This is a genomic window from Paraburkholderia sp. BL25I1N1 (assembly GCF_003002025.1).
In the GTDB taxonomy this organism is placed as follows: domain Bacteria; phylum Pseudomonadota; class Gammaproteobacteria; order Burkholderiales; family Burkholderiaceae; genus Paraburkholderia.
In genome coordinates this window covers 1-57671 of record NZ_PVZB01000028.1, presented here as the reverse complement: position 1 = coordinate 57671, position 57671 = coordinate 1, and the positions used below count along the sequence as shown (strand labels likewise).

General features: G+C 62.6%; 49 protein-coding genes and 1 tRNA gene. 16 read left to right on the top strand and 34 right to left on the bottom strand.

Translation table 11 applies throughout. The features are described from left to right. Positions 1-94 precede the first annotated feature (94 nt). The 4 genes from B0G73_RS32260 to B0G73_RS32245 form a co-directional block, all read right to left on the bottom strand. On the bottom strand, positions 95-3100 hold the full coding sequence (locus tag B0G73_RS32260) for a ribonucleoside-diphosphate reductase subunit alpha (RefSeq protein ID WP_106285190.1): 3006 nt from the start codon (positions 3098-3100) through the stop codon (positions 95-97). A gap of 541 nt (positions 3101-3641) precedes the next feature. Continuing rightward, complete coding sequence (ampD, locus tag B0G73_RS32255) at positions 3642-4238, bottom strand: 1,6-anhydro-N-acetylmuramyl-L-alanine amidase AmpD (protein WP_106285189.1); 597 nt, start codon at positions 4236-4238, stop codon at positions 3642-3644. Beyond that, positions 4235-4552 carry a PP0621 family protein gene (locus tag B0G73_RS32250; RefSeq protein ID WP_106285188.1) on the bottom strand — a complete coding sequence of 106 codons (318 nt, stop codon included), beginning with the start codon at positions 4550-4552 and terminating at the stop codon, positions 4235-4237. Before B0G73_RS32250 ends, ampD begins: the two co-directional genes overlap by 4 nt. Positions 4553-4561: 9 nt before the next feature. Then, positions 4562-5491 (bottom strand): inner membrane protein YpjD, encoded by a 930-nt coding sequence (locus tag B0G73_RS32245; protein WP_106285187.1) that lies wholly within the window; start codon positions 5489-5491, stop codon positions 4562-4564. 81 nt (positions 5492-5572) lie between these two features. Here B0G73_RS32245 and ffh point away from each other — a divergent pair, with 81 nt between their 5' ends. Together ffh and B0G73_RS32235 are read left to right on the top strand one after the other, a co-directional pair. After that, positions 5573-6940, top strand: coding sequence for a signal recognition particle protein (gene ffh, locus B0G73_RS32240; protein WP_106285186.1), 1368 nt, complete (start codon positions 5573-5575; stop codon positions 6938-6940). Between the two features lie 154 nt (positions 6941-7094). Continuing rightward, on the top strand, positions 7095-7646 hold the full coding sequence (locus B0G73_RS32235; RefSeq protein WP_012434394.1) for a hypoxanthine-guanine phosphoribosyltransferase: 552 nt from the start codon (positions 7095-7097) through the stop codon (positions 7644-7646). 126 nt (positions 7647-7772) lie between these two features. Here the strand turns inward: B0G73_RS32235 and B0G73_RS32230 are convergent, their stop codons facing one another. Together B0G73_RS32230 and B0G73_RS32225 are read right to left on the bottom strand one after the other, a co-directional pair. Next, positions 7773-8372 carry a MarC family protein gene (locus tag B0G73_RS32230; protein ID WP_106285185.1) on the bottom strand — a complete coding sequence of 200 codons (600 nt, stop codon included), beginning with the start codon at positions 8370-8372 and terminating at the stop codon, positions 7773-7775. Between the two features lie 12 nt (positions 8373-8384). After that, positions 8385-10121 carry a proline--tRNA ligase gene (locus B0G73_RS32225; protein WP_106285184.1) on the bottom strand — a complete coding sequence of 579 codons (1737 nt, stop codon included), beginning with the start codon at positions 10119-10121 and terminating at the stop codon, positions 8385-8387. 314 nt (positions 10122-10435) lie between these two features. Between B0G73_RS32225 and B0G73_RS32220 the strand changes: the two genes are divergently transcribed. Together B0G73_RS32220 and B0G73_RS32215 are read left to right on the top strand one after the other, a co-directional pair. Then, positions 10436-11176 (top strand): RNA pyrophosphohydrolase, encoded by a 741-nt coding sequence (locus tag B0G73_RS32220; RefSeq protein ID WP_106285183.1) that lies wholly within the window; start codon positions 10436-10438, stop codon positions 11174-11176. 77 nt (positions 11177-11253) lie between these two features. Continuing rightward, positions 11254-11811 carry a CNP1-like family protein gene (locus B0G73_RS32215; RefSeq protein WP_106285182.1) on the top strand — a complete coding sequence of 186 codons (558 nt, stop codon included), beginning with the start codon at positions 11254-11256 and terminating at the stop codon, positions 11809-11811. 108 nt (positions 11812-11919) lie between these two features. Here the strand turns inward: B0G73_RS32215 and proB are convergent, their stop codons facing one another. The 4 genes from proB to rplU all read right to left on the bottom strand — a co-directional run bounded on the left by proB (position 11920) and on the right by rplU (position 15064). Further along, positions 11920-13038: a glutamate 5-kinase gene (proB, locus tag B0G73_RS32210; RefSeq protein WP_106285181.1), complete on the bottom strand. Its 1119-nt coding sequence runs from the start codon at positions 13036-13038 to the stop codon at positions 11920-11922. Between the two features lie 70 nt (positions 13039-13108). Further along, entirely contained in the window at positions 13109-14230 is a 1122-nt protein-coding gene (cgtA, locus tag B0G73_RS32205) for an Obg family GTPase CgtA (RefSeq protein WP_106285180.1), read from the bottom strand. 233 nt (positions 14231-14463) lie between these two features. Next, positions 14464-14727 (bottom strand): 50S ribosomal protein L27, encoded by a 264-nt coding sequence (gene rpmA / locus B0G73_RS32200; RefSeq protein ID WP_007180330.1) that lies wholly within the window; start codon positions 14725-14727, stop codon positions 14464-14466. Between the two features lie 25 nt (positions 14728-14752). Next, positions 14753-15064 (bottom strand): 50S ribosomal protein L21, encoded by a 312-nt coding sequence (gene rplU / locus B0G73_RS32195; protein ID WP_006051835.1) that lies wholly within the window; start codon positions 15062-15064, stop codon positions 14753-14755. Between the two features lie 239 nt (positions 15065-15303). On the opposite strand from rplU, the gene B0G73_RS32190 reads away from it, so the two are divergent. From B0G73_RS32190 to yacG, 9 genes are all read left to right on the top strand, one after another. Further along, a complete protein-coding gene (locus B0G73_RS32190) occupies positions 15304-16296 on the top strand; it encodes a polyprenyl synthetase family protein (RefSeq protein ID WP_106285179.1) in 993 nt (330 codons plus the stop codon). A 48-nt stretch (positions 16297-16344) separates the two neighbouring features. Further along, positions 16345-16421, top strand: a tRNA-Pro gene (locus tag B0G73_RS32185). Positions 16422-16633: 212 nt separating this feature from the next. Further along, entirely contained in the window at positions 16634-17932 is a 1299-nt protein-coding gene (locus tag B0G73_RS32180) for an HlyC/CorC family transporter (protein ID WP_116118330.1), read from the top strand. A 261-nt stretch (positions 17933-18193) separates the two neighbouring features. Further along, positions 18194-19489: a GspE/PulE family protein gene (locus B0G73_RS32175; RefSeq protein WP_106285178.1), complete on the top strand. Its 1296-nt coding sequence runs from the start codon at positions 18194-18196 to the stop codon at positions 19487-19489. Beyond that, the gene (locus B0G73_RS32170) at positions 19486-20715 is read left to right on the top strand and encodes a type II secretion system F family protein (RefSeq protein WP_106285177.1); all 1230 of its coding nucleotides are present in this window, start codon (positions 19486-19488) and stop codon (positions 20713-20715) included. The genes B0G73_RS32175 and B0G73_RS32170 overlap by 4 nt, the downstream gene beginning before the upstream one ends. A gap of 27 nt (positions 20716-20742) precedes the next feature. After that, on the top strand, positions 20743-21684 hold the full coding sequence (locus tag B0G73_RS32165) for an A24 family peptidase (protein WP_106285176.1): 942 nt from the start codon (positions 20743-20745) through the stop codon (positions 21682-21684). A gap of 3 nt (positions 21685-21687) precedes the next feature. After that, complete coding sequence (gene coaE / locus B0G73_RS32160) at positions 21688-22290, top strand: dephospho-CoA kinase (RefSeq protein ID WP_106285175.1); 603 nt, start codon at positions 21688-21690, stop codon at positions 22288-22290. 194 nt (positions 22291-22484) lie between these two features. After that, positions 22485-23240 (top strand): cell division protein ZapD, encoded by a 756-nt coding sequence (gene zapD, locus B0G73_RS32155; protein ID WP_106285174.1) that lies wholly within the window; start codon positions 22485-22487, stop codon positions 23238-23240. A 123-nt stretch (positions 23241-23363) separates the two neighbouring features. Further along, positions 23364-23561, top strand: a complete 198-nt coding sequence (gene yacG, locus B0G73_RS32150; RefSeq protein ID WP_106285173.1) for a DNA gyrase inhibitor YacG — start codon at positions 23364-23366, stop codon at positions 23559-23561. An 80-nt stretch (positions 23562-23641) separates the two neighbouring features. Here yacG and mutT read toward each other — a convergent pair whose 3' ends face one another. The 4 genes from mutT to secA form a co-directional block, all read right to left on the bottom strand. Continuing rightward, on the bottom strand, positions 23642-24067 hold the full coding sequence (mutT, locus tag B0G73_RS32145; protein ID WP_106285172.1) for an 8-oxo-dGTP diphosphatase MutT: 426 nt from the start codon (positions 24065-24067) through the stop codon (positions 23642-23644). Positions 24068-24075: 8 nt separating this feature from the next. Next, a complete protein-coding gene (locus B0G73_RS32140) occupies positions 24076-24945 on the bottom strand; it encodes an ATP-binding protein (RefSeq protein ID WP_106285171.1) in 870 nt (289 codons plus the stop codon). Positions 24946-24987: 42 nt separating this feature from the next. Continuing rightward, entirely contained in the window at positions 24988-26229 is a 1242-nt protein-coding gene (gene argJ / locus B0G73_RS32135) for a bifunctional glutamate N-acetyltransferase/amino-acid acetyltransferase ArgJ (RefSeq protein WP_106285170.1), read from the bottom strand. A 149-nt stretch (positions 26230-26378) separates the two neighbouring features. After that, a complete protein-coding gene (secA, locus tag B0G73_RS32130) occupies positions 26379-29189 on the bottom strand; it encodes a preprotein translocase subunit SecA (RefSeq protein WP_106285169.1) in 2811 nt (936 codons plus the stop codon). Positions 29190-29479: 290 nt separating this feature from the next. Between secA and B0G73_RS32125 the strand changes: the two genes are divergently transcribed. Continuing rightward, positions 29480-29965, top strand: a complete 486-nt coding sequence (locus tag B0G73_RS32125; RefSeq protein ID WP_106285168.1) for a DciA family protein — start codon at positions 29480-29482, stop codon at positions 29963-29965. A 71-nt stretch (positions 29966-30036) separates the two neighbouring features. Here B0G73_RS32125 and lpxC read toward each other — a convergent pair whose 3' ends face one another. From lpxC to coq7, 18 genes are all read right to left on the bottom strand, one after another. Continuing rightward, complete coding sequence (lpxC, locus tag B0G73_RS32120) at positions 30037-30954, bottom strand: UDP-3-O-acyl-N-acetylglucosamine deacetylase (protein ID WP_106285167.1); 918 nt, start codon at positions 30952-30954, stop codon at positions 30037-30039. Between the two features lie 288 nt (positions 30955-31242). After that, entirely contained in the window at positions 31243-31746 is a 504-nt protein-coding gene (locus tag B0G73_RS32115; protein WP_012434415.1) for a peroxiredoxin, read from the bottom strand. Between the two features lie 266 nt (positions 31747-32012). Continuing rightward, positions 32013-33209 (bottom strand): cell division protein FtsZ, encoded by a 1197-nt coding sequence (gene ftsZ / locus B0G73_RS32110; protein ID WP_012434416.1) that lies wholly within the window; start codon positions 33207-33209, stop codon positions 32013-32015. 154 nt (positions 33210-33363) lie between these two features. Next, on the bottom strand, positions 33364-34596 hold the full coding sequence (gene ftsA / locus B0G73_RS32105; protein WP_007180311.1) for a cell division protein FtsA: 1233 nt from the start codon (positions 34594-34596) through the stop codon (positions 33364-33366). 27 nt (positions 34597-34623) lie between these two features. Then, complete coding sequence (locus B0G73_RS32100) at positions 34624-35376, bottom strand: cell division protein FtsQ/DivIB (RefSeq protein ID WP_106285166.1); 753 nt, start codon at positions 35374-35376, stop codon at positions 34624-34626. Positions 35377-35400: 24 nt separating this feature from the next. Beyond that, positions 35401-36342, bottom strand: coding sequence for a D-alanine--D-alanine ligase (locus tag B0G73_RS32095; RefSeq protein ID WP_106285165.1), 942 nt, complete (start codon positions 36340-36342; stop codon positions 35401-35403). 1 nt (position 36343) lies between these two features. Further along, positions 36344-37747 (bottom strand): UDP-N-acetylmuramate--L-alanine ligase, encoded by a 1404-nt coding sequence (murC, locus tag B0G73_RS32090; protein WP_012434420.1) that lies wholly within the window; start codon positions 37745-37747, stop codon positions 36344-36346. Next, entirely contained in the window at positions 37744-38862 is a 1119-nt protein-coding gene (murG, locus tag B0G73_RS32085) for an undecaprenyldiphospho-muramoylpentapeptide beta-N-acetylglucosaminyltransferase (RefSeq protein ID WP_106285164.1), read from the bottom strand. The genes murC and murG overlap by 4 nt, the downstream gene beginning before the upstream one ends. Next, positions 38859-40136: a putative lipid II flippase FtsW gene (ftsW, locus tag B0G73_RS32080; RefSeq protein ID WP_106285163.1), complete on the bottom strand. Its 1278-nt coding sequence runs from the start codon at positions 40134-40136 to the stop codon at positions 38859-38861. The genes murG and ftsW overlap by 4 nt, the downstream gene beginning before the upstream one ends. Continuing rightward, on the bottom strand, positions 40133-41647 hold the full coding sequence (murD, locus tag B0G73_RS32075; protein ID WP_106285162.1) for a UDP-N-acetylmuramoyl-L-alanine--D-glutamate ligase: 1515 nt from the start codon (positions 41645-41647) through the stop codon (positions 40133-40135). Before murD ends, ftsW begins: the two co-directional genes overlap by 4 nt. Positions 41648-41673: 26 nt before the next feature. Beyond that, entirely contained in the window at positions 41674-42843 is a 1170-nt protein-coding gene (gene mraY / locus B0G73_RS32070) for a phospho-N-acetylmuramoyl-pentapeptide-transferase (RefSeq protein WP_106285161.1), read from the bottom strand. Between the two features lie 17 nt (positions 42844-42860). After that, positions 42861-44273: a UDP-N-acetylmuramoyl-tripeptide--D-alanyl-D-alanine ligase gene (gene murF, locus B0G73_RS32065; RefSeq protein ID WP_106285160.1), complete on the bottom strand. Its 1413-nt coding sequence runs from the start codon at positions 44271-44273 to the stop codon at positions 42861-42863. Next, positions 44270-45817: a UDP-N-acetylmuramoyl-L-alanyl-D-glutamate--2,6-diaminopimelate ligase gene (locus tag B0G73_RS32060; RefSeq protein ID WP_106285159.1), complete on the bottom strand. Its 1548-nt coding sequence runs from the start codon at positions 45815-45817 to the stop codon at positions 44270-44272. Before B0G73_RS32060 ends, murF begins: the two co-directional genes overlap by 4 nt. Next, a complete protein-coding gene (locus B0G73_RS32055) occupies positions 45814-47679 on the bottom strand; it encodes a penicillin-binding protein 2 (RefSeq protein WP_106285158.1) in 1866 nt (621 codons plus the stop codon). The genes B0G73_RS32060 and B0G73_RS32055 overlap by 4 nt, the downstream gene beginning before the upstream one ends. Then, positions 47676-48026, bottom strand: coding sequence for a cell division protein FtsL (ftsL, locus tag B0G73_RS32050; protein ID WP_106285157.1), 351 nt, complete (start codon positions 48024-48026; stop codon positions 47676-47678). The genes B0G73_RS32055 and ftsL overlap by 4 nt, the downstream gene beginning before the upstream one ends. Continuing rightward, positions 48023-48976, bottom strand: a complete 954-nt coding sequence (gene rsmH / locus B0G73_RS32045) for a 16S rRNA (cytosine(1402)-N(4))-methyltransferase RsmH (protein ID WP_106285156.1) — start codon at positions 48974-48976, stop codon at positions 48023-48025. The genes ftsL and rsmH overlap by 4 nt, the downstream gene beginning before the upstream one ends. Positions 48977-48991: 15 nt before the next feature. After that, positions 48992-49420, bottom strand: coding sequence for a division/cell wall cluster transcriptional repressor MraZ (gene mraZ, locus B0G73_RS32040; protein WP_012434430.1), 429 nt, complete (start codon positions 49418-49420; stop codon positions 48992-48994). A gap of 410 nt (positions 49421-49830) precedes the next feature. After that, positions 49831-50469: a 2-polyprenyl-3-methyl-6-methoxy-1,4-benzoquinone monooxygenase gene (coq7, locus tag B0G73_RS32035; protein WP_106285155.1), complete on the bottom strand. Its 639-nt coding sequence runs from the start codon at positions 50467-50469 to the stop codon at positions 49831-49833. Between the two features lie 303 nt (positions 50470-50772). Here coq7 and B0G73_RS32030 point away from each other — a divergent pair, with 303 nt between their 5' ends. Then, positions 50773-51942, top strand: a complete 1170-nt coding sequence (locus tag B0G73_RS32030) for a porin (RefSeq protein ID WP_106285154.1) — start codon at positions 50773-50775, stop codon at positions 51940-51942. 222 nt (positions 51943-52164) lie between these two features. On the opposite strand, the gene B0G73_RS32025 is transcribed toward B0G73_RS32030, so the two are convergent. Together B0G73_RS32025 and B0G73_RS32020 are read right to left on the bottom strand one after the other, a co-directional pair. Beyond that, positions 52165-53838, bottom strand: coding sequence for a long-chain fatty acid--CoA ligase (locus tag B0G73_RS32025; protein ID WP_106285153.1), 1674 nt, complete (start codon positions 53836-53838; stop codon positions 52165-52167). Positions 53839-53984: 146 nt separating this feature from the next. After that, positions 53985-56063 carry a molybdopterin-dependent oxidoreductase gene (locus tag B0G73_RS32020; protein WP_106285152.1) on the bottom strand — a complete coding sequence of 693 codons (2079 nt, stop codon included), beginning with the start codon at positions 56061-56063 and terminating at the stop codon, positions 53985-53987. Positions 56064-56251: 188 nt separating this feature from the next. On the opposite strand from B0G73_RS32020, the gene B0G73_RS32015 reads away from it, so the two are divergent. After that, entirely contained in the window at positions 56252-57448 is a 1197-nt protein-coding gene (locus B0G73_RS32015) for a M20 aminoacylase family protein (protein WP_106285151.1), read from the top strand. Positions 57449-57671: the final 223 nt, after the last annotated feature.

The window sequence follows — 57671 nt, the reverse complement described above, 5'->3', positions numbered from 1 at the left end:
TTCTACTTCACTTGCTTCAGCTTCGCTGCTCGCTGCATTCGGGTCATTACCTACAACCCGTCAGCAAGCAGCGATCCTGCTACCTGCGTGCTTCTTATTGGCAAGCTTCGCACTCGTCGAAGCCAGGATCGCCCGGACGCATCATGCACACCGGACCATCCGCTTCCGGCGCTGCTTCAACCGCGACTGCTGCCGTGGCCGCTGCAGCCTGAAAGCCACCCGCGGCACCACCAGCCGCGCCGTTGTTCGCACCGAAACCACCGGCCGCGCCACCCGCAGCGCCGCCCGAACCTTCGCCGCCGCCCGAGCTCACCGCGTTCAGCGCGCCGTGCGCCACCGTCGATTTCTCGACGTGAGTCGCCGCCATCGTGCGGAGGTAGTAGGTCGTCTTCAGGCCACGCACCCAGGCGAGCTTGTATATCTCGTCGAGCTTCTTACCCGACGCGCCGCCCATGTAAATGTTCAGCGACTGCGCCTGGTCGATCCACTTCTGCCGACGCGACGCCGCTTCGACCAGCCACTTCGGATCGACTTCGAACGCGGTGGCGTAGATCGCGCGCAGGTCGGCCGGGATCCGGTCGATGCGCGAGAGCGTGCCGTCGAAGTACTTCAGGTCGGCGACCATCACCTCGTCCCACAGTCCGCGCGCCTTCAGGTCGCGCACCAGGTAGTCGTTGACCACCGTGAATTCGCCCGACAGATTCGACTTCACATACAGGTTCTGGAAGGTCGGTTCGATGCAAGCCGACACGCCGATGATGTTCGAGATCGTCGCCGTCGGCGCGATCGCGACGCAGTTCGAGTTGCGCATGCCGTAGGTGGCGATGCGCGAACGCAGTTCGGTCCAGTCCATCGACTCGCTCGAATCGACTTCCACGTAACCGCCGCGCGCTTGCTCCAGCAGCTTCACCGAGTCTTGCGGCAGGATGCCGCGATCCCACAGCGAGCCGCGGTAGCTCGAGTAGCGGCCGCGTTCCTGCGCCAGCTCCGTCGACGCGTAGTAAGCGTAGTAGCAGACCGCTTCCATCGACGTATCGGCGAACTTGACCGCTTCTTCCGACGCGTACGGCGTGCGCAGCAGATGCAGGCAGTCCTGGAAGCCCATGATGCCCATGCCGACCGGACGGTGCTTCAGGTTCGAGTTACGCGCCTTGGCGACCGCGTAATAGTTGATGTCGATCACGTTGTCGAGCATGCGCATCGCCACGCTGACGGTGCGCTTCAGCTTGTCGTGGTCGAGCACGAGCGTGCCGTCGGCCTGTTCCTTCAGGTGCGCGACGAGGTTCACGGAGCCCAGGTTGCAGACGGCGATTTCGGCGTCGCTGGTGTTCAGTGTGATTTCCGTGCACAGGTTCGACGAGTGGACGACGCCGACGTGTTGTTGCGGCGAGCGCACATTGCACGGATCCTTGAACGTGATCCACGGGTGGCCGGTTTCGAACAGCATGCCCAGCATCTTGCGCCACAGTTGCGCCGCCGGGATCTTCTTGAACAGCTTGATCTCGCCGCGCGCGACCTTGTCTTCGTAAGCCGTGTAAGCCGTTTCGAATTCCGCGCCGAACTTGTCGTGCAGATCCGGGCAGGTGGACGGCGAGAACAGCGTCCAGTCGCCGCCTTCCATCACGCGCTTCATGAACAGGTCGGGAATCCAGTTCGCCGTGTTCATGTCGTGCGTGCGACGACGGTCGTCGCCGGTGTTCTTACGCAGCTCGAGGAATTCCTCGATGTCCAGGTGCCACGTTTCCAGGTACGCGCACACCGCGCCCTTGCGCTTGCCGCCCTGGTTCACGGCGACCGCCGTGTCGTTGACCACCTTCAGGAACGGCACGACGCCTTGCGACTTGCCATTGGTGCCCTTGATGTGCGAGCCCAAAGCACGCACGCGCGTCCAGTCGTTGCCCAGACCGCCGGCGAACTTCGACAGCAGCGCGTTTTCCTTCAGCGCTTCGTAGATGCCGTCGAGGTCGTCATCAACGGTGGTCAGGTAGCACGACGACAGTTGCGAACGGCGCGTGCCCGAGTTGAACAGCGTAGGCGTGGACGACATGAAGTCGAAGCTCGACAGCACGTTGTAAAACTCGATCGCGCGCGCTTCGCGGTCGATCTCGTTCAGCGACAGACCCATCGCGACACGCATAAAGAATGCCTGCGGCATTTCAATGCGCACGCCGTCGTGATGCAGGAAGTAGCGGTCGTACAGCGTTTGCAAACCGAGGTAGCCGAATTGCAGATCGCGGTTGTTGTCGAGCGCGGCGCCGAGGCGCTTCAGGTCGAACTGCAGCAGCTTGTCGTCGAGCAGCTCGGCTTGCACGCCGCGCTTGATGAACTGCGGGAAGTATTCGGCGTAACGCTCGCCCATTTCCGTTTGCGTGACTTCCTCTTCGAGTATCTCGCGGCGGATCGTGTGCAGCAGGATGCGCGCGGTGACCTGGCTGTATGCCGGATCTTTTTCGATCATGGTGCGGGCAGCCAGGATCGCCGAGTCGTAGACCTGGCTCATCGGCACGCCGTCGTACAGATTCTTGACCGTTTCCGCGATGATCGGATCGGCGCTCACAGCGTCGCCCAGGTTCGAGCAAGCCAGTTCGATGATGCCGCGCAGCGCAGCCATGTCCAGCGGACGCGTGACGCCGTTGTCGGTCACGTTCAGACCCGGCGTGTTCGCCACGATCTGGTCGTCGTGACCGCGCGCCTGCGTGCGCTTCTCGCGATACAGCACGTACGCACGCGCGACGTTGTGCTCGCCGCCGCGCATCAGCGCGAGTTCGACCTGATCCTGGATGTCTTCGATATGGAACGTGCCGCCGTTCGGACGGCTGCGCACGAGTGCGCGCACCACATTCTGCGTGAGCTGCTCGACCAGTTCGCGCACACGCGCCGACGCGGCGCCTTGACCACCGTTCACGGCCAGAAATGCCTTCGTCACGGCGATGGCGATTTTCGACGGTTCGAACGACACGACGCTGCCGTTGCGGCGGATCACCTTGTAGTCGGCGAAGGTCGCTTGCGGCGCGAGCGCTTGTGCGCCTTGTGCCTGGCCGAAGGCCTGGCCAGTCGGTGAGCCCTCGTACCGGGTCGTCACGTTGTCGGTGGTTTGCATGTGCAAAGCTCCTGGTCCTGGAAATGTTGCGGGAAGATCCGCGGATTAAAACGAACGCTGCGCCGCCGCGTGCGCAAGCGATGAGGTGCAGGAAAGGGACCGGCTGAGCCGGCTGGCGGGATGCGAGCGCGATGAAGCCTGGTTCGAATTGATAACGGTCTTCATCGTGTATGTCGCGATCACTTGCCAAGCCCCTTTCCTGAATGCTTCTGGATGCCGCCGGTGGTCTCTCCGGCCACGCCACAGGAATATTTTTTCGCTGCCTGAAATGCTTGCGGCGCCGTGCTCGGAGAGCGGACGCCGCTGACTTATTCACCCAGTTGTGCACCCGGTTATTCACATGGTTATGCACAGAACACCACAAGATGTAGTGCGCAACTGGATTTGTGGCACCAAGTATAGTGGAGATTCGAGACAGGTCAAATCGAAATATTTACTTTCGATGTCTTGACTTTTGCTTAGCGCGGCGCGAAGCCGACTCCCCGGAGAACAAGGCGGCGCCTCGCTCTCCTCGCATCACGCGAAGTCGCGCGAAGGGTCGTTACCGCGTTTTGGAAAACTTGAGATAGGGGAAATACTGAGCGTCGAGCGCGGTGTCGCGCTGCAGACGCGACCACTCGAAATGCGGCCCAGGATCGGTCTTGCGACCGGGGGCGATGTCCGAGTGACCGGCAAGCGCTTCGACCGGATAGCGAGCCTTGAGGGCGCTTACCAACGCACCGAGCGTGCGGTACTGAGCCGCTTCGAAAGGCGTGCTGTCGCTGCCCTCCAACTCGATGCCGATCGAGAAATCATTGCAGCGCTCGCGGCCGAAAAAATTCGACGGCCCGGCGTGCCACGCGCGTTCGTTGCATGACACGAACTGTTCGAGCGCGCCGTCGCGATGAATCACGAAATGCGCCGACACCCGCACGCCGCGCAGATGCGAGTCGTAGTAGGGATGGGTGTCGCAATCGAGCGTGTTGAGGAACAGTTCGGCGATCGCGGTGCCGCCGAATTCGTTGGGAGGCAGGCTGATGTTGTGAACAACGATCAACGTCGGCACGGCCCCTGCGGGCCGCGCTTCGAAATTCGGCGATGGCAGTTTGCGCGCGGCGGCGACCCAACCGTCGGCGTCGACGGCGAACTCGACGCTCATCGAGCGTCGCGGCCCGTGGGTCGCGCGCCGTGACGCTGCGCGTGCGCGGCGCTGCAGAACGGCTGCCCCGCCACCACCACGGAATCGCTCTGCGGCGCGTGCACGCCGCATTCGACGCAACGGATCATCGGCTCGGGGAGTTGCGCCGGCGCGGACGCGGTTGGACCCGCGCCGCCGTTCGGACCTTTGGCACCCGCGGCGCCATTCGCGCCGGAGCCGGTGCGTTGTGACGCCTGCGCGTCATGACGGCGCAGCGCCTTCACCAGCCACTGGCCGACGATGAACAACAGGATCAGCAGAAAAATTTGTCGCATGGGACACGCTCACACTACAGCACGGTGCAACAGCACCTCGAATACAAACCGGCTGCCGACGTACGCCAGCAACAGCGCGACGAACGACGCCAGCACCCAGCGCAATGCCGCACGGCCGCGCCAGCCGGAAACCTTGCGCGCGGTCAGCAGCGCGCCGAACATCACCCAGGAAAGAATCGCGAACACGGTCTTGTGATCGAGCCGCAACGCGCGGTCGACCAGTTGCTCGCTGAACAGAATGCCCGACACCAGCGTCAACGTCAGCAGGACGAAACCCGCGCCGATCAAACGGAACAGCAGCTTCTCCAGCGTGAGGAGCGGCGGCAGCGTATCGAGCCAGCTCGACAGCCAGCCGTTGCCCGCCGCAGCCGCGTGACGCTGCGCGACGCCGCCGCGCATGGCATGCAGCCGCCGCTCGACGAGCAGCATCAGAATGGCGTGCAGCGCCGCAATCGCGAACAAACCGTAGGCGATGTTGGCGATCAGAAAGTGCAGCTTGAACATCGGCGCGGCGGAATACGGCAGCACGCGCACGCCGCCGAACGCGAGCGGCAACAACGAAGCGACGCAGGCGAGCGGCAGGACCAGCAGGCGCAGACCGTCGAGCGGAAAGAAAAAACTCTCTATCCAATAGATGCCGGCGCCCAGCCAGAACATGGCCGACAGCGCGAACGCGAAGCCGAACACCATGGCGTTCTGCGGGAAGATGGTGGTGTGCAGCAGCACCCCGTGGGCGAGCAGTGCCACGAACAACAGCGCGCGGCCCGAGCTGCTCATGCCCGAAGCAGCCGACGGGGCCGACACGGACGCCGGCGCGGCGGGCACCGGCGGCACGCTTTCGAGCATGGGACGCAACGCGGCGTGCCGGTGCGAGCGCCAGCCGGCCACGGCTAAACCGCCGTAGAGGAGCGCAGTGAGGGCATACAGTACAATATCCATATTCGAAGTTTACACTAGGCCCCTGCTCCGCGACGTCTCCTGCATCGCGCCCCGCTCCGGCCGCACTGTTCATCGCTCCCCATGCTCGACAATCTGACTCAACGGATGGCGCGCGTCGTCAAGACGCTGCGCGGCGAAGCCCGGCTCACCGAGGCGAACACCCAGGAAATGCTGCGCGAGGTGCGTCTCGCGCTGCTCGAGGCCGACGTGGCGTTGCCCGTCGTACGCGAGTTCATCGCCAAGGTGAAGGAAAAGGCGCTCGGCGAAGAAGTTATCAGCAGCCTCTCGCCGGGTCAGGCGCTGGTCGGCGTGGTGCAGCGCGAGCTGACCGCGATCATCGGCGGCGACTACGAAGGCAAGGCGGTCGAACTCAACCTCGCCGTCACGCCGCCGGCCGTGATCCTGATGGCGGGTCTGCAAGGCGCGGGTAAGACGACCACCGTCGGCAAGCTCGCCAAGCTGCTGCGCGAGAAGCACAAGAAGAAAGTACTGACCGTCTCGTGCGACGTTTATCGCCCCGCCGCTATCGCGCAGTTGAAGACAGTGACCGAGCAGGTCGGCGCGGATTTCTTCCCGTCGGAACCGGATCAGAAACCGGTCGACATCGCGCGCGCCGCCGTGGATTGGGCCAAGCGCCACTATCACGACGTGCTGCTGGTCGACACGGCCGGCCGTCTCGGCATCGACGAAGCGATGATGCAGGAAATCACCGCGCTCCATAACACGCTGAAGCCGGCGGAAACGCTGTTCGTGGTCGACGCGATGCTCGGTCAGGACGCGGTCAACACCGCCAAGGCCTTTAGCGACGCGCTGCCGCTCACCGGCGTGGTCCTGACCAAGCTCGACGGCGACTCGCGCGGCGGCGCCGCGCTCTCCGTGCGTCATGTCACCGGCAAGCCGATCAAGTTCGTCGGTGTCGCGGAAAAGCTCGACGGCCTCGAAGTCTTCTACCCGGATCGCATGGCGAACCGGATTCTCGGCATGGGCGACATTCTCGCCCTCGTCGAAGAAGCGCAACGCGGCGTGGACGTGCAGGCCGCGCAAAAGCTCGCCGACAAGGTCAAGAAGGGCGGTGACTTCGATCTGAACGACTTCCGCGCACAGCTCACGCAAATGAAGGGCATGGGCGGCCTGTCGTCGCTGATGGACAAGCTGCCCGCGCAGTTCCAGCAGGCCGCCGCCGGCGCCAACATGGGCCAGGCCGAGAAACAGATGCGCCGCATGGAAGGCATCATCAATTCCATGACGCCGCAGGAGCGTGCCAAGCCGGATCTGATAAAGGCCACGCGCAAGCGCCGTATTGCCGCGGGCGCGGGCGTGCAGGTGCAGGAAGTCAACCGCATGCTGAATCAGTACGACCAGATGCGCACCATGATGAAAAAGCTCAAGGGCGGCAATCTGCAAAAGATGATGCGCGGCATGAAGGGTATGTTGCCCGGCATGCGCTAAGCTTTAGCAAGACGGCGACGCGCGTTCCGCGCATGAACCACGGAACGCGCCCCTGACTCCGCTGGGCCGACTCCCGCTTTGTGCGGGTTTATTCTGTACCGCGCGCCGCCGTCCTCACTCACACTATGTATACAGTCACCGCCCGCCAGACGTCATGAACCGCGAAGAAGCTCTCCACATTTTTAGCCACTCCGAAGAAATCGTTTCGGCCGACGACGTCAACGCGTCGATCAGCGGCATGGCGGCCGCCATCCGCAACGAGATGAGCGAGGACTTCCCGCTCGTGCTGTCGGTCATGGGCGGCGCGGCGGTGTTCACCGGCATGCTGCTGCCACACCTCGATTTCCCACTCGAGTTCGACTACATCCACCTCACCCGCTACCGCAATACCACCAAGGGCGGCAACGAGATGCAGTGGCGCGTGGCGCCGGCGGAGTCGGTGAAGGATCGCGTCGTGCTGGTGCTCGACGACATTCTCGACGAAGGCGAGACGATGGCCGCGATTCGCGACCGCATTCTCGCGATGGGCGCGAAGCGTTTCCTGAGCGCGGTGCTGTGCGAGAAGATCATTCCGAAGGCCAAGCCGCTGCGTCCGGATTATTGCGGCTTCGAAGTGCCGGACCGCTATGTGTTCGGCTGCGGCATGGATGCGAAGGGTTACTGGCGCAACCTGCCGACGATCCGCGCGCTGACCGAAGGGGCTTGAGGTCTCTTTGAGGAGCCCGCTTTCGGGCGGTTGAACTGATATCGGTATGAAAAGAAAGCGGCCAGTGGGCCGCTTTTTTGTTGGCTGTGTGACGCCCGCCGCACCAAATATTGGCCCGCGCCGGCATCACAGTTGATGCACGAACGACCGGATACCGCCGAGCATCATCTCCACCGAAATCGCCACCAGCACGAGACCCATCAGCCGCTCGAAGGCCATCATGGCGCGCTCGCCGAGCCACGCCTGAATGCGCTCCGCCAGCATCAGCACGATCGCGCAGACCACCATCGTGACGGTCAGCGCGCCGATCCACTCGAACATTTTGCCGGGCGCCTGCGACGTCAGCAGCATCACCGTGGCGAGTGCCGACGGCCCCGCCAACGCGGGAATGGCGAGCGGCACGATCAGCGGCTCTCCGCCGCGCGTGTCGCCGCCGAACGGACCGTCCGGATGCGGAAACACCATTCTGAGCGCGATAAGAAACAGCACGATCCCGCCGCCGATACGCAACGACTGGTCGGTCAGACTCATCATGCGCAGAAAGCGGTCGCCGACCACCATGAAGATCAGCAGAATCGCGAAGGCGATCGCCACCTCGCGCAGAATGACGACCGTGCGCCGCTTCGGCGCCACCCCGCGCAGACAACTGATGAAGAGCGGAATGTTGCCGAGCGGATCGGTGATCAGAATCAGCAGGACGGTCGCGGACAGGAAGGTGTACTCCACCGTCCGCTCCGCTTAGCGCGCCAACGCGGCGCGAACTTTCCCGATCACCGTTTGCGCAGCGTCTTCGACCGGCAGAAGTGTCGCTTCGGCGTCGCGGCGGCCCTGGTATTCGAGCTTGCCTTCCTTGAGGCCACGGTCGCCGATCACGAGACGATGCGGCACGCCGATCAGTTCCCAGTCGGCGAACATCACGCCCGGGCGCTCGCCGCGGTCGTCGAGGATCACGTCGATGCCGGCTTCGACCAGCGCCGCGTACAGCTTGTCGGCCTCCGTGCGCACCGCTTCGCTGCGGTCGTAACCCATCGGGCACAGCACGACTTCGAACGGCGCAATCGATTCCGGCCAGATGATGCCCTTGTCGTCGAAATTCTGTTCGATCGCGGCGCCCAGGATACGGGTGACGCCAATGCCGTAGCAGCCCATTTCCATCGGACGCGGCTTGCCGGTTTCGTCGAGGCAGGTCGCGTTCATCGCCTCGGAATACTTGGTGCCGAGTTGGAACACGTGACCCACTTCGATACCGCGGCAGATGTCGATCACACCCTTGCCGTCCGGCGACGGATCGCCCTTCTTGACGTTGCGAATATCGGCGACGACCGGTTCCGGCAGATCGCGGCCCCAGTTCACGCCGGTGGTGTGGTAATCCACCTCGTTCGAGCCCACCACGAAGTCGCTCATGTTCGCGACCGTGCGATCCGCGACGACCTTGATCGGCTTCTTCGTGCCGATCGGGCCGAGATAACCCGGCGGCGTACCGAAGGTTTCGATGATTTCCGCTTCTGTCGCCATGCGGAAGTCGGCCAGACCCGGCAGCTTGCTCGCCTTGATCTCGTTCAGATCGTGATCGCCGCGCAGCATCAGCAACCAGATGGTCGGCTCGGCGCCTTCATTTTCAGTGGCGAGGATGATCGACTTGATCGTGCGTTCGAGCGGAATGTTCAGCAGCTCGGCCACCGCCTCGCACTTCGCCTTGCCCGGCGTGGGCGTCTTCTTCATCTCTTCGGTGGGCGCCGCGCGTTCCGCGTAGAGCGGCAATGCTTCGGCCGCTTCGACGTTCGCCGCGAAATCGGAGGTCGGGCAATAGGCGATCGCGTCTTCACCGGTCTCGGCGATCACGTGGAATTCATGCGAGCCGCTGCCGCCAATCGAACCGTTGTCCGCCGCCACCGCGCGGAAGTCCAGACCGAGGCGCGTGAAAATGCGCACGTACGCGTCGTACATCTTGCGATACGACTCACGCAGACCGTCCATGTCCTTGTCGAACGAGTACGCGTCTTTCATGATGAATTCGCGGCCGCGCATCACACCGAAACGCGGACGGATCTCGTCGCGGAACTTGGTCTGGATCTGGTAGAAGTTCACCGGCAACTGGCGATAGCTCTTGATCTGATTACGCGCGATGTCCGTCACCACTTCTTCGTGGGTCGGTCCGATCACGAAATCGGACTGCTTGCGATCCTTGAAGCGCAGCAGTTCGGGACCGTACTTTTCCCAACGGCCCGATTCCTGCCACAACTCGGCCGGCTGCACCGCCGGCATCAGTAATTCAATACCGCCTGCCCGGTTCATTTCTTCGCGCACGATGGCTTCCACCTTGCGGATCGAGCGCAGGCCGACCGGCAGGTAGTTATAGATACCGCCGGCGACGCGCCGGATCATGCCGGCGCGCACCATGAGCTTGTGGCTGACGATCTCTGCGTCGGCGGGAGCTTCTTTGAGGGTACCGATAAAGAAACGGGAAGCTTTCATTCAGATTATCCAAAAGCGGCGGCTCCGGAGGGACCGCCCGAAAGGTGAAAACGGTGGGGAAATCGACACAGATCCGGCTCTGAGCCGGCATGGCTCACCTGACAATACACTGACATCGGTACAGCGCGGTCCGACCGCGGCGCCGACGCCGCCGCGCAAAGCCTTTGCACAAGAAATAAGGCACGGAAAGACTGACAGGCTACCGCAAACGCGGGCCTTTGGCGGCGAATCGTTCCAATCTGGTGCGAATCGGTGCGTCAGACCCGTTATCTGTTTATAATCAAAGCAATTTTAAAGGATTCGAAGGTGGTTGTATGCTGGATCGTGAAGGCTTTCGCCCGAACGTCGGCATCATCCTCTTGAACGCGCACAACGAGGTGTTTTGGGGCAAACGGCTCCGTGAACATTCCTGGCAGTTTCCGCAAGGGGGCATCAAGTACGGAGAGACCCCCGTGCAAGCGATGTATCGGGAGTTACACGAAGAAACCGGGTTGCTTCCTGAGCACGTCAAGGTGATTGGTCGCACGCGCGACTGGTTGCGTTACGAGGTGCCTGACAAGTTCATCAAGCGCGAAGTACGCGGTCATTACCGCGGCCAGAAACAAATCTGGTTTTTGCTCCGGATGGTTGGACGCGATTGCGACATCTGCTTGCGCGCCACGGACCACCCTGAGTTCGATGCGTGGCGCTGGAACGAGTACTGGGTGCCGCTCGACTGTGTGATCGAGTTCAAGCGGGATGTATATCAGTTGGCGCTGACGGAGCTATCCCGTTTCATGCGCCGGGCTGCGCCGCGTGCGGAAAAACCTGGCGGGCACCATGGGCCGCGTTATCCCCGGATAGCGTCGTCAATGGAAAGTCCGCCGGATTCCACGGTAATGACGGTGACTTCTGTAACCACCGTCAGCATCGAAACATCGGTTCACGTTACGATCGCGTCCGATTGCGGTCCGGGGTCCGGGTCAACGGCAGAAGTAGACGCCGCGCCGGAACACGAAGACGAATCGGCAGGCGAAACGGCCGGCTCGCTGTTCCGCCCGGGCATGCGCAATTAACAACTCTGTGCGGCTGTCCACGCCGCCTCTCTCTGGCGCGGCTCGACGAGCCGCGCCAGTGTTTCGAGGAAACCATATTGAAAGCACTTGCTCTCGTCGTGGCGTGCGTCGCCACCGGCGCCCTGCTGGCTGGTTGTTCGAGCGCCGGCAAACCTACCAATAAAGACGACAGCGCGTTTGTCTATCTGCTGGACCGCCAGGGCAACTGGGTTGAGAACAAGGTGGACGCTCTGCCGCCGCTGCCGCAGGATTCGAATCTGCTGCCTTTCGAAGTCTCCGGCAATACGCCGCTGCAGTTCGCGGTCGACCGGAATTCGCTGACCGTGGGTACGGACGGCGTGGTTCGCCTTACCGTCGTCGTGGCAAGCCCGAGCGGCGCTCGTAACGTAATCTACGAAGGGATTCGCTGCGACACGTACGAATGGCGCCAGTATGCGGGCCTGAATTCTGATCACGACGGGTGGGACACGACGGTCGCCAACAGCTTCACGCGTATCGAGAATGGCGCGCTGAACGCCTATCAGGCGGCGTTGTATCAGGACTATCTATGCGCGAACAAGATGCCCATGGGGAATGCGGCCTCGATTCTGGAGAACATCCGCTATAAGCGCACAGCGAGTTCGTCGATTCACTGAGATTGGGATCCATGCAGCTTATGGGCGTGAAAAAAGCCGTTCCAGCTTTCGCTGGAACGGCTTTTTGTTTGCCGTATCCGGGTCCCCGCGCTTGCGACTATCCGTGACCTAGACGAGCACCAGGTTATCGCGGTGGATCAGCTCCGGCTCGAGCATATAGCCAAGCACCGATTCAATCTCGCCACTCGGGCGCCGCTGAATCAGCTTGGTTTCCGCGCTGCTGTAGTTCGTCAGGCCGCGCGCCACTTCGCGCCCAGTTGCGCTCAGACAGGCGATCACTTCACCGCGCGCAAAGGCACCCTGAACGCCGACGATGCCAATAGGCAGCAGGCTCTTGCCGCCGTCAGTGAGTTTTTCGACCGCGCCGTCGTCGATCACTACATGGCCGCGCACCTGGAGATGATCCGCCATCCATTGCTTGCGCGCCGCCATGCGTGCCGTGCGCGCGATCAGCTGCGTGCCGATCGCCTCACCCGAGGCCAACCGCGACAGCACATCCGCTTCACGCCCGCTTGCGATCACCGTATTGGCGCCGCTGTGTGCCGCGCGCTTGGCGGCGAGAATTTTGGTCAGCATCCCGCCACGACCGAGACTCGAACCCGCGCCGCCCGCCATGGCTTCGAGGTCCGGCGCCCCAGCATCGGCCTGCTGGACCAGCGTGGCAGTCGGATCCTTGCGCGGATCGGCGGTGAAAAGTCCTTGCTGATCGGTGAGGATGACGAGCGCGTCGCCTTCGATCAGGTTTGCGACGAGCGCCCCCAGCGTGTCGTTGTCGCCGAATTTGATTTCATCAGTGACGACCGTGTCGTTCTCGTTGATGATCGGCACGACGCCCAGGCGCAGAAGCGTGAGCAATGTGGAGCGCGCATTCAGATAGCGTTCGCGATCGGCCAGATCGGCGTGCGTTAGCAGAATCTGCGCGGTCTGAATGGAGTGCTCGGCAAAGCGGCTTTCGTACACCTGCGCGAGACCCATCTGACCGACGGCCGCGGCCGCCTGCAGTTCATCGATCTCGCGTGGCCGCTTGGTCCAGCCGAGCCGTTGCATTCCTTCGGCAATGGCACCCGAGCTGACGAGCACCACTTCCTTGCCTTGCGCGCGCAGGGCGGCAATCTGCGCGGCCCAGCGGCCGATAGCAGCATGATCGAGGCCGCGCCCGTCGTTCGTGACGAGGCTCGAACCGACTTTTACTACCAATCGCCGTGAATCTGCGATGACGGAACGCATTGTGCGCGGTCTCCCAAGATGTCGCGTGATGCATACCGGCAACCCGCCCGGGCGCCGGCGCTCGAGCTTTTTATGCCTGCGGGTCGGTGCCGGCATCGTCCGCGGCGGCCGGGGCTTGCGGCTTCTCGCGGAAACGCACGTCAGCAGCGAGATCTTCGGCTTCCGCCGCGCGCTGTGCGTCCGAGTGCGCGGCGATGTGGTCGAACACCGCGTAGCAAAGGTTTTCGCAGCCCTGGCCTGTCAGCGCAGAGATTTCGAACACCGGGCCATCCCAACCGAAGCCTTCGATGAACGCCGAAACACGGGCTTGGCGCTCGTCTTCGGGCACCATGTCAAGCTTGTTCAGCACCAGCCAGCGCGGCTTTTCATACAGCAGCTCGTCGTACTTGCGCAGCTCGTTGACGATCGCCTTGGCTTCCGCGACCGGATCGACCGCGTCGTCGAACGGTGCGAGGTCGACGATATGCAGCAACAAGCCCGTGCGCTGCAAGTGACGCAGGAACTGGTGACCGAGGCCCGCGCCTTCCGCCGCGCCCTCGATCAAACCAGGAATGTCGGCGATCACGAAGCTGCGGCTCGGCCCGACACGCACCACGCCGAGATTCGGCGCGAGTGTCGTGAACGGGTAATCGGCGATCTTCGGCTTGGCGTTCGACACCGACGCGATGAAGGTCGACTTGCCGGCGTTCGGCATGCCGAGCAGACCGACGTCCGCCAGCACCTTCAGTTCGAGGCGCACCATGCGGCGCTCGCCCGGCTTGCCGTCCGTTTTCTGACGCGGTGCGCGGTTCGTGCTAGATTTGAAATGCAGGTTACCGAGACCGCCCGCGCCGCCCTGAGCGATCTGCACGCTCTGGTTGTGCTCGGTCAGATCGGCGATCAGCTCGCCGGTCTCCATGTCGGTGATCGTGGTGCCGACCGGCATGCGCAACGTGATGTCGTCGCCGCCTTTGCCGTAGCAGTCCGCGCCGCGGCCATTTTCGCCGTTGCGCGCCAGGTGTTTCTTCGCGTAGCGGTAGTCGATCAGCGTGTTGATGTTGCGGTCCGCGACCGCGATCACGCTGCCGCCCCGGCCGCCGTCGCCGCCATCCGGGCCGCCGAACGGAACGAACTTCTCGCGGCGCATCGACGCGCTGCCATCCCCTCCGTCGCCGGCGATGACTTCAATCCTCGCTTCGTCAATGAACTTCATGCGTAACTCCGTCCCGTGGTGTGCTGCCAGATGGTGCTGCTAGATTTATTGCTACTGGATGCTGCTATTTTGCCGCGCCCGCCGCGAGTCGATCAATCGACCTAGCGGCATAGGACATAGCGGCGCGAAGGGCGTTCCTGCCCATTCATCCGGCGAAAACCTGCCGGAATAAAAAAAGCCCCGCTAACTTCGCGGGGCCTTTTTCCGGTCCTGAAGCCCGTGCCTGAGTAAGCTCAGACTGCTGCCGGGACGACGTTGACCATGTGCTTCTTCGCTGCGCCCTTCGTCGAGAAATTGACGTGGCCGTCCGTCAGCGCGAACAAGGTGTGATCCTTGCCGATGCCAACGTTTTCGCCCGGGTGCATGCGCGTGCCACGTTGACGAACGATAATGCCGCCAGCGTTGATAGCCTGACCGCCGTAAACCTTCACGCCGAGGCGCTTCGATTCGGAGTCGCGGCCGTTGCGGGATGATCCGCCTGCCTTTTTGTGTGCCATTTGATTTGCTCCTTAACCGGTGCGCTTACGCGTTGATCGCGTCGATGCGCAGTTCGGTATAGTTCTGGCGGTGGCCGCCATGCTTCTGGTAGTGCTTCCGGCGACGCATCTTGAAGATGGTCACTTTCTTGTGACGACCTTGCGACACGACGGTAGCCTTGACGGAAGCCCCACTGACCAGCGGCGCACCGAACTTAATCGATTCGCCTTCGCCCACTGCGAGAACCTGGTCGAGCGTGATTTCAGCGTCAATGTCTGCCGGTATCTGTTCTACTTTAAGTTTTTCGCCGACGGCAACTTTATACTGCTTGCCACCGGTTTTTATGACCGCGTACATTGAGAACCTCACTCTGTGTTCATTTTTTCCACGCACCGCGCGCGGAAACCCGTGATTATACATAGAGTTAGCTGCTCGGTCAAAACTCATTGAGGAGCGCCGCGCGTAGCGCCCGGCGCCTTGCAGCACAGCCGCTGCGCGCGGTTCTGCCGCCGCCCGGAACGCGCCGCGCCGCAGCCTGCGACCCGGAACTGTCGCGATTCGCCTTATAATTCGCGGCACTACCCAATTCAGCCATCATGTCGTCGACTGCCACCCCCTCCTCCAACGCCGCCAGCCTGCTCGCTCCGATCGCCGAAGACATGCAGCAGGTCAATCGCGTCATACGGCACCGTCTTGCATCCGACGTGATGCTGATCAACCAGATTTCCGAGTACATCATCAGCGCGGGCGGCAAGCGGCTGCGGCCGGCCTTGCTGCTGCTGGTGGCCGGCGCGTTGGGCGAAACCACAGGGCATCGGCACGAACTGGCGGCGGTCGTCGAATTCATCCATACGGCCACGCTGCTGCACGACGACGTGGTCGACGAATCCGACCTGCGGCGCGGCCGCCAGACTGCCAACGCGCTGTTCGGCAACGCCGCGAGCGTACTGGTGGGCGATTTCCTGTACTCGCGCTCGTTCCAGATGATGGTCGGCGTGGGCAAGATGCGCGTGATGGAGATTCTGTCGGAGGCGACCAACATCATCTCCGAAGGCGAGGTGCTGCAGTTGCTGAACATGCACGACGCCGACGTGGACGAAGCCCGCTACATGCAGGTGATCCGCTACAAGACCGCCAAGCTGTTCGAAGCAGCCGCCCAATTGGGCGCGGTGCTGGCCGGATCGGACGCGAAAACGGAAGCCGCCGCCGCCGAATTCGGCCGGCGCATCGGCACTGCGTTCCAGATCATGGACGACTGGCTCGACTACACGGGCACAGCTGAGTCGATGGGCAAGAACGCCGGCGACGACCTTCGCGAAGGCAAACCGACTCTGCCGCTGATCTATCTGATCGAACGCGGCACGCCGGAGCAATCGGCGCTCGCGCGGGAAGTGATCGAGCAAGGTGGCACGGAACGTTTCGACACCATTTTCGAGGCGATCACGCGCTCCGGCGCACTGGATCACACGCTCGAATGCGCGAAAAAGGAAGCTCAGGCCGCAGCTGCAGCAATTTCTTCGTTTCCGGATTCCATTTTTAAAGAGAGCCTGCTAGAATTATGTTCTTACTCGACGGCAAGACAGTCTTGAACGAGACTGAAACGCTGGCTTAGTCTGAATCGAGTCTGCAGTACACATCGGGGTGTAGCTTAGCCTGGTAGAGCGCTACGTTCGGGACGTAGAGGCCGGAGGTTCGAATCCTCTCACCCCGACCAGATTCGCCTTGTTAGTTCAAGGCTCAAAAAACCGCCCAGCTAGCTCGGCGGTTTTTTGTTTTTGTTGGGTCACGCGCGGCGTGTTCAGCGTGTTATTTCCCTCACGCACCCCGCATCGCCATCATCGCCCTGTCTTTTGCCGCCAGCACGAACAGTGCGCGCAAGCCCCTCTGCTATATTCTCTTCATCCTCTCCCCTATCCTTCACGACGCGTGGAACAACTTCCCTTATGGGCGCAGATTGGCGCCGTCTTTCTGCTGCTTATCTGCTCGAGCTTCTTTTCGATTTCCGAAACGGCGATGATGGCGATCAATCGCCATCGCCTGAAACATCTGGCCAATCAGAACGCGCTCGGCGCAAAGACCACTCAAGGTCTCCTCGCGCAGACGGATCAGCTTTTGAGCGTCGTGCTGATCGGCAACAATCTGTTCAATACCATCATTCCGGTGCTCACCACCTCGATCGCCCTGCACACGTTCGGCCGGAACAACCTCGTGCTGTCGATCGCGACCGGCATCGTCGCGTTTCTGATCATCGTGTTCGCGGAAATCACGCCGAAGATCGTCGGCGCGACGTTCCCTGAAAAAGTCGCGCTGCCGGCCAGCCTGCTGATCGCGCCGATGATGCGCGTCGCCAAACCGCTAGTCTGGTTCGTCAATCTTTTTGCAAACGGCATTCTGCGCGTGCTGCATATCAATACAAAGGGCGCGCACGACCAGCGCCTGTCGACCGAAGAGTTGCGCACCATCGTGCTCGAGTCCGGCAGCTTCATGCCGACCAAGCACCGCAGCATTCTGCTGAACCTGTTCGATCTGGAAAACATCTCCGTCGACGACGTGATGATCCCGCGCCGCCGCATCGAGGCGCTGGATTTCGACGCGCCGTTCGAGCACATCCTGCATCAACTGGAAACCTGTTATCACAACAAACTGATCGTCTATCAAGGCGACATTGATCGCGTGCTCGGTGTGCTGCACGTACGCAAGACACTGGCGGCGCTGCACAACCAGGAACTCGAGCGCGAGACGCTGCGCGAGCTGCTGGCGGAGCCGTACTTCGTGCCGAGCGGGACGCCCGTGTTCCAGCAATTGCAATTCTTCCAGGAGAGCCGCCACCGCACAGCGCTGGTCGTCAACGAATACGGCGAGTTGCAGGGCCTCGTCACACCGGAAGACATCATCGAGGAACTGATTGGCGAGTTCACTACCTCGATTCCGCGCGGCGCCAACTCGCGCGGCGGCTGGAACGAGAACGGCGAATGCATCGTGGCCGGCAGCATGCCGCTGCGCGAGTTGAACCGCTGGCTGCATCTCACGCTGCCTACCGACGGGCCGAAAACGCTCAATGGTCTAATCCTCGAAATTCTCGAAGATATTCCCGACGGCGACGTGTGCGTGCAGATCGGCGAAGTCAAACTCGAAGTAATGCGCAGCGACGATCAGGCGATTCGTACGGTCAAGCTGTTCAGACCGCCGACGCGCGTGAAAGCCGGCAAGGTATTGCGCGGCTAGGTTGGCCGACGTAACTGCGCAACTTCGCAACGCGGCGCGCGACCGCTTGGCACGACCAGCAACAGCGCGATACGGCCAGGCACCACAGCCAGGGACGGCAGGCAGCGGCAGAACACGCGCCGAGCACAGCGGCCAAACCTGCAGCAGCATCGCACACCGACGCAGCGCGCGCCATTAGCCGAATGGCCGAATAGCGGCGCCCGCCACCTTGCCGGAAGATGAAGCCGTCGTGTTCTACAGGCGGTTCATCACCGGTCTCTCATGCAAGCCTCTTTCCAGCCCACGGCGGCATCGCCGCGCCCCATCGCAAACGCCCACGAAAGCGCCGTCAAAGCGAAACTGAGACCATTCGCGCCCGACGTCGGCGCAACAAATCCCACTGATACCGACAACGCGCCCGCCGTGCGTCTTTTGACCGACACATTGCAGGAAGCAACTCGCCGAAACGCGTCGGACCTTCACATCGAGCCGGCGGAACACGGCTGGCGCGTGCGCTTGCGAATCGACGGCGTGCTGCACGAAATCCCGCCGCCGCCGGCGCATCTGCGCGACGCATTCATCACTCGGGTGAAGGTGCTGGCGCGCATGGATATCGCCGAGCGTCGCGTGCCGCAAGACGGCCGGCTGCGCATTTCCACTTCGCCGGGACGCGTTGAAGACTATCGCGTCAACTCGCTGCCCACGCTATTCGGAGAAAAGCTCGTGCTGCGCAGGCTCGACGCGCTGCCCGCCGATCTTTCACTCGACTCGCTCGGCCTCGATCCGCATCAACGCGAAACCGTGGACGCCGCGATTCGCGCGCCGCACGGCCTCATGCTTGTCACCGGCCCCACCGGCAGCGGCAAGACATTGTCGTTGTATTGTTTCCTGAATCTGCTCAACGGCGAGGCCCGCAATCTCTGCTCAGTGGAAGACCCCGCGGAGATCCAGTTGGCTGGCATCAATCAGGTCAGCGTGCGCGAAAAAGCCGGGCTCACTTTCGCGGTCGCGCTGCGCGCATTCCTTCGCCAGGATCCGGACGTGATCATGGTCGGCGAGATTCGCGACGAAGAGACCGCCGACCTCGCCGTAAAAGCCGCGCAAACGGGCCACCTCGTCCTATCGACCCTGCATACGAACGACGCGCCGGCAGCCATCGCGCGTCTGATCGATATCGGCGTCGAGCCGTATAACCTCGCCGCCGCGTTGCGGATGGTCACCGCGCAACGGCTGGTGCGGCGGCTCTGCGTCGCGTGCCGCGTGCCGGCGCCGCAGTCGGTCGCGGCGCTCCGGGCAGCGGGTTTCAGCGAGCAGCAACTCGATGGCTGGCAGCCCTACGCCACCGCCGGGTGCCCCGCGTGTCACGGCATCGGCTATCGCGGCCGCATCGGCATTCATCAGGTGATGCCCGTATCCGATGCGATGCGCGAACTGATCGTCGCGAGCGCCGGCACGCATGAACTCGCGCGGCTGGCGCAAACCGAACAGGTGGGCACTTTGCGCGACGCCGCGTTGAGACGTGTGCGCGACGGCACCACCAGCCTCGCCGAAGCGCTCGCCGCCACCGAGTTCGCATGAACACGGCGACGACCCAAAGGCTTCCGGCCTCCGACATGCGTTTCAAATGGCGCGGCGTCGATGCCGACGGCGTGCGGAAAAACGGCGCGCTTATCGCGCCGGACGCAGCCATCGCCCGCTCACTGCTCAAGCGCGACAATCTGTTCATCCTCGAACTGACGGCGCTCGGACCGGCACCGCGTCCCACCACACACGCCGCGGACATCACGCTATTCACGCGCCAGCTCGCCAGCCTGCTGCGCGCGGGTCTCCCACTCGCGCCCGCGCTGGACCTGCTCGCGCAAGCCCAGACTTCGCGCCGCCACGGCATGCCGCGTATTGTCGGCGCGCTTGCGCGCAACATCACCGGCGGCCTGCGTTTTTCCGCGGCGTTGCAGCGGCATCCCGCGCAATTCAACGCGCTGTATTGCCAACTCGTCGAAGTCGGCGAGGCGGCCGGCGCGCTCGCGGCGGTCCTCGCCCGCATCGCCGACGACCGCGAACGCGCCGCCGCGCAGCGCGCCAAAGTGCGCGCGGCACTGACCTATCCCGTCGCGATCCTCGTGCTGGCGATGGCAATCACCGCTGCATTGCTCGTGTGGGTCGTACCGACCTTCAAACAGATCTTCGACGGCTTTGGCGCCAGGCTGCCCGCACCCACGCAGTTCGTGCTGGCATTGTCGTCCGGTGTGGCGCGATGGAGCATACCGGCATTCGCCATGATCTTCGCAATCGGATCAGCAGCGACGTTTCTGCTGCGACGTTCCGAAGCCGCGCGCATCCGCTTTGCGCGCATATCGCTGACAATACCAGTCGCCGGTCCGCTGTTACGCACGTTGTGCGCGGCGCGCTGGAGCCGCGCGCTCGGCACCTTGTTATCAGCCGGCACACCGCTGGCTGACGCGTTCGACTCGCTGACTCACGCCACCGGCAACGCATTCTTCGACCGCGCCACCGTGGAAATCGCCGCGCGTCTGCGGCGCGGCGAACGGCTCGCCGCCGCAATGCGCGCGGCACACTGCTTTCCGCCCGAAGTCGTGCAGCCCATCGCGGTTGCCGAGGAGTCCGGAGCACTCGACGCCATGCTGATCGACGTGGCGTCGCTGGCCGATCGTCAGGTAGACGAAAAGATCGGCACGCTGTCGAGTCTATGCGAGCCACTCGTCATCGTCGTGCTCGGCGCGCTGGTCGGCGGCCTCGTGATCGCGATGTATCTTCCCATTATTCAACTCGGCAACGTGGTGTAGGATCGCAGCCGAATCCATCCTTAATCTATGCGGGCCACTCTTCCATTCGTGCCAGACACTTCTTCCAGCCTGCTGTCGGGCCTGCTTCCCGACCATTTCGCGACCGGCCTCGGCCAGGCGTTCGGCAGCCTGCCCACAGCACTGCAGATGACGTTCGCCATTGTGTTCGGCCTCGTGATCGGCAGCTTCCTGAACGTCGTCGTGCATCGGCTGCCGATCATGCTCGACCGCGCCTGGCGCGCTGAAGTCAGCGAGGCCGCCGATCAACCCCTGCAAGAAGACGGCTTGCCGGCGCGCTACAACCTGTGGGTGCCGCGCAGCGCCTGTCCTCACTGCGGCCACGTGTTGAGCGCATGGGAGAACCTGCCGGTACTGAGCTATCTATTGCTACGCGGCCGCTGCTCCGCATGCAAGGCGCACGTGAGCCTGCGCTATCCGCTGCTCGAAATCGCCAGTGCGGCGTTCGCGGCGGGCGCACTCGCGTTGTTCGGCCCAACCGTCACGGCGCTCGCCGCCTTTGGTCTTTGCGCCACGCTGCTCGCCATGAGCGCGATCGACATCGACACGCATCTGCTGCCCGACTCCCTGACGCTGCCGTTGCTGTGGGCAGGCATCATCGTCAACTTCAACGGTATGTTTACGAACTTGCACGATGCGGTGCTGGGCGCGATCTTCGGGTATCTGGTGCTGTGGGTCGTGCACTGGTTGTTTCTGCTCATCCGCGGCGTTGAAGGCATGGGTTACGGCGATTTCAAACTGCTGGCGGCGCTCGGCGCGTGGCTCGGCTGGGCGGCGCTGCCGCAGATCGTGCTGATCGCGGCGGTGAGCGGCGCGGTCGTCGGTCTGCTGGCAACATGGCGCGGCCGCATGCGCTTCGAGGAGCCGCTGCCCTTCGGGCCGTTCCTTGCGGCGGGCGGCGCGCTGACGCTGTTTCTCGGCACACCGCTTTATCTGGCTTTGGGAGGCTGAAGCATGTTTGCTGTGGGATTGACCGGCGGCATCGGCAGCGGCAAATCGACTGTCGCCGACCTGTTTGCGGCGCACGGCGTGCCGCTCGTCGACACCGACCTGATCGCGCACCGCATCACCGCGCCGCACGGCATCGCCATGCCGCCAATCGCCGCCGAGTTCGGCGAGGGGTTCGTCGCACCTGACGGCTCACTCGACCGCGCCGCCATGCGCACACTCGTATTCAGCGACGACAGCGCGCGCAAACGCCTCGAAGGCATCACGCATCCGTTGATTCGCGCTGAAACCGAACGCGAGCAGCGTGAGGCTCAAGGGCCCTATGTGATCGTCGTGGTGCCGCTGCTGGTTGAATCCGGCAAGTGGAAGGCACGTGTGAATCGCGTGCTGACGGTGAACTGCAGCATTGAAACGCAGATCTCGCGTGTGATGAGCCGCAATAATTTCAGTCGCGAACAGGTGCTGGCGATCATCGCTCGTCAGGCCACACGCGAAGCACGCCTCGCCGCGGCCGACGACATAATCGACAACGACAACGCGCCGCTGGACGCGCTCGAGTCGCAAGTCGACGCGCTGCATCGCGTGTATCTGTCGCTCGCCCGCGCATGACGCGGACGTGACATCTCGGGAAATCCCGGTTGAACTTCGCAGCGATGCGCGTGCCAAAAGTGCGTTGAAAACCGCCCGAAACACGTGAAAAAAGTTGCAAATGCGTGCTGAAAAAGTGCGTGATTGCTAGGGTAGTCTCACGGCATTAGAATGTTCTGCATTCCCGTCACCGACCACGCCCGAGGCGAGCCCGCTTGATCCTTTACGAGTATCCCTTCAACGAGCGAATCCGGACGCTATTGCGCCTCGAAGATCTGTTCGAGCGCTTCACGTTCTTTCTGACTCAGGAAGACGCCAGGGAACATCACGTCGCACTGACAACGTTGTTCGAAATCTCGGAGGTTGCGGGCCGCGCGGATCTGAAGTCGGATCTGATGAAAGAACTCGAACGCCAACGGCAAACGCTAGCGCCGTTTCGAGGCAATCCGGGAATCGAACAAAACGCGCTTGAGGCCGTACTCGGCGAGATCGAGCAAACACTCGCGGGGCTTTCGCAGATGCAGGGCAAGACCGGCCAGCATCTTGCAGACAACGAGTGGCTAGCCAGTATCCGCAGCCGCGCGATCATTCCGGGCGGCACCTGCAAGTTCGATTTGCCGTCCTATTACGCCTGGCAACAGATTCATCCCGATCAGCGCCGCCAGGACATCGCCAAGTGGGTGACGCCGCTGCTGCCGCTGCGCGACGCGGCCATCATCGTCTTGCGGCTGGCGCGCGAGTCCGGCCAGGCGTCCAAGGTCATGGCCATGCAGGGCAGCTATCAGCAGATGCTGTCCGGCCGTTCGTATCAATTGATGCAAGTGCGGGTGGCACCGGAATTGCGCGTGATCCCCGAAGCCAGCGCGAACAAGTACATGCTGTGGGTGCGCTTCACCGTGCAGGACGGCGATTTGCGTCCGCGTGCAGTGGATGTGGACGTTCCTTTCCAGCTTACGCTTTGCAGCCTGTAGGGCACGCTCGCAACCCTGTCATGTTCACCTGTTAAATCAGAAACGGTGGGGCACGCCTTTAAAGCGGCGAGAAATGCCCCTATATTCGTCACTTGTTCCGTTTGCGATTGATTGCCTGACCGTATGCCTACTGTCGTCAAATGCCCCACATGCGGAAAGGACGTCCGCTGGACACCTGAAAACCGCTTCCGCCCCTTCTGCTCCGATCGCTGCAAGCAGATCGACCTCGGCGCCTGGGCCGCTGAGAAGTACAAGATCGGCGGGAACGAGCAGGAAGCGTCGTCGGACGAGACGCCCGGCGGGGATTACACCCCGCATTAAGCGCGGCCCGCTGGCCGGGCCATGCCGATCGGCGCTTCGCTAGAGCAGCGCCTGACGTCGCGCGCCGTCTTCTTTCCGCTTCAGCTCTTTTCGGCTGCGAGCCATTCCAGCACGGGAATGGTCGCCGGCAACAGCGGCTCGACATCCGCGGGCAGCGTCTGCCAGACAAAAGCCTGACCTTCGCGGCCGTGCGGCTCGCCGGACCACTGCGTCACCTTGCAGAAAAAGAGCCGCACATACGCGTGCGGGTAATCGTGTTCGAGCATATGCCAAAGATGGCTTGCTTCGACCGCGATACCCAACTCCTCGTGCAACTCGCGAGCGAGCGCGGCTTCGACTGATTCGCCCGCTTCCAGCTTGCCGCCCGGAAATTCCCAGTAGCCTTCGTACGGCTTGCCGGCCGGGCGCTGCGCCAGCAGATAGCGCCCATCAGGCTGGACCAGCACGCCAACCGCGACTTGCGTGACCTTGCGGCCGGCGGCGTTCTTCTCGACGTCGTCGCTCATGCGCTCACTCATGCCGACGTCTTGCGGCCGGACCAGTCGCGCGCGAACTGCCACGCGACACGTCCCGAACGCGACCCGCGCTCGAGCGCCCACACCAGCGCGTCACCACGCGCCGCTTCGACTTCGGCGTCGTCGCAGCCGAAATGACGCAGCCAGTGGCTGATGATCGACAGGTAGTCATCCTGCTTGAACGGATAGAAGCTGACCCACAAACCGAAGCGCTCGGACAGGGAGATCTTTTCTTCGACCAGCTCACCGGGATGAATCTCCCCGTCGGACGTGTGCTTGTACGTCTCGTTATCGCTCATGTATTCGGGCAACAGATGGCGGCGGTTCGACGTCGCATAAATCAGCACGTTGTCCGATTGCGCGGCGATCGAGCCGTCGAGCGCGACCTTCAGCGCCTTGTAGCCCGACTCGCCGTCTTCGAACGAGAGGTCGTCGCAGAACACCACGAAGCGCTCCGGCCGCTGCGCGATCAGGTCGACGATATCGCCGAGGTCGTGCAGATCGTCCTTATCCACCTCGATCAGACGTAGCCCGTCTTTCGCGTACGCATTCAGACACGCCTTGATCAGCGACGACTTGCCGGTGCCGCGCGCGCCTGTCAGCAACACGTTGTTGGCCGGCTGCTTGTGGACGAATTGACGCGTGTTCTGCTCGATCAGGCCTTTCTGGCGATCGATGTTTTGCAGGTCGTCGAGCGTGATCGCCGAGATGGCCGGCACCGGCTGCAGGTAGCCGCGCCCCTGGCGCTTGCGCCAGCGGAAGGCCACTGCCGCCGACCAGTCGATATCGGTCGAAGCGGGCGGAAGCATCGCTTCGAGGCGGACGAGCACGGCTTCGGCCCGGGTCAGAAACTGTTCGAGTTTATCCATGGCTGTGAAATAAGCGGCCTTCAGGCCGCGTAATGAACCCGGTTACGAACGATAGTCGGCGTTGATGCTCACGTAGTCGTGCGACAGATCGCAAGTCCAGATCGTGGCTTGCGCATCGCCGCGGCCGAGCACGACACGAATGCCGATCTCGCTCTTTTTCATGACGCGCTGGCCGTCTTCTTCACGGTAGGCCGGATTGCGGCCGCCGGCAGTGGCGACCAGCACGTCGTCCAGATACAGATCGATCTTGCCGACGTCGAGATCGTCCACGCCGGCATAGCCGATGGCCGCGAGAATGCGGCCGAGATTCGGATCCGATGCATAGAAGGCCGTTTTCACGAGCGGCGAGTGGCCGATCGCATAGGCGATCTGGCGGCATTCGCCGACGCTCGAGCCGCCTTCCACTTGCACGGTCATGAATTTGGTCGCGCCTTCGCCGTCGCGCACGATGAGCTGCGCGAGGGTCTGGGCGACTTCGGTCACCGCGTCGCGCAGCGCTGCGTAAGCGGGCGAATAGGTGGACGTGATCGCCGGCAAGCTCGATTTGCCCGACGCGATCAGGATGAACGAATCGTTGGTCGACGTATCGCCATCGATCGTGATGCAGTTGAACGAGCGATCCGCCACGTGCTTGACCAGCGCGTCGAGCACCGGCTGGGAGACGGCGGCGTCGAACGCGAGGAAGCCGAGCATGGTCGCCATGTTCGGCTTGATCATGCCGGCGCCCTTGCTGATGCCGGTCAGCGTGACCGTGTGGCCCTCGATCGTCACCTGGCGCGACGTGGCCTTGGGCAGCGTGTCCGTGGTCATGATCGCCTGCGCGGCGTCATACCAGTTCGCTTCCTTGCGGTTCGCCAGCGCGGCCGGCAAACCCGCTTTCAAACGATCGACCGGCAGCGGTTCCAGAATCACGCCCGTCGAAAACGGCAGCACCTGTTCCGGCGTAATGTCCGCGAGACGCGCGAGTTCGGCACAGGTTTCGCGCGCCGCCACGAGGCCGGGCTCACCCGTGCCCGCGTTCGCGTTGCCGGTGTTGATCACCAGCGCGCGAATCGGCTTGCCGCCGGCGCGCACGCGTTCCAGATTCTCACGGCACACCGTGACGGGCGCCGCGCAAAAACGGTTCTGCGTGAACACGCCGCCCACCGTGGCGCCTTCGCCCACGGAAATGACGAGCACGTCCTTGCGGTTCGGCTTGCGAATATTCGCCTCCGCCCAGCCGAGCGAAACGCCGGCGACGGGATAGAGTTGAGCGGGATCGATCGAGGGGAAATTGACAGCCATGGTCGCGACCTGTCGAAGAAAATGCCGGCAGGCGCCGGCATCGGGGAAACGGAACTGATGATCCGGGCTTGGTGCCGGACCACCGCGAAATCAAGGCAACCTACCGCCTGAAACGAAGCGGCGCGCCTCTCAGCGCGCCGCCTTCGGCATTACACGATCTTGCCGTGGCACTGCTTGTACTTCTTGCCGCTGCCGCACGGGCACGGGTCGTTACGGCCGACCTTCGGCACGTTGTCCGCGCTCATGTTCGCTGCTGCCGTATGCGACGAACCGTGGCTCATGGCATCGCCGATCATGGCGGCGGTGGCTGCTTCCGCGGCAACAGGCGCTGCGGCGGCCGCTTCGGCGAATTCGGCGTGGCGGAACTCGACGTTTTCAAGGTGGCCGCCTTGCTCTTCGAGCTGTTCAGCAGCCTGTTCCAACTGTTCAGGCGACTGGATCTGCACGTTCATCACCACGCGGGTGACTTCGAGCTTTACAGCGTCGAGCATGGCGGCGAACAGTTCGAACGCCTCACGCTTGTATTCCTGCTTCGGATTCTTCTGCGCATAGCCACGCAGATGGATGCCCTGACGCAAGTGATCGAGCGCGGCCAGATGTTCGCGCCAGCTGCGATCCAGCGTTTGCAGCATGATCGAGCGCTCGAACGCGCTGAACGATTCGCGGCCGACCAGTTCGACCTTCGCTTCGTAGGCTTCGTCCGCAGCGGCTTCGACCGCTTCGAGAATCTCGTCCGCGCTGATCGAGTTCGACTCGTTGATCATTTCTTGGATCGCGAGGTCGAGTTGCCATTCGTTGCGCAGCACTTCTTCCAGTTCGGGCACGTCCCACTGCTCTTCAATGCTGCCCGCCGGCACGAACTGATGAACGATATCGGCGATCACGCTCTGACGCATCGCGCCGATCGTTTCGGTGATGTCGTTCGCTTCGAGCAATTCGTTGCGCTGCTGGTAAATCACCTTGCGCTGATCGTTCGACACATCGTCGTATTCGAGCAATTGCTTGCGAACGTCGAAGTTGCGCGCTTCCACCTTGCGCTGCGCCGATTCGATCGAGCGAGAGACGATGCCCGCCTCGATCGCTTCGCCTTCTGGCATCTTCAGGCGGTCCATGATCGCGCGCACGCGATCGCCGGCGAAAATGCGCAGCAGCGGATCTTCCAGCGACAAATAGAAGCGCGACGAACCCGGGTCGCCCTGACGGCCGGCACGGCCGCGCAGCTGATTGTCGATCCGGCGCGATTCGTGGCGCTCGGTGCCGATGATGTGCAGACCGCCCGCGGCCTTCACCTGATCGTGCAGCGCTTGCCATTCGTCGTGCAGCTTCTGGATGCGGCGTTGCTTGTCGTCTTCAGCCAGCGTTTCGTCCAGTTCGAGGAACGACGCCTGCTTTTCCGCGTTGCCGCCGAGCACGATGTCGGTACCGCGACCGGCCATGTTGGTGGCGATCGTGATGCGCTTCGGACGGCCGGCTTCGGCGACGATCTCGGCTTCACGCGCGTGCTGCTTGGCGTTCAGCACTTCGTGCGGCAGACCGGCGTGCTTCAGCAGATGCGACAGCAACTCGGAGTTTTCGATCGACGTCGTACCGACCAGCACCGGCTGCCCGCGCTCGTAGCAGTCGCGAATGTCGCGGATTACCGCGTCGTAGCGTTCCTTGGCCGTCTTGTAGATCTGATCCTGCTTGTCGATCCGCTTGGGCGGACGGTTGGTCGGGATCACGACCGTTTCGAGACCATAGATCTCGTTGAATTCGAACGCTTCCGTATCCGCCGTGCCGGTCATGCCGGACAGCTTCGCGTACATGCGGAAGTAGTTCTGGAACGTGATCGACGCGAGCGTCTGATTCTCGCTCTGGATCTTGACGTGTTCCTTCGCCTCGACAGCCTGGTGCAGACCGTCCGACCAGCGGCGGCCCGACATCAGACGGCCGGTGAATTCGTCCACGATCACCACTTCGCCGTTTTGCACCACGTAGTGCTGGTCCTTGAAGAACAGCGTGTGTGCGCGCAGCGCGGCATACACGTGGTGCATCAGCGTGATGTTCTGCGGCGCGTACAGGCTTTCGCCGTCGCCGATCAGGCCCCACTCGGCGAGCAGACGCTCGGCCTTTTCGTGGCCCGATTCCGTCAGGAACACCTGGCGGCCTTTTTCGTCCAGCGTATAGTCGCCCGGCTTTTCGACGCCGGTGCCGTCCGCTTTCTCTTCGCCGATCTGGCGTTCAAGCAGCGGCGGCAGTGCGTTCATGCGCACGTACAGGTCGGTGTGATCTTCGGCCTGGCCGGAGATGATCAGCGGGGTACGGGCTTCGTCGATCAGGATCGAGTCGACCTCGTCGACCACCGCGAAATTCAGGGCCCGCTGCACGCGCGCGTCGGTCTCGTAGACCATGTTGTCGCGCAGGTAGTCGAAGCCGAATTCGTTGTTGGTGCCGTACGTGATGTCCGCCGCGTAGGCTTCCTGCTTCGCACCGTGATCCATCTGCGACAGATTGATGCCGACCGACAGACCGAGGAAGTTGTACAGGCGCGCCATCCACTCGGCGTCGCGCTGGGCGAGGTAGTCGTTGACCGTGACCACGTGCACGCCGCGGCCGGACAGCGCGTTCAGGTACACCGGCAGCGTGGCGACGAGCGTCTTGCCCTCACCGGTGCGCATTTCGCCGATCTTGCCGTAGTGCAGAACCATGCCGCCGATCAGCTGCACGTCGAAGTGGCGCATTTTCAGCACCCGCTTGCTGGCCTCGCGGCACACCGCGAAGGCTTCCGGCAGGAGCTTGTCGAGCGATTCGCCGCTCGCGACGCGCTGGCGGAATTCACCCGTTTTGGCGCGCAGTTGATCGTCCGTCAATTGCTCGATCTGCGGTTCGAGCGCATTGATCGCCGTGACGGTCTTTTGATATTGCTTGACTAGCCGCTGGTTGCGGCTGCCAAAAATCTTCTGTAGAAAACCGGTGGTCATCGGATCGGTGTCTGCGTCGCGGCTTCGGCTGGGTCGCGGCGTGCAGTTCGTGCACGCGCGCTCCGGGGTCGGAAGGGCCTCGGCGGCTTAGTCCAAGAGTGAATTCGAATCGCGCATTTTAGCACGCGCCCCCGCCCACGCTTATGTCAGCAGCGAGACGGCGGCAGGGCATCGGAAGCCCGCCGCAGCGAGCTCTGGCAGTCCGCTTGAGGCGGGCCCGCGTGCGTCCTGCGCGGTACAATCGCGGCGTGAACGCGCATAGGGCGCGGACACGCCGTGACCCATCGAACATGAGCCATTTTCCTTCCTTTTCAAGGCCGCCGCCCCAGCAGTTCAAGGCGCGCCGCCCGCAGCCGGTCGCCGAGGTGCTCAATCGCACTGACGCGTTCGCGGCCCTGCGCGCGGGCGTCGAGCAGATTGCGGCGTTGGAGAAGGATCTGCGCGCGCTGCTGCCCGACTATCTGGCGACGAGCGTCGAACCCAGCTTCATCAAGGAAGGCGTGCTCGCCCTGTTCGCCGGCCATAACGCGCTGGCGGCGCGGCTGCGGCATCTGGAGCCGCGGCTGCTGGCGGATCTGCAGCAGCGCGGCTGGCCGGTGAATTCGCTGCGGATTCGCGTGCGGCCGCAGGCTGTGAAGGAACCGCCGCCGGTCAAACAGGCGCGCATGACACCGGCCGGCGCTGATGCGCTCCACGCGCTGAGCGAGTCGCTGGCGCCGTCGCCGTTACAGGAAGCGCTGGCGAAAATGGCGGCGCGGCATCGGAGAAATCGCTAGGCAAAAGAAAAGCGGCCCAACCGGGCCGCTTACTTTTCATGCGCTCGCTTCAGAAATTTCACCCGAAGGCGTCAGGCAAAAGCCGTCTGCGTTTCGTAGGCAAAACCGCGCGGCGCCTTCTGCGTGTCGTCGAAGGTGACGATTTCGTACGAATCTTCGTGCGCCAGCAGTTCGCGCAGCAGCGCATTGTTCAGGCCGTGGCCCGACTTGTATGCGTCATACGCTGCCAGCAACGGATGGCCGACCACATACAGGTCGCCGATCGCATCGAGCATCTTGTGCTTCACGAACTCGTCGTCGTAGCGCAGGCCGTCGTTATTCAGAATGCGGTACTCGTCCAGCACGATTGCGTTGTCCATGCTGCCGCCACGCGCCAGACCCAGTTCGCGCATCATTTCCACTTCATGCGCAAAACCGAAGGTGCGGGCGCGCGCGATCTCGCGCACGTACGACGTATTGGCAAAATCCACTTCCAGCGCCTGGCCGGTTTTATCCACAGCCGGGTGACGGAAATCGATCGTGAACTTGAGCTTGAAACCAAAGTACGGGTCGAGACGCGCGAATTTATCGCCGTCACGAATTTCGACCGGCTTGGTGACCTTGATGAATTTCTTCGCCGCGTTCTGTTCTTCAATACCCGCCGACTGAATCAGAAACACGAATGAACCGGCGCTGCCGTCCATGATCGGGATTTCTTCGGCGGTGACGTCGACATACAGGTTGTCGATGCCGAGACCGGCGCAGGCGGACATCAAATGCTCGATGGTCGAGACGCGCGCGCCGTCCTTCTGCAACACGGAAGCCAGACGCGTATCGCCAATCGCCATCGCCGACGCAGGAATGTCCACCGGCGTGGCGAGGTCCACGCGCGAAAACACAATGCCCGTGTCCGGCCCGGCCGGACGGAGCGTCAGTTCGACTTTGCGGCCCGAGTGCAGGCCAATGCCGACTGTCTTGACGATTTGTTTGATAGTGCGCTGCTTCAGCATGGTGATCTTCTATTCGATTGAAAATCCCAATCGGGACTTTTTATTCCATAGCACGAATTATACTCCAATACCCTAAGGAGCGTCTTTCCGCGGAACGTATCAATCTGTTTCGCTGCATTACCCTTGGGGGCCCGTCAGGAAAGCGTGACGGGCCGATGCCCCGGAACGGAGGCGTTTCCGGTCATCGGCCCGCGTAACGGCCTGTCACAAAAGCGTCTTGTCGACCGTTGCCCAAGCACAACGCGCCAACCGCGCGTGCCTGTGGCGAAGGCCACGACACCAGCGTGCCTAGCTCAACGTAGCGAGAATACTCCCTGCATCGCTGACTTCGAATTTGCCGGCAGCCTCGACGTTCAACGTCTTGACCACGCCGTCGTCGACCACCATCGCGTAGCGCTGGGAACGGATTCCCATGCCGCGCGCCGACAAATCCTGCTCGAGACCGAGCGCTCGCGTGAAAGCCGCACTGCCGTCCGCCATCATGCGCACCTTGCCCGAGGCGTGCTGATCGCGTCCCCACGCGCCCATTACGAACGCGTCGTTGACGGACACGCACCAGATCTCGTCGATGCCAAGAGCGCGCAACTGCTCGGCGTGCTCGACATAACCCGGTACATGTTTGGCCGAACAGGTCGGCGTGAACGCGCCCGGCAATCCGAAGATCACCACACGCTTGCCCGCCGTCTGCTCGCGCACGTCGAAGCTGTTAGGCCCGATCGTGCAGCCCGCCCGCTCGTCTTCGATCAACTCGAAGAGCGTCGCGTCGGGCAGCTTGTCACCTGCCTGAATCATGCTCAGTCCTTTGCATCGATGCGAAGCACGCTCGCACGTCGTCGTGTCGCAGTGAAAAATCCGGCGTGGGCACCAACCACTGCATGCTCCGCCGTCCGGCGACAGTCGCCCAATCCGCTTCGCGAATCCGAAGAGGGCACTTGTCCTTGTCGCGAATCTTCAAAGATACGCGACTTGTTCGCCGTTCACCCGCCACGCTCGTGCATTCGTCCGCCAGCGCTGCACTGCTGTCCAAGCAGCGCCGCAACGAAAGCCTGCCCGTGCGCTCAGTCCGCCTGCTTGCGCAGGAATGCCGGAATGTCGTACGTGTCGACGCCCTTTTCCTGCAACGCCTGCACATGCGATGCGGCCGTATCGCGCGACGTGCGCCACACTGCCGGCGTGTCCAGTGCGCCGTAGTCGGCGGTGCTGGCGTGCGACGACTGCGGTGCGTAAGCAGCGTGTGCACTGATCGGCTGGTTATCGGTGCCGGTGCGCAGCAGCGTCATCGGTGCCGATTGCTGCTTCTTGGCCGCACGGCCCAGACCCGTTGCCACGACCGTCACTCGCAGCGCGTCGCCCATCGCATCGTCGTACACAGCGCCGAAAATCACGGTCGCGTCTTCTGCCGCGTAGCTCTTGATCGTGTTCATCACTTCGCGCGTTTCCGACAGACGCAGCGAACGGCTCGACGTGATGTTCACCAGCACGCCACGCGCGCCCGACAGATCCACACCTTCCAGCAGCGGGCTGGCCACAGCCTGCTCAGCAGCGAGGCGCGCGCGATCGACGCCGGCAACCGTCGCCGTGCCCATCATCGCCTTGCCCTGCTCGCCCATCACCGTTTTCACGTCTTCGAAGTCGACGTTCACCAGACCGTCGACGTTGATGATTTCCGCGATGCCGGCAACTGCGTTGTTCAGAACGTCGTCTGCGCACTGGAAGCACTTGTCCATCTCGGCGTCATCGCCCATCACCTCGAACAGCTTGTCGTTCAGAACGACGATCAGCGAGTCGACGTGATCCTCCAGTTGCTGCGAACCGGCTTCTGCCACGCGCATCCGCTTGCCGCCTTCGAATTCGAACGGCTTGCTGACCACGCCGACGGTCAAGATACCCATTTCTTTAGCGATCTGCGCGACCACGGGAGCTGCGCCCGTGCCCGTGCCGCCGCCCATGCCGGCCGTGATGAAGACCATGTGCGCGCCGCGCAGTGCGTCGGCGATGCGCTCACGTGCTTCTTCCGCTGCGGCGCGGCCCATTTCCGGCTTGGCGCCGGCGCCCAGACCCGTGTTGCCGAGCTGGATCACCGCGGTGGCGCGCGAACGCGACAAAGCCTGTGCGTCCGTGTTCATCACGATGAAGTCGACGCCTTGCACGCCTTTGTTGATCATGTGCTGAACAGCATTGCCGCCAGCGCCACCTACTCCGACCACCTTGATGATGGTGCCGTTCGTTTCGGTTTCCAGCATTTGGAAATCCATGATGCCTCCGTCAAGATAAAAATTTGCAGCCACTTCGGCCGTTATTCGGCAGGAGATCGGGCAACCGCCTGTCGCGCGCCGGCCGCCGGCACCAGCGCGTATTTTTTTGAAACCTGTTCGAAAACCCGTTCTGTGCAGCGATACAACGAATGCTTTAGAAGTTGCCGAGGAACCAGTCCTTCATGCGCGTGAACACCTGTCCCATCGAGCCCGACTGCACGGCCACCTTGCGGCCGCGCATGCGTTGCGAGCGTCCTTCGACGAGCAGGCCCATCGCCGTCGAATAGCGCGGATTGCGCACTACGTCAGCCAGACCGCCCGCGTATTCCGGCACGCCGATACGCACCGGCTTCAGGAAGATGTCTTCACCCAGTTCGACCATGCCGAGCATCATCGACGCGCCGCCGGTCAGCACCACGCCGGAGCTCAGCAGTTCCTCGTAACCCGACTCGCGCACCACCTGCTGCACGAGCGAAAACAGTTCTTCGACGCGCGGTTCGACCACCGCCGCCAGCGCCTGGCGCGACAGCGTGCGCGGACCGCGCTCGCCGAGACCCGGCACTTCGATCATTTCGTCCGGATCGGCCAAAGCCTGCTTGGCAATGCCGTAATCCACCTTGATGTCTTCCGCGTCCGGCGTCGGCGTGCGCAGCGCCATCGCGATGTCGCTCGTGATCTGGTCGCCGGCGATCGGAATCACCGCCGTATGACGAATCGCGCCTTCGCTGAAAATCGCAATGTCCGTCGTGCCGCCGCCGATATCGACCAGCACCACGCCGAGTTCTTTCTCGTCTTCCGTCAGCACCGCCAGCGACGACGCCAGCGGCTGCAAGATCAGATCGTTCACTTCGAGCCCGCAACGGCGCACGCACTTGACGATGTTTTGCGCCGCGCTCACCGCGCCGGTGACGATATGCACCTTCACTTCCAGGCGAATGCCGCTCATGCCGATCGGCTCGCGCACATCTTCCTGACCGTCGATGATGAATTCCTGCGTCAGGATATGCAGCACCTGCTGATCGGTCGGGATGTTGATCGCCTTCGCCGTTTCGATCACGCGCGCCACGTCCGTCTGCGTGACTTCCTTCTCCTTGATCGCCACCATGCCGCTCGAATTGAAGCTGCGGATATGGCTGCCGGCAATCCCGGTAAATACGTTGGTGATCTTGCAGTCGGCCATCAGTTCGGCTTCTTCGAGCGCGCGCTGAATGGACTGCACGGTGGCCTCGATATTCACCACCACGCCTTTCTTGAGCCCCTTCGATTCGCTCTGGCCGAGGCCGATCACCTCGTAGTGACCTTCGCCCTTCAACTCGGCGACGATGGCCACGACCTTCGACGTCCCAATGTCGAGGGCGACCAGCAGATCTTTATAGTCTTTACTCATAGCGTGCTCATTGCGTGTGATGTCCGTTTACTTCTTGCCCTTGTCGGGTTCGGTGATAAAGCGCATCCCTGCCGCGCGAATCGCGAAACCGTTCGGATAGCGCAAGTCCGCATACTCGATATCCTTTCCCCAACGTTGCGTCACCGCGCTCCACGCCGCACTCAGACGTTTGCTCCGATCGAGCAGCGTGTCCTGATTGCGTTCGCGCCCAAGTTCCACCTGCGTGCCGTTCGAGAGCTTCACCGTCCACGCGTAGCGCGGCGACAGCGTCACTTCTTCAGGCGTCGCGCCCAACGGCGCAAACCATTTCTGGAAGTCGTGATACCGCGCGACCACCTCTTTTGCCGTACCGTCCGGACCGTCGAACGCGGGCAGATCTTCTTCGAGCTCGCCCTGGTTCGCGGTGAACAGCTCGCCGTCGACGCTCACGAGCTGATCGCTGCCCCACGTTCCCAGCGGTTTGTACTCTTCCAGCGTGACAGCCAGTGCATTCGGCCAGACGCGCCGCACGCTCGCATGACGCACCCACGGCATCTGCTCGAACGCCTGACGCGCCACGTCGAGATCCACCGTAAAAAAGTTGCCCTTCAAGCGCCCCACCACACCCGCGCGCACCGTCGGCGAATTGATGTGCTCGGTATCGCCGTCGATCTGGATTTCGCGCAGCGCGAAATTCGGGCGCTGGATCAGCCAGTAACCGCCTGCCGCCAGCAGCACGAGCACCAGCAACACATGCAATGTGTTGGCGGCAAAATTGAGCTGGCGAACGTTGTTCCACATGGTGTTGCTTTCGGGTCGCCCCGGTTAGTCCTGCAGCGTCAGCGCCAACACGCCGACAACCAGTTCCTGATAGCTGATGCCCACCGCACGCGCCGCTTTCGGCGGCAGCGAGTGATCGGTCATGCCAGGCGCCGTGTTCACTTCGAGGAAATACGGGTTGCCGTCGGCGTCGAGCATGAAATCCGCGCGGCCCCAGTCGGTGCAGCCGAGCACGTCGAAGGCACGGCGCGCCAGCACTTTCAGGCGCGCTTCCTCGTCTGCCGTCAGACCGCACGGAATCAGATACTGCGTGTCGTTCGCGATGTACTTCGCGTGATAGTCGTAAAACTCGCCGGCCGGCACGATGCGGATCACCGGCAAATCCAGATTGCCGGCTATGCACGCGGTGTATTCGCCGCCGCCTTCAATGCTCTTTTCGACCACCACGATCTTGTCGTACTTGACCGCTTCGATCAGCGCGGCGGGCAGCGCGTCGGCGCTCTTCACCTTGATCACCGCGACGCTCGAACCTTCGCTCGCCGGTTTCACGAAGAGCGGCAAACCGAGCTTCGCGACGATGTCTTTCGAGCGCGTTTCGTAGTCGTCGCCGCGCAGCACCGCTTCGAACGGCGGCGTCGGAATGCCGAGTTGCTGCCACACGAGCTTGGTGCGGAACTTGTCCAGACCGAGCGCCGAGCCGAGCACGCCGCTGCCGGTGTACTTGATGCCGTAAAAGTCGAGCGCGCCCTGAATCTGGCCGTTCTCGCCGTAACCGCCATGCAGCGCGTTGAACGCGCGCACAAAGCCTTCTTCCTTCAATGCGGCGAGCGGACGCTCGGCCGGATCGAACGGATGCGCGTCCACGCCGGCGTCGCGCAGACCTTGCAGCACGAGGCGGCCGGAATTGAGCGAGACCTCGCGCTCGGCGGAATTACCACCGAGCAGTACTGCCACTTTGCCGAATTGTTTGGGGTCGATACTGCTCATCTCACACCTTCGTTTCCTGCGCGAGACGACCCGGCACACCGCCGATCGAACCCGCGCCCATCGTGATCACCACATCGCCGTCGCGCACCACTGCTGAGAGCGCGTCCGGCACTTCATCCACCGTATCGACAAAGACCGGCTCGACCTTGCCCGCCACCCGCAGCGCACGCGCCAACGCGCGGCCGTCCGCGGCGACGATCGGCGACTCGCCGGCCGAATAGACTTCGGTCAGCACGAGCGCGTCGACGGTCGACAGCACTTTCACAAAATCCTCGAAGCAATCACGCGTGCGCGTGAAGCGGTGCGGCTGGAACGCCAGCACCAGACGCCGGCCCGGAAATGCGCCGCGCGCCGCCGCCACCGTGGCCGCCATTTCGACCGGGTGATGACCGTAGTCATCCACCAGCGTGTACGCGCCGCTCGCTTTGCCTTCGCTGACGACAGGCACTTCGCCGTAACGCTGGAAGCGGCGGCCCACGCCGTTGAAATCCGCCAGCGCTCGCTGGATATCGGCATCTTTCACTTCAAGTTCAGTCGCGATTGCAATTGCGGCCAAAGCGTTCTGTACGTTGTGCTCGCCCGGCAGGTTCAAGACGATGTCGATCGGCGCCGCGTCTTCGCGCATGGCCGTGAAATGCATCTTGCCGTCATGCGCTTTGACGTTGACCGCGCGCACCTGCGCGTCCGGCGCGAAGCCGTAGCGAATGATCGGCTTCGACACGAACGGCAGGATCTCCTTCACATTCGGATCATCGACGCACAGTACCGCGATGCCATAGAACGGCAGACGGTGCGTGAATTCAATGAACGCCTGCTTGAGCCGCGCGAAATCGTGGCCGTAGGTGTCCATATGATCCGCGTCGATGTTCGTGATGACTTCGATCACCGGAAACAGATTCAGGAACGACGCATCCGACTCGTCGGCTTCCGCGACGATGAAGTCGCCCGTGCCGAGGCGCGCATTCGCGCCCGCGCTAATCAGCCGGCCGCCGATCACGAAAGTCGGATCGAGACCGCCCGCCGCCAGCACGCTCGCCACGAGCGAGGTGGTCGTGGTCTTGCCGTGCGTACCGGCAATCGCGATGCCCTGCTTCAGGCGCATCAGTTCCGCGAGCATCACCGCGCGCGGCACGATCGGAATGCGGCGATGACGCGCGGCCAGTACTTCCGGGTTGTCGCTGCGCACCGCGGTGGAAACGACCACCGCGTTCGCGCCTTCGATGTTCTCCGCCGCGTGACCGATCGCAATCCGCGCGCCGAGTGCGGCGAGGCGATCAGTGATTGCGTTGCTCGTAAGATCCGAGCCGCTCACCTGATAGCCGAGGTTGACCAGCACCTCCGCGATGCCGCTCATGCCGACACCACCGATGCCGACAAAGTGAATGTGTTTGACGATGTGTTTCATTGCTTTCCTTCTGGGCTCGCGCCCGAAATCGAACCCGCCACGGTCGCGCAAATCTGCGCGACCTGTTCCGTGGCGTCGGGTTTCGCGAGCGAGCGCGAACGCTCCGCCATCTCCGCGAGGGTTGCTCGCGTCTGGCTGCGCAACCAGTCAGCGAGGGTTTCCGCCGACAGATCGCGTTGCTGCACGACCAGCGCCGCGCCGTTGTCGGCGAGGAACGCTGCATTAGTGGTTTGGTGATCGTCTACTGCATACGGGAACGGCACGAAGAACGCCGCCACGCCTACTGCTGAAATCTCGGACACGGTCATTGCGCCGGACCGGCAAATCACCAGGTCGGCTTTCGCGTAGGCGCTCGTCATGTCGTCGATGAACGGCACGAGTTCGACGTCGGCGCCTGCTTGCAGACCTGCTGCCGCGTAGTTCTCGCGCAGCGCTTCGATATGCTTCGCGCCCGCCTGATGCACGATGCACGGCCGTTCGTTCGGCGCGAGCAAGGCCACCGCGCGCGGCACCACTTCATTCAAGGCCGCGGCGCCCAGACTGCCGCCCACGACGAGCACATTCAACGGACCGCTGCGTTGCGCGTAGCGTGCTTTGGGTGCAATCGCGCGCGCAAGTTCCTCACGAATTGGATTTCCCGTCCATTCGCCGTGCGGCAGTGCGTTCGGAAACGCAACCAGCACGCGTTTAGCGACTTTCGCGAGCACCTTGTTCGCGAGACCGGCAATCGAATTCTGTTCATGCAGCACCAGCGGACGACCGCTCAACGCGGTCATCAAGCCGGCCGGAAACGTGATGTAGCCGCCCATGCCGAGCACGACGTCCGGCTTCACGCGACGCAGCACGGAGAGACTTTGCGTGCAGGCACGCAGCAGATTCAGCGGCAGCATCAGCTTGGGTCTCAGGCCCTTGCCGCGCACGCCGCCGAAGCGCACGTATTCCATCGGGATGCCGTGCTTCGGCACCAGCGTCGCTTCCATGCCCGCGGGATTGCCGAGCCATACGACCTTCCAGCCCCACGCCTGCATCAGATGAGCGACCGCGAGCCCCGGGAACACGTGTCCCCCGGTGCCGCCGGCCATCACCATCAGCGTGCGTTGCGGCAGAGCGGTCATACTTTCCCTCCGCGCATCAGCACCCGGTTCTCATAGTCCACACGCATCAACACGGCAACAGCGACGCAGTTCAAAACAATGCCCGAGCCGCCATAACTGACTAGCGGCAACGTGAGACCCTTGGTCGGCAGCAAGCCGAGGTTCACGCCCATGTTGATGAAGGTCTGCGCGCCGAACCAGATGCCGACGCCTTTCGCCACCAGCCCCGCGAACGTGCGATCGAGTGCGAGCGCCTGACGGCCAATCTCGAACGAGCGGCGCACGATCCAGTAGAACATCAGGATCACCACCAGCACGCCGACAAAACCCAGTTCCTCGCCGATCACCGCGAGGATGAAGTCGGTATGCGCTTCCGGCAGATAGTTGAGTTTCTCGACGCTGCCGCCAAGACCCACGCCGAACCACTCACCGCGCCCGAACGCGATCAGTGAGTGCGTCAATTGATAAGCCTTGCCCTGCGCGTAACGGTCGTCCCACGGATCGAGGTACGCGAAAATCCGTTCACGACGCCACGGCGACGCCCACACCAGCAAACTGAACGTGCCGACCGCGGTCGCCACCAGGCCGCCGAACAGCTTGCCGTTCACGCCGCCGAGAAACAGCACGCCCATTGCGATCGCCGCGATCACCATGAACGCGCCCATGTCCGGTTCGAGCAGCAGCAACGCGCCGACGAGACCCACGGCGACCGCCATCGGCAAAAAGCCTTTGGCGAAGCTGTGCATGTATTCCTGTTTGCGCACCGTGTAGTTCGCGGCGTAAATCGTCACCGCGAGCTTCATGATTTCCGACGGCTGCATGTTCGTGATGCCGAGCGGGATCCAGCGGCGCGCGCCGTTGACGCCCTTGCCGACGTGCGGGATCAGCACGATCACCAGCGCGAACAGCGAGATCAGAAACAGCTTTGGCGCGTACTTGTCCCATGTCGCGATCGGAATGCGGAACGACACGATGCCGATCACCGAGCCCATCACCACGAAGATGATCTGGCGCACGAGGAACGCGTAATCGCGGTACGACGCGTACTTCGGCGAATCGGGCATGGCGATCGACGCCGAATACACCATCACCACGCCCAGACCGAGCAGCGCGACGACCACCCACAGCAGCGAGTGATCGTAGTCGAGCATGCGCGAGCGCAGCGGACGCACGCCGTTGACGGCGCTCGCAAGACCACTGCCGCCCGTGCGGCCCCCGGCGCGCGCCGCGCCGCCCGAACCACCCGCATCGCCGCCAGCGGCCTGGCGCGAACCGAAACGTTCCGACCAGCTCATATCATCGTCCCCCGTTCGGCCGCGATGTCTTCTACCGTGCTGCGGAATACCGCGGCGCGGTGCGCGTAACCCTTGAACATGTCGAAGCTCGCGCAAGCCGGCGAGAGCAGTACGGCATCGCCCGGCTCAGCGAGCGCGGTCGCGGCGCGCGTCGCTTCTTCGAGCGTGGCGTGATCCGTCATGGCGATGCCGGTTTCTTCCAGCGCGGCGCGAATCTGCGGCGCGTCGCGGCCGATCAGCATCACGGCGCGGCACCAGCGCATGACCGGCGCGGCGAGCGGTTCGAAATCCTGACCCTTGCCGTCGCCGCCGGCGATCAGCACGATGCGCTGTGCGAGCCCGTCGAGCGCGGCCACCGTCGCGCCGACGTTGGTGCCCTTGCTGTCGTCCACATAGTCGACACCATCGATCGACGCAATTAATTCCACGCGATGCGGCTCGCCGCGATATTCGCGCAGACCGTGCAACAGCGGCGCGCCCGGCAGACCGACCGCGCGTGCGAGTGCATAGGCGGCGAGCGCGTTGGCGGCGTTGTGCAGGCCACGAATGCGCAGGGCGTCTGCAGGCATCAGGCGTTTGAGCGCGATGTTCGGCGGCGTGACCACTTCGTTCTTGCGACGGCGCTTCGGCACCGGTTCGTCGCTCGCGTCGCGATCGTGCGCCTCTACGAGCCAGATCATGCCGTTGTCGCGCAGCAGACCGTAGTCGCCGTCGTTCTTCGGCTCGGTGACGCCGAACGTGACCATCTCGGCTTCGCTATCTTCCGCGGGCGCGAGCTTCATGACACGCGAGTCGTCGCGATTCAGCACGCGCACGGTCTGCGCACCGAAGATGCGGCCCTTCGCGGCGGCGTATGCGTCCAGACCGCCGTGCCAGTCCAGATGATCTTGCGTGATGTTCAACACGACCGCCGCATCCGGCGAGAACGTGTGCGCCGTTTCCAACTGGAAGCTCGACAGTTCCAGCACCCACACGTCGGGCAACGCGGTGTTGTCGATCGCTTCAGCGAGTTTGTCGAGCAGCGACGGGCTGATGTTGCCCGCCACCGCGACCTTCTTGCCGGCGCGCTCGCACAGCAGGCCGGTCAGGCTCGTCGTCGTGGTCTTGCCGTTGGTACCGGTAATCGCGATCACCTTCGGCGCATAGCCGCTTTCGCCAAGCGACTTCAGCGCTTGCGAGAACAGTTCGAGTTCGCCCCACACGGGAATGCCCTGCTCGCGCGCCGCTTCGATCAGCGGCAACAGATCGGCGGCAAGCGGTGACAAACCCGGGCTGATGGCGACGAGTTCGACACCTTCGAGCAATACCGGCGAAAACGGGCCGCCGACGAATGCGGCGTCGATGCCGTGCGCTTCCAGCGCGGGCAGGTTCGGCGGTACTTCGCGCGTATCGGCCACACGCAGCCGACAGCCGTGCCGCGCGCACCAGCGCGCCATTGCAAGACCGGATTCACCCAGTCCCAGCACGAGCACCATCGGCTTTTGCCGATCCCGAAACTTCTCGCCGAACATCGCCTGCTTCCTTAAGGACCTGCTGCTTAACGCAGTTTGAGCGTGGACAAACCAAAGAGACACAACATCAACGTGATGATCCAGAAGCGCACGACCACTTGCGTTTCCTTCCAACCCGACAATTCGAAATGGTGATGCAGCGGCGCCATCTTGAAGAGACGCCGCCCTTCACCGAAGCGGCGCTTGGTGAATTTGAACCACGTCACTTGCAACATCACGGAGAGCGTTTCCGCGACAAAAATGCCGCCCATGATGAAGAGCACGATTTCCTGGCGCACGATCACCGCTACCGTGCCGAGCGCGCCGCCGAGCGCGAGCGCGCCGACGTCGCCCATGAACATCTGCGCCGGGTGCGTGTTGAACCAGAGAAACGCGAGCCCTGCCCCGCCCATTGCCGAACAGAAGATCAGCAGTTCGCCCGCGCCGGCGATATGCGGAAACAGCAGGTATTTCGAGTAGACCGAGCTGCCCATCACGTAAGCGAACACACCGAGCGATGCGCCGACCAGCACGACCGGCATGATCACGAGACCGTCGAGGCCGTCGGTGAGATTGACCGCGTTACTCGCGCCGACGATCACCAGATACGTCAGCACGATGAAGCCCCACACGCCGAGCGGATAGCTGATCGATTTGACGAACGGCAGCATCAGGTCGGCACGCGCCGGCAAGCCCATCGAGAGGCCGCTGCGCACCCACGCCATGAACAGGTCGAACACGCGCACGTTGCTCGCTTCCGACACGCTGAAAGCCAGATAAACCGCCGCGAACAGACCGATCACCGACTGCCAGAAATACTTTTCGCGCGACGACATGCCGCGCGGATCCTTGTAGACCACCTTGCGGTAATCGTCGACCCAGCCGATCACGCCGAAACCGAACGTGACGAGCATCACGATCCAGATGAAGCGATTGGTCAGATCGGCCCACAACAACGTCGCCACGGCGATGCCGAGCAGAATCAGCACGCCGCCCATGGTCGGCGTGCCGGATTTGACGAGGTGAGTTTGCGGGCCATCTTTACGAACGGCCTGACCGACCTTCATGGAGGTCAGCTTGCGAATCACTGCCGGGCCGCAGACGAGCCCGATCAGCAGCGCGGTGATGGTCGCCATCACCGCACGGAAAGTCAGATAACTGAACACGCGCAAGAAGCTTGCGTCATTCTGCAGCCATTGCGCCAGCGCCAGTAGCATGCTTCGGTCCTTCTATTTCAATGTGCGGCGGGCGTACTGCCCGCTGCGTTGGGTTGTGGACTCGTTACGGCGTCCACCACGCGCTCCATCTGCATGAAGCGCGAGCCTTTCACGAGAAGCGTTGCACCAGGACCGAAACCGGCCTGCTGCAATTGCGCGACCAGCGTGCCGATATCGGCGACGTGATGCGCGTTCGCGCCATACGCAGTGCAGGCGTCGCGCGAGGCGTCGCCCATTGCGTACAGCGCGTCGATACCGCGTTCCTTGGCATAAGCGCCGATTTCGCGGTGAAACGCCGGGCCGTTGTCGCCGACTTCGCCCATGTCGCCCATCACCAGCACGCGCGGCGCGGCGCGTGAGGCGAGCACGTCGATCGCGGCGCGCATCGAATCGGGGTTGGCGTTGTAGGTGTCGTCGATGACGGTGGCGCCGGCGAGCGAGCCGAGTACGGCTTGCTTCACCTGCAAGCGGCCCTTCACGGCGCCGAACGATTCGAGGCCGCGCTTGATCGCGTCGAGCGACACGCCCGCGGCCAACGCTGCCGACGTTGCGGCCAAGGCGTTGTGCGCGTTGTGGTCGCCCAGCACTTTCAGCGTGACTTCGACCTGGCCTTCCGGCGTGTCGATGCTCAGGACGTTGCCGGCGAACGTGCCTTTTACTGCGGCTTCGGTGATGCGCTCGGCGGAGTTCAGTGCGAAGTCCATGATGCGGTTGCCGGTTGCGGCCACGCGCCAGATGCTCGCGTAGGCATCGTCCGCAGGGAACACCGCGACGCCTTCCGGCGAGAGCGCGTGAATCACGCTTGCGTGTTCGAGCGCGACCGCTTCGACCGTCGCCATGAATTCCTGATGCTCGCGCTGCGCATTGTTCACCACGGCCACCGTCGGCTCAGCGATCTTCGCGAGCTCCGAGGTTTCGCCCGGATGATTCATGCCCAGTTCGACCACTGCCAGTTGGTGCGCTGCGTGCAGACGGAACAGCGTGAGCGGCAAGCCGATGTCGTTGTTGAAGTTGCCCGCGGTCGCGAGACGCGCGTCGGCGCCGACTGCGGCGGTGAAGATCGACGCGATCATTTCCTTGACCGTGGTCTTGCCGTTGCTGCCCGTCACCGCGACGAGCGGCATGCTGAACTGGCGGCGCCAGCCGCGTGCGAGCGCGCCGAGCGCGATGCGCGTGTCGGTGACTTTGAGCGCCGGCACAGTCCAGTCTTGCGGCGTGCGCGTGACGAGAACAGCCGTCACATTGCGCGCGGCGACGTCCGGCAGAAAGTCGTGGGCGTCGAAGCGATCGCCCTTGATCGCGACGAACAGATCGCCAGGGCCCGCGCTGCGGCTGTCGGTCGAGACGCGTTCGAAGGTAACGCCCTCGTCACCCAGCACGGTCGCGCCCGAGATCAGCGCGGCGGCTTCACGCAGAGAGAACATGTTCATTCGCCACCTCCGCGTGCGTGCGTCGCGCGCGCGGCTAGCGCGAGGCGAGCGTGGTCCTGATCCGAGAAAGCGCGTTTCTTGCCCATGATTTCCTGTGTTGCTTCGTGCCCCTTGCCGGCCAGCACGATGACGTCTTCGCGCGCGGCGCTGCGGATCGCTTGCAGAATCGCGCTCGCGCGGTCCTCGATACGCCGCGCTTTCGACGCGTCTTTCATGCCCGCCGCAATCTGCTCGATGATGGCTTGCGGATCTTCGCTGCGCGGGTTGTCGCTGGTGACCACGACGCCGTCGGCGATTTTCTCGGCGATCGCGCCCATCAGCGGACGCTTGGTGGCGTCGCGGTCACCGCCGCAGCCGAACATGCAGATCAGTTCGCCGCCGCGTGCGGTCGCCATCGGGCGCAACGCTTCGAGTGTTTTTTCCAGCGCGTCCGGCGTGTGCGCGTAGTCGATCACGACGAGCGGTTCGTCGTTTTGCAAGCGGCCACCGAGCCGCTGCATGCGGCCGTTCACCGACTCGAGCTTTGCAAGTTCGGCCACGGCGGCCCCGAACGGGACGTCGGCGGCGAGCAGTGCGCCCAACACGCCGAGCAGATTGCTGACGTTGAACGCGCCGAGCGTCTGCACTTCCACTTCGGCATCGCCCCAATCGGAAGTACTCAGATGGAACGCGGTGCCTGTGGCCGTAGCGCGCACGTTCGAAGCGAGCAGAAGCGCGTCGGCTTGCGGCGCGTCTTGCAGCGTTTCGTCAAGCCCGTACGCGATGGTGCGTGCATGACCCTGCGTGCTCGCGAGCAAACGGCGGCCGGCTGCATCGTCGCGGTTGATCACGGCCGCGCGCAGTTCCGGCCAGGCGAACAGACGCGCCTTGGCCGCTTCGTAGGCTTCGAACGTATGGTGATAGTCGAGATGGTCCTGCGTGAGATTCGTGAACACGGCGATGTCGAACGCCGTGCCGTTCACGCGCCCCTGATGCAACGCGTGCGACGACACTTCCATGGCTACCGCCTGCGCGCCCGCGTCGCGCAACTGCGCGAGACTGCGCTGCAATTGCGGCGCGTCGGGCGTAGTAAAGCCGGTGTGCACCAGGTGGCCCGGCAAGCCGGTGCCGAGCGTGCCGATGATCGCGCAACGCGTGCCGAGCGCCGTCAGCGCCGCCGAGATCCACTGGCTGCACGAGGTCTTGCCGTTCGTGCCGGTAACACCGAGCGTCAGCATGCTGTCGCTCGGATCGTTGTACCAGCCGCTCGCAATCGAACCCGCCAGTTCGTTCAACGCCGGCACGGCCAGCGTGTTCGACGGATCGATCGCGCCGCTGAAGCCTTCGGGCTGAACCAGCACGGCGGCGGCGCCACGTTCGATCGCGCCGTCGATGAACGGGCGGTTGTCCGCGCCGTCCACGGCATAGGCGAAAAACGCGTCGCCGGCCGCGAGCGAGCGCGTGTCGGCGTGCAGATGCGCGCCTGGCTGCACGTGAGCATGCAGCCAGGCGAGGGCGTCGGCGATCTGCCGCTGTGCGGGATGCTTCTTCCGCAACATGCTCATCGCACGACTCCCGGATGGCTTTTTGCGTTCGCGGAAATCGTCATCTTCTTCGCGCCGGCGCTGGTGGAGAGCTTCTTGGCCGTGGCCGGCGTGGCGGGCGCGGTCGGTGCGGCCGGTGCCGAATCGTCCGACACCACCATTTGCTTGACCGGCATGTCCGGCGGCACATTCAAGGAGCGCAGCGTGTCGCCGACAATGCTCGAGAACACCGGACCCGACACCTGACCGCCGAAGTGGCTGCCCGCCGTCGGTTCGTCGACCGAGACGGCCACGACGATGCGCGGGTTCGGCATTGGCGCCATACCGACGAACGAAGCGCGATATTTCGAGTGGTCGTAGCCGTGCGCGCCATGCTTGTACGCCGTGCCGCTCTTGCCGCCGACGCGATAGCCCGGCACCGCCGCATCCGGCGAGGTGCCGCCCGGCGCCGTGACGGTTTCGAGCATGGCGCGCACTTGACGTGCGGTAGTAGGCGCGAAAATCTGCGGGCCGGTGGCCGGCTGATCGCCAGGCGTGCGGAAAATCGACACCGGCATGATCTCGCCGTCGTGCGCGATTGCCGTATAAGCGCGGCCCAACTGGAACAGCGACACCGACAGACCGTAACCGTACGACATGGTGGCCTGCTCGATGCGGCGCCAGCTCTTCCACGGACGCAGACGGCCGGCCGCCGCGCCCGGGAATCCGACCTTCGGCGCCTGGCCGAGACCGATGCTGGTGTACATGTTCCACATCTCTTCGGGCTTGAGCTGCATGGCGATCTTCGTCGCGCCGATGTTGCTCGACTTCTGGATCACGCCGCCCACCGTCAGCACGCCGAACGCGCTGTCGTCGGTAATCGGCGCGCCGTCAAGCACGAAGCGGCCGCCGCCTGTATCAACCAGTGTAGTCGGCGTGACGCGGTGCAGATCGAGCGCGAGCGAGACCGTGAACGGCTTCATGATCGAGCCGGGCTCGAACGTGTCGGTCAGGATGCGGTTGCGCAGCTGATCGCCGGTCAGGTGTGAACGGTCGTTCGGGTTGTAGGTCGGGTAATTGACGAGCGCCAGCACTTCGCCGGTGCGCACGTCGATCACCATGGCCGCGCCGGCCTTCGCCTTGAATTTCTCGACGGCCGCCTTCAGATTCGTGTAGGCGATGTACTGAATCTTGCTGTCGATCGAGAGATCCACGTCCTGGCCGTTGTGCGGCACAACCTGCTCGTCCACGTCTTCGATGATGTGGCCCATGCGGTCCTTGATCACGCGGCGGCTGCCCGACATGCCGGCGAGCAGCTTCTGGTCGCCGAGCTCGACGCCTTCCTGGCCTTCGTCTTCCACATTGGTGAAGCCGATCAGGTGGGCCGTGATCTCGCCTTCCGGATAGAAGCGCTTGTACTCGTCGCGCGCGTAAATACCGGGGATCTCCAGCGCGGCGACTTTAGCTGCGACATCCACCGGCACCTGGCGCTTGACGTAAACGAAGGTCTTGTCTTCCGAGAGCTTGGCGCGCAGTTCCTTATTAGTCATGCCGAGCAGTTTGCCGAGCGACGTGAGCTTGTCCGCGCCAAGGTCGTCCGGCACCGATTCGGGAATCGCCCAGATCGCGCGCACCGGCAGACTCGTGGCCAGCACGAGACCATTGCGGTCGAGAATCTTGCCGCGCGTGGCCGGCAGTTCGAGCCGGCGCTGATAGCGGATTTCACCCTGCTTCTGATAGAACGCGTTGCCCGGGCCCTGGATCCAGAAGGCGCGCGCGGTCAGCGCGACGAACGCCATGAACAGCAGGAACACGACGAGTTTCGAGCGCCACATCGGCAGGCGCACCGACAGGATCGGATTGGCTGAGAAAGCCACGCTCTTGCGAGTCGACGATTTTTTCATCGCACGCCTCCGCGACGGGTCGGTGCCGGCGCCGATGCCGGGCCGGAAGTCGGAATCGGTGCATCTTCGGCTTTCGCCGCGCCCGGATCGAGCGTGAGGTACTGGGTGCGGCCGGTGGCGACCGATTGCATCTTCAGGGAATCAGTGGCGATAGTCTCGATGCGCGACGTTTTCGACAGCGCGCTCTGCTGATATTGAAGTTGCGAATAATCCTGCTGCAGTTGACGCTCCTGCGATTGAGCGCGCTGCAACTGGATAAAGATCTGGCGCTGCTGATTGGTAGCATTGACGACGGACAGAGCGCAGCCCATCACGATGATCAGCAGGAAGATGTTGAGACGGTTCATGGTGCGATCCGCTCCGCCACACGCATCACGGCAGAACGGGCGCGCGGATTCGCGGCGACTTCAGCGTCGCTCGCGAATACGCGGCCGATGATTTTGAGCGGAGGGCTCGGCAGATCGACTGCGCGAATCGGCAGACGGCGATCCACCGTCGGCGTACTCGCGTGCGCCTGCATGAATCGCTTGACGATCCGGTCCTCGAGCGAATGAAAGCTGATGACCACCAGCCGCCCCCCTTGCTCCAACAGCGACAACGCTGCTTCTAAAACGACTTGCAGCTCCGCAAGCTCTTGATTGATGTGAATCCGTATAGCTTGAAAGGTGCGGGTTGCCGGATCCTTGCCCTTCTCACGGGTTTTGACGACGTTAGCCACGATTTGGGCAAGCTCGCCCGTGCTGACGAGAGGCCCAAGACGGTCGGACTCTGCCCGGCGAGCAACAAGCGCCTTTGCAATCTGAAAAGCAAACCGTTCTTCCCCATAATCTCGTATCACCTCCGTCAATTCCTGCACCGTGGCCCGCGCGAGCCAATCAGCGGCCGATTCGCCGCGCGTCGGGTCCATCCGCATGTCGAGCGGGCCGTCGGCGCGGAAGCTGAAGCCCCGCTCCGGATCGTCGACTTGCGGCGACGACACGCCCAGATCCAATAAAACGCCCGACACCCGTCCTACGCCGCGCTCCGCAATCGCGGTGCGCAGTGAAGCAAAACTCTCGTGCACGATGCCGAAGCGCGGATCGGCAATCTGCTGCGCCGTGGCGATGGCGAGCGGGTCTTTGTCGAAAGCGATCAGACGCCCCGACTCAGCCAGCTTTTCCAGCACCAGGCGGCTATGCCCACCGCGCCCGAACGTGCCGTCCACATAGACGCCGTCTGCGCGCGTGACCAGCGCTTGGACCGCTTCTTCCAGCAGCACCGTGCGATGCTGCAATTCGTTTCCCATCGCAGGTGCCATATATGTAAACCGCGATCAGAACGTGAAATCTTTTAACGCGTCGGGCATGCCCTCGGCCATTGCCGCCTGTTCCTTCGCGGCGTATGTTTGTGCATCCCACAACTCGAAGTGACGACCCATGCCAAGCAAGGTCACTTCTTTTTCCAATCCGCCAGCCGTGCGCAATTCCGGCGATACGAGCACGCGCCCTGCGCCGTCCATTTCAACGTCCATTGCATTGCCGAGAAAAATGCGCTTCCACCAGGTCGCGTTCATAGGCAGCTTGTCGACCTTGTCGCGGAAGATCTCCCACTCTGGGCGCGGAAAGAGCAACAGGCAGCCGTCCGGGTGCTTGGTGATCGTCACCCGGCCCTCTGCCTGTGTCTGCAGCGCATCCCGATATCGAGAGGGAATAGACATCCGCCCTTTCGCATCGAGCGTCAGCGCCGACGCCCCTTGGAACACTTCGCTCTCCCCATTTGGCGCATTGGCGCGCCAGCTGCCCGACCCATGAAAATCTACCCGAAACCGCTCGTGAGATCACACAAAAATACACTTTCTCACACTGTCTCCCACTTTAGAGGAACGCTAAACGGGGGTCAAGGGAGATACGTGCTTTTCCAGCGAATTTTGTTTGTTAGAACAAGGACTTAGCGCGACTCCTTCACGTCGCGCATAAAACGGAAAACCGTTATAAATGAACGAGCTAGTGCAGCTTGTGAAGGTGATACGTGAAAAGTGCTGGGGAAAGGCGCGGAATGAAAGAGATCGTTAAGCGGGATCGGCAGACGTGGGATGGCGTTTCTGGGTGCTTCAGGCGAACGGCGCGAGGCGCCGTCCCACTTTCGAGATGTACGTGAACAGTTGGCTTTGACTTATATGTAATAGGCGGTACGCGTCATGACTTTCGATACGGCGCGCATCAGCGCGCGCGCGGGCAACGGTAGCTCCATGCCACCGGCTTCCATCGCCGCCTTGCCATGTTCCGCTTCGTCCGCGCGCATCTGCTCGACGATTGCGCGCGACTCGTGATCGGCTGCCGGCAATTCGCTTAGATGGCCGTCGAGATGCAGCTCCACCTGACGCTCGGTTTCGGCCATGAAGCCGAGGCTGACGCGGTCGCCCATGCGCCCCGCCGCGAGGCCGATTGCGAGCGCGCCTGTATACCAGAGCGGGTTGAGCAGACTGGGGCGCGAGTCGAGCGCTTCGAGACGTTTGGAAGTCCACGCGAGATGATCTTCTTCCTCGATCGCTGCGCGATTGAACACGGCCCGCAAGGACGGCGATTTGGTCGCGAGTTTCTGAGCCTGATAGAGCGCCTGCGCGCAGACCTCACCGACGTGATTCACGCGCATCAAGCCAGCCGCGTGCGCACGCTCGGCCGGTGAAAGTTCGACCGCCGGTTCGGTCACCGCGGATTCTTGCGGCACCGGCAACGGACGACTCATCCGCGACACGCCGGTCATTGAGCGTAAACCCCGATCAAACTCGCTAATCAACTCGTCCAGAAACATTCAGCGCTCCCTTACTCGACAACCGCCTCATCGATCCACCAGGTCCGCTCGACAAGGCTTTGCAGTGCAAAAGCGGCTTCGCGAAAACCTTCAAACCGCATGAATCGGGCGGCCAATTTCTGATTTTAGACCATGTTGCGTAAACGAAACAGGAGCCTTCGCGCCCCGCTCCTTTTTCTTTGTGCCATGTATGCCTTTTGTTACATTACGTGCAACTTCTCGCGAAGTTGGACATGCAAGGCCTCAACGCTAGATAAATATTCTGCCTTGTACAAAAGATTCGTAATCCTTGGAGATCATTCGATGAAAAAGTCGCTTCTCGCTCTCGCAGCACTGGGCGCATTCGCAGGCGTCGCACATGCTCAGAGCAGCGTGACCCTGTACGGTATCATTGACGAAGGCTTCAACATCAACACCAACTCGGGTGGCAAGCACCTGTACAACCTGTCCAGCGGCGTCATGCAAGGCTCGCGTTTCGGCCTGCGCGGCACGGAAGATCTGGGCGGCGGTCTGAAGGCAATCTTCGTGTTGGAAAACGGCTTTGACGTGAACAACGGCAAGCTGGGTCAAGGCGGCCTGATGTTCGGTCGTCAAGCTTACGTTGGCCTGTCGAGCCAGTTCGGTACGGTCACGCTGGGTCGTCAGTACGACTCCGTCGTCGACTACGTCGGTCCGCTGGAAGCCGGCGACCAATGGGGCGGCTACATCGCTGCTCATCCGGGCGACATCGACAACTTCAACAACGCGTACCGCACCAACAACACGGTCAAGTACACGAGCGCTGATTACGGCGGCCTGAAGTTCGGCGGCACGTACAGCTTCGGCGGAGTTGCCGGCAACGTCACGTCGAACCAGATCTGGTCGTTGGGCGCTGGCTACAACAACGGTCCGTTGGTCTTGGGCGTTGGCTATTTGAACGCACGCACGCCGGCAGCTTCGGGCGGCCTGTTCAACAACGGCGGTACGGCTGCAACGCCGGCCGCGGCTGTGACTTCGCCGGTGTACGCTGGCTTCTCGTCGGCTAACACGTATCAAGTGATCGGTGCAGGCGGCGCTTACACGTTCGGCGCAGCGACCATCGGTGCGACGTACTCGAACATCCGCTTCGCCAACCTGGGCGCTTCGTTCGCATCGCCGTTCAAGGGCCAGTCGGCTACGTTCAACAATGCAGAACTCAACTTCAAGTATCAGTTGACCCCGGCATTGCTGGTCGGCGCAGCGTATGACTACACGCGCGGCGCGGAAATCAACGGCAACTCGCGTGCTCAATACCACCAAGGCTCGCTCGGCGTGGATTACTTCCTGTCCAAGCGCACGGACGTGTACGTGATTGGCGTGTACCAACACGCTCTGGGCGATACGATCAACGCAGCGGGTGCTACGGTCAACGCAACGGCAGGCATCAACGGCCTGTCGGGCTCGTCGAACCAGAACCAACTCGCGGCTCGCGTCGGTATCCGTCACAAGTTCTAATAAGTCGTAAAAAAGCAGTCTGCCTCAAAGGCGCCTTCGGGCGCCTTTTTTTATGGCGCGCGCTGCTGACTGGTTTCGCGATGCGATTGCTGTGCGAAAGAAAGGCCCGGCAGACTTTCGTCTGCCGGGCCTTTTTCGCTTACTCGTCGCTTCTTGCCAGCTTCTTGCCAGCTTCTTGCCGGCTTCTTGCCGGCTTCGTGCCCGATCAATGTGCGATTCCGCCTACGCCCGTCCGTCGCGCAACTCACGGCGCAGAATCTTGCCGACGTTGCTCTTCGGTAGTTCAGCGCGGAACTCGACGATCTTAGGCCGCTTGTAGCCGGTCAACTGCTGCTTGCAGTACGCGAAGATGTCGGCATCAGTGAGCGCCTGATCCTTCTTCACGACAAACAGTTTCACTGCTTCGCCCGAATGCTGGTCCGGCACGCCCACCGCGGCGACTTCGAACACGCCCGGCAGTTTGGCGACCACGTCTTCGATTTCATTCGGATAGACGTTGAAACCGGACACCAGAATCATGTCCTTCTTACGGTCGACGATCTTGACGAAGCCGCCATCGTTCATCAGGCCGACATCGCCCGATTTGAAGAATCCGTCCGGCGTCATCACCTTCGCGGTCTCGTCGGGCCGGTTCCAGTAACCCGCCATGACCTGCGGGCCGCGGATGCAGATTTCGCCAGGCTGGCCGAGCGGCACTTCGTTGCCCTCGTCGTCACGAATCGAGATTTCCGTCGACGGCAGCGGCAGGCCGATCGTTCCGCTGTATTCGGTGACCGTGACCGGATTGCAGGTCACGCACGGCGACGTCTCCGACAAACCGTATCCTTCGATAATGGGCGTATGAGTCTCTTCGTACCAGCGCTTGGCGACGGCTTCCTGCACCGCCATACCGCCGCCATTCGCGGCGATCAGCTTCGAAAAATCGAGCTTATGGAAATCCTGGCTATTCAACAACGCGTTGTAGAGCGTGTTGACGGCGGGAATCGTCGTGATCGGATAGCCTTCGAGCGCCTTGATCATGCCCGGAATGTCGCGTGGATTCGGAATGAGTACGCCGAGGCCGCCGGTACGGATCGTCAACAGACCGCACACGGTCAGCGCGAACACGTGATACAGCGGCAACGCCACGACGGTGACGAACTGGCCGATATCCGTGCGATTCGCGCGAACCGGATCGAGCCAGATCTCCGACTGCAGCACATTGGCAATCAGGTTCCGATGCAGCAGCGTCGCGCCCTTGGCCACGCCTGTCGTGCCGCCCGTGTACTGGAGAAAAGCGACGTCGTCAGGACCTTGCTGGACCGCTTTGAAATTCTGGCGTGCGCCTTCCGCGATGGCGGTGTTGAACTTGACGTGACCCGGCAGACTCCAGGCCGGCACCATCTTCTTCATCTTGCGCACGACGAAATTCACCAGCGTGCCCTTGATCCCCATCAGGTCGCCCATCGCGGCCACCACGATGTGCTTGATCGACGTGTTGCGCACGATCGCCTGCAGTGTGACCGCGAAGTTCTCGAGCAAAATGATCGCTTCCGCGCCGCTGTCCTTGAGCTGATGCTCGAGCTCGCGAGGCGTGTAAAGCGGGTTCACATTCACGACCACATAACCCGCGCGCAAAATGGCTGCAATGGCCACCGGATATTGCAGCACGTTGGGCATCATGATCGCGATGCGCGCGCCGCGGGCGAGGTTCTTCGACTGAAACCACGCGGCGAGTTTGCGCGAAAGCGCGTCAAGCTCGCCGTAGCTGATCTCCTTGCCCATGCAGACGAACGCCGGTTTGGCGCGGTGGTCGCGGAAGGCTTCTTCGAGCAGTTCTCCGACCGACGAATAGCGGCTCGGGTCGATCTCTGCGGGAACGCCGGGCGGATAAGATTTCAGCCAGATTTTGTCCATGCAGCGTCTCCTCCTTTATTTTCGAATGGTCGTGCTAAAAACGCATCGTAGCATGGGCACCTCGGTACTATTCGCGAAAAGCGGCTTGGTTAGACTGCAGCCTCGAACCTGTGAAGGACGTGGGCTGCGGGACGGTTGAGCGGGATTCAGACGCGCTCGACTTCGACCAGGCAGTCGTAGAAAGTTGCCGATCCGCCCAGATCGGTGAGCGCCTGGCTGGTGAGTTGATTGGCATTGCGACCGTCGGGCGCGAGCTTTTTCCACCAGATCGACAGGCCGACCACGAGCCCTTTCCGGGCTTTATCCGTGACGCGCACGCGCGCCTGCATGGAACCGCGATCGTTAAAGATCCGCACCCGAGCGCCATCGACGATCTCCCGCGATTGAGCGTCGGCCGGGTGCATGTCGAGGTGCGGCTCGCCTTCCGTCGAACGCAGACTTTCGACGTTCACGAAGGTGCTGTTCAGAAAGTTGCGGGCCGGCGGCGAGATCATCGCAAGCGGGTAGCGTGCGGCTAGCTCCGGTGCGCCGTCGGCGGATTCGTAGGGCGGCAGATAGTCCGGGAGCGGGTCGAGCCCCTGCTGCGCGAGCCGTTCACTATAGAACTCGCATTTGCCGGACGGCGTCCGGAAACCGCCGTCTGCGAAAGGTGCGTCGGGCAGGTTCAGCCGGGCCCAGCCGGTTTGCTTCAACGTCTGCCAATCCACGCCTTCGAGCGTTGTGTCCTGCCAGCGGAACGCGTTTTTGGCGACGGTCTCGTCGCTTTCGAATAGCGCGGGCTCGCTCAGCCCCATGTGACGCGCGAAGCCGCGGAAAATCTCCGTGTTCGGGAGTGCACCGCCGACCGGAGCGATTGCCGGCAAGTTGACCATCACGTGTGTGTGGCCGTATGACTTATGGACATCGAAGTGTTCGAGCTGAGTCGTTGCGGGCAGGAGCAGATCGGCGTAGTCGGCGGTGTCGGTCTGGAAATGCTCCAGCACGATGGTGAAGAGATCCTCACGCGCGAAACCCGCTGCGACTCGCTCGGAATCCGGCGCGACGGCCACCGGATTCGAGTTGTAGACGACGATCGCTTCGACCTTAGGGCCGAACGCGGCGTCGCCCTTGTGCAGCAACGCATCGCCGATTGTATTCATATTGATGACGCGGCTGACCTTGGACGGCCAGCCCGGCATCAGGTCCGGACGCTGCAACGCATGCGAGTCGACCGGCGCCCAACCGCCCGAGGACAGCAGCACGCCACCCGCTCTTTCGCGCCACGCGCCCGTCAACGACGGCAGGCAGGCGATAGCGCGCACGGCATTGCCGCCGCCACGCACGCGCTGTAGACCGTAATTCATGCGGATCGCGGCCTTTTTCGTACCGCCGTAAAGTCGCGCAAGATCGACGATAACGCTTTCATCAACGTCGCAAATTTCAGCAACACGCGACGGCGGGTAATTCAGCGCGCGGGCCTTCAGTTCATCAAAGCCTAATGTGTGGGCCTCAATGTAAGCGTGATCGAGCAGATCTTCCGCGATCAACACGTTCATCATGCCGAGCGCCAAGGCACCATCGGTGCCGGGTTTCAGGGCGATATGCTGATGACACTTTTCGGCGGTCAGCGAGCGGTATGGATCGATCGCGATCAGCTGTGCGCCGCGGCGTTTGGCCTGTTGAGCGCGGGTCCAGAAATGCAGGCTCGATGCGATGGGATTGGACCCCCAGATGAGGATGACCTCGCTCTCGTCGAAAAACTCGGTGAGCATGCCAAGGCTCGCGCCATAGGTGTACTTCAAACCGGCGGCGCCGGCGGACGCGCAGATCGTACGGTCCAGTTGCGATGCGCCGAGCGTGTGGAAGAATCGTTGCGCGATGCTGTCGCCCTGGACCAAACCCATCGTGCCGGCATAGCTGTAGGGGACAATCGCTTCTGGCGCGCGACTTGCAATCTCCGAGAGACGGCCTGCCGCCAGCTGGAACGCCTCATCCCAACTGATCGGCTCAAAGCGGCCCTCGCCTTTACGGCCGATGCGCTTCATCGGCGTCGTCAATCTTTGCGGATGATGCACGCGCTCCGCATAGCGGCTGACCTTGGCGCACAGCGCGCCTTGGGTGGGCGGATGCTCGGGATCAGCGACGACCTTGATCGCACGTCCGGCCGCGACCGTCACTCGCATCGCGCAGGTGTCGGGGCAGTCGTGCGGGCATACGGCGCGAGCGAGTTCGGTCGGAGCATTCATCGGCGATCCTTTCAAGAAGGCGGTGAGCGGTGTAGCAATGCCGGATTCTATTACGGCAATTGCTGCGTGGCCTGCGCGCTGCCGCCAAAAAGGCCTTGGGCGTAGAATCGGTTATTACCGTGCCCGGGCCAGTGTGGCCCCGAGCGATTCCACGCAAGCCGAAAGCACAGACGCGTCACCACTCCATCATGAAACTTATCCCCGAAATCCAAGCCGCTCACGGCGAAATTCAGACCCTGCGACGAACAATCCATGCTCATCCGGAACTGCGTTACGAGGAAACGGCGACGGCCGATCTGGTGGCACGAACGCTCGAATCCTGGGGCATCGAAACTCATCGTGGGTTGGGCAAAACCGGCGTCGTCGGTGTGCTGAAACGCGGCAATGGTGCACGCTCCATTGGTCTGCGGGCCGATATGGATGCGTTGCCGATACAGGAACTGAACAGCTTCGACCATCGGTCGAAAAACGACGGCAAGATGCACGCGTGCGGCCACGACGGACATACCGCGATGCTGCTCGGTGCCGCGCGGCATCTGGTCAAACATGGCGAATTCGACGGCACAATCGTGTTCATTTTCCAGCCTGCCGAAGAAGGCGGCGCTGGTGCGCAGGCCATGATCGACGACGGCCTATTCGCGAAATTTCCGGTCGACGCAGTATTCGGTATTCATAACTGGCCGGGCATGCCGGCGGGGCACTTCGGCGTGACCGAAGGTCCAATCATGGCATCGAGCAACGAATTTCACATTGAAATTAAAGGCGTGGGCTCGCACGCCGCGCTGCCGCACAACGGCCGCGATCCCGTCTTCACTGCAGTGCAGATTGCGAATGGATTGCAGAGCATCATCACGCGGAACAAGAAGCCGCTCGACACCGCCGTGTTGTCGATCACGCAGATTCACGCCGGCGACGCGGTCAACGTCGTCCCGAACAATGCGTGGATCGCGGGCACCGTACGGACGTTTACGACCGAGACGCTAGATCTGATCGAAGCGCGCATGCGCAAGATCGCAGAGAGCACGGCCGAGGCCTACGATTGCTCGGTCGATATTCGTTTCCACCGAAACTACCCGCCGACGATCAACAGCAGCGAGGAGGCCCGCTTTGCAGCGACGGTGATGAAGGAAATTGTCGGCGCAGATAAAGTCGACGACGCGGTCGAACCGACGATGGGCGCGGAGGACTTCTCTTTCATGTTGCTCGCCAAACCGGGCTGTTACGCGTTCCTGGGTAATGGCGATGGCGGGCACCGAGATTCGGGCCATGGCGCGGGTCCGTGCATGCTGCATAACGCGAGCTATGACTTTAACGACGAGTTGTTGCCGATCGGCTCGACGTACTGGGTACGGTTGGCACAGCGGTTTCTGGCGCAGGGCAAATAGAATATTTTCGAGGGGGTTGGCGGCGGTGAATGGTTCGCCGCCGAGCCTTCTCTCGTTGCTATGAATGGTTTCTGCGGATGGGAATGAGGTGATTTATCCCGCGGGTTTTCTACGTGTATGGCGGCGGGGTAAACGCAGAAACCCCACCTTTGCGGGGTGGGGTTTCTGTTTGCTGCTGGGGAGCCTGACGATTACCTACTTTCACACGGGTAATCCGCACTAT

Bases quoted from the DNA above. Each gene is read 5' to 3' on its own strand.
- B0G73_RS32020 (WP_106285152.1), bottom strand. From the start codon at position 56,063: ATGAATGCTCCGACCGAACTCGCTCGCGCCGTATGCCCGCACGACTGC.
- B0G73_RS32100 (WP_106285166.1), bottom strand. From the start codon at position 35,376: ATGTGGAACAACGTTCGCCAGCTCAATTTTGCCGCCAACACATTGCAT.
- rplU (WP_006051835.1), bottom strand. From the start codon at position 15,064: ATGTACGCGGTCATAAAAACCGGTGGCAAGCAGTATAAAGTTGCCGTC.
- murG (WP_106285164.1), bottom strand. From the start codon at position 38,862: ATGACCGCTCTGCCGCAACGCACGCTGATGGTGATGGCCGGCGGCACC.
- B0G73_RS32235 (WP_012434394.1), top strand. From the start codon at position 7,095: ATGAACCGCGAAGAAGCTCTCCACATTTTTAGCCACTCCGAAGAAATC.
- B0G73_RS32220 (WP_106285183.1), top strand. From the start codon at position 10,436: ATGCTGGATCGTGAAGGCTTTCGCCCGAACGTCGGCATCATCCTCTTG.
- lpxC (WP_106285167.1), bottom strand. From the start codon at position 30,954: ATGCTGAAGCAGCGCACTATCAAACAAATCGTCAAGACAGTCGGCATT.
- B0G73_RS32225 (WP_106285184.1), bottom strand. From the start codon at position 10,121: ATGAAAGCTTCCCGTTTCTTTATCGGTACCCTCAAAGAAGCTCCCGCC.
- proB (WP_106285181.1), bottom strand. From the start codon at position 13,038: ATGCGTTCCGTCATCGCAGATTCACGGCGATTGGTAGTAAAAGTCGGT.
- B0G73_RS32165 (WP_106285176.1), top strand. From the start codon at position 20,743: ATGCGGGCCACTCTTCCATTCGTGCCAGACACTTCTTCCAGCCTGCTG.
- mutT (WP_106285172.1), bottom strand. From the start codon at position 24,067: ATGAGCGACGACGTCGAGAAGAACGCCGCCGGCCGCAAGGTCACGCAA.
- ampD (WP_106285189.1), bottom strand. From the start codon at position 4,238: ATGAGCGTCGAGTTCGCCGTCGACGCCGACGGTTGGGTCGCCGCCGCG.
- murC (WP_012434420.1), bottom strand. From the start codon at position 37,747: ATGAAACACATCGTCAAACACATTCACTTTGTCGGCATCGGTGGTGTC.
- argJ (WP_106285170.1), bottom strand. From the start codon at position 26,229: ATGGCTGTCAATTTCCCCTCGATCGATCCCGCTCAACTCTATCCCGTC.
- B0G73_RS32115 (WP_012434415.1), bottom strand. From the start codon at position 31,746: ATGATTCAGGCAGGTGACAAGCTGCCCGACGCGACGCTCTTCGAGTTG.
- cgtA (WP_106285180.1), bottom strand. From the start codon at position 14,230: ATGAAGTTCATTGACGAAGCGAGGATTGAAGTCATCGCCGGCGACGGA.
- B0G73_RS32015 (WP_106285151.1), top strand. From the start codon at position 56,252: ATGAAACTTATCCCCGAAATCCAAGCCGCTCACGGCGAAATTCAGACC.
- coq7 (WP_106285155.1), bottom strand. From the start codon at position 50,469: ATGTTTCTGGACGAGTTGATTAGCGAGTTTGATCGGGGTTTACGCTCA.
- B0G73_RS32025 (WP_106285153.1), bottom strand. From the start codon at position 53,838: ATGGACAAAATCTGGCTGAAATCTTATCCGCCCGGCGTTCCCGCAGAG.
- B0G73_RS32125 (WP_106285168.1), top strand. From the start codon at position 29,480: ATGAGCCATTTTCCTTCCTTTTCAAGGCCGCCGCCCCAGCAGTTCAAG.
- rpmA (WP_007180330.1), bottom strand. From the start codon at position 14,727: ATGGCACACAAAAAGGCAGGCGGATCATCCCGCAACGGCCGCGACTCC.
- ftsL (WP_106285157.1), bottom strand. From the start codon at position 48,026: ATGAACCGTCTCAACATCTTCCTGCTGATCATCGTGATGGGCTGCGCT.
- B0G73_RS32260 (WP_106285190.1), bottom strand. From the start codon at position 3,100: ATGCAAACCACCGACAACGTGACGACCCGGTACGAGGGCTCACCGACT.
- B0G73_RS32245 (WP_106285187.1), bottom strand. From the start codon at position 5,491: ATGGATATTGTACTGTATGCCCTCACTGCGCTCCTCTACGGCGGTTTA.
- secA (WP_106285169.1), bottom strand. From the start codon at position 29,189: ATGACCACCGGTTTTCTACAGAAGATTTTTGGCAGCCGCAACCAGCGG.
- B0G73_RS32250 (WP_106285188.1), bottom strand. From the start codon at position 4,552: ATGCGACAAATTTTTCTGCTGATCCTGTTGTTCATCGTCGGCCAGTGG.
- B0G73_RS32175 (WP_106285178.1), top strand. From the start codon at position 18,194: ATGCAAGCCTCTTTCCAGCCCACGGCGGCATCGCCGCGCCCCATCGCA.
- murF (WP_106285160.1), bottom strand. From the start codon at position 44,273: ATGAACATGTTCTCTCTGCGTGAAGCCGCCGCGCTGATCTCGGGCGCG.
- yacG (WP_106285173.1), top strand. From the start codon at position 23,364: ATGCCTACTGTCGTCAAATGCCCCACATGCGGAAAGGACGTCCGCTGG.
- ftsA (WP_007180311.1), bottom strand. From the start codon at position 34,596: ATGAGTAAAGACTATAAAGATCTGCTGGTCGCCCTCGACATTGGGACG.
- B0G73_RS32190 (WP_106285179.1), top strand. From the start codon at position 15,304: ATGTCGTCGACTGCCACCCCCTCCTCCAACGCCGCCAGCCTGCTCGCT.
- ftsW (WP_106285163.1), bottom strand. From the start codon at position 40,136: ATGAGCTGGTCGGAACGTTTCGGTTCGCGCCAGGCCGCTGGCGGCGAT.
- B0G73_RS32055 (WP_106285158.1), bottom strand. From the start codon at position 47,679: ATGAAAAAATCGTCGACTCGCAAGAGCGTGGCTTTCTCAGCCAATCCG.
- coaE (WP_106285175.1), top strand. From the start codon at position 21,688: ATGTTTGCTGTGGGATTGACCGGCGGCATCGGCAGCGGCAAATCGACT.
- mraY (WP_106285161.1), bottom strand. From the start codon at position 42,843: ATGCTACTGGCGCTGGCGCAATGGCTGCAGAATGACGCAAGCTTCTTG.
- rsmH (WP_106285156.1), bottom strand. From the start codon at position 48,976: ATGGCACCTGCGATGGGAAACGAATTGCAGCATCGCACGGTGCTGCTG.
- B0G73_RS32030 (WP_106285154.1), top strand. From the start codon at position 50,773: ATGAAAAAGTCGCTTCTCGCTCTCGCAGCACTGGGCGCATTCGCAGGC.
- B0G73_RS32095 (WP_106285165.1), bottom strand. From the start codon at position 36,342: ATGAGCAGTATCGACCCCAAACAATTCGGCAAAGTGGCAGTACTGCTC.
- murD (WP_106285162.1), bottom strand. From the start codon at position 41,647: ATGTTCGGCGAGAAGTTTCGGGATCGGCAAAAGCCGATGGTGCTCGTG.
- B0G73_RS32170 (WP_106285177.1), top strand. From the start codon at position 19,486: ATGAACACGGCGACGACCCAAAGGCTTCCGGCCTCCGACATGCGTTTC.
- B0G73_RS32060 (WP_106285159.1), bottom strand. From the start codon at position 45,817: ATGAGCATGTTGCGGAAGAAGCATCCCGCACAGCGGCAGATCGCCGAC.
- ffh (WP_106285186.1), top strand. From the start codon at position 5,573: ATGCTCGACAATCTGACTCAACGGATGGCGCGCGTCGTCAAGACGCTG.
- ftsZ (WP_012434416.1), bottom strand. From the start codon at position 33,209: ATGGATTTCCAAATGCTGGAAACCGAAACGAACGGCACCATCATCAAG.
- B0G73_RS32140 (WP_106285171.1), bottom strand. From the start codon at position 24,945: ATGGATAAACTCGAACAGTTTCTGACCCGGGCCGAAGCCGTGCTCGTC.